The following is a 57,671-nucleotide window of genomic DNA, read 5'->3' on the forward strand; positions in this document are numbered from 1 at the left end:
TCATGACCATGGCTTTCTGTTCGGTATCCCAAAGCCCCTGACATCCCCGGCCCGCGCGCACAACGGATTGCCGGCGCGGGGTGAGCGGTTATCCTGCCGGCATCATGACGGACGCAATAGGCGCGAACCGGCGGCTCTGGCTGCTGACGCTGATCTGGGGAGCGGCGCTGGTCGCCTCGGGCTGGCAGCCCTTCGACCGGGTGACCTGGTGGATGGAGGTGGCGCCGGTGCTGATCGCACTGCCCATCCTGTGGAGTCTACGGCGGCGCTTCGTCCTCACCGATCTGGCGCTGGGGCTGATCGGTCTGCACGGCCTGATCCTGATGCTCGGCGGTGCCTATAGCTATGCGCGCGTGCCGGTCGGTTTCCAGGTACAGGACTGGCTGCATCTGGCGCGCAATCCCTATGATCGGCTGGGCCATTTCGCGCAGGGTTTCGTGCCCGCCATCGTCCTTCGCGAATGGCTGATCCGACAGGTCGGATTACATCGCGGCGTGCTGGTCACCCTGGTGCTCGCCTGCTGTCTGGCGATCAGCGCCGCCTATGAACCGATCGAGTTCGTCGCCGCCATGGCGCTCGGCCAAGGCGCGGACGAGTTTCTGGGGACGCAGGGCGATCCGTGGGACACGCAATGGGGCATGCTGACCTGCCTGATCGGTGCCGTTGTTGCCGTCGCGACCTTGTCGCGGCTCCATGACCGGCAGATCGCACGCATCGGCGGCCCGCTTGAGGGAACGGGATAAAATGCCGTGCCGCCGCAAGGCTATGGCGCCGCGCCATGGCCGCCGATAGGCTGGCCGCATGAACCGCAATCTCATCGAAGACCGCCCGACCTTCGTCACCCATCTCGAATGCTCGCTGACCGGCGAACGCTATGAAGCGGATCAGCTCCACGGCCTGTCGCGCGCCGGCCGGCCGCTGCTGGTCCGCTATGATCTGGAAGCGCTGGGCCAGGCGGTGTCGCGCGGGGACATCGCGGCGCGCGAGACGGACCTGTGGCGCTGGCGCGAACTGCTGCCCGTGCGGCATACGACAAGCATTGTGTCGCTGGGCGAGATCGAGACGCCGCTGATCCCGATTCCCCGGTCCGGCGGGGCGTCGGTGCTGGTCAAGGATGAGGGTCGGCTGCCCACGGGTTCGTTCAAGGCGCGCGGGCTGGTCATGGCGGTCACCATGGCGCGCGAACTGGGGGTGACGCGGATCGCCATGCCGACCAACGGCAATGCCGGTGCCGCGCTCGCCGCCTATGCCGCGCGCTGCGGGATCGAGACGGTGGTGCTGTGCCCCGAGGAGACGCCCGAGATCAACGTACGCGAGATCGCCCAGCAGGGCGCACGCGTCTGGCGGGTCAACGGCCAGATCGACGAGTGCGGCGCGATCGTCGGACGCGGCGCGGCGGAGGGACGCTGGTTCGACTTCTCGACGCTGAAGGAGCCGTACCGGATCGAGGGCAAGAAGACGATGGGGCTAGAATTGGCCGCCCAGTTCGACTGGGAATTGCCCGATGCGATCTTCTACCCGACCGGCGGTGGCACCGGCCTGATCGGCATGTGGAAGGCGTTCGACGAGATGGAGCGGCTGGGCTGGATCGGCTCGAAACGCCCGCGCATGTATGCGGTGCAGGCGAGTGGCTGCGCGCCGATCGTCCGCGCGTTCGAGGCAGGCGAGGAGCATGCCGAGCGCTGGGAGGACGCCGCGACGGTGGCGGCGGGCATTCGCGTGCCCAAGGCGGTGGGCGACTTCCTGATTCTGCGCGCGGTGCGGGAATCCGGCGGGGCTGCGCTGGCGGTGGGGGATCCCGCGATCCTGAAGGCGGTGGAGGAGTGCGCCAAGCGCGACGGCTTGCTGCTCTGCCCGGAGGGCGGCGCGACCCTGGCGGCGTACAAACAGGCGGTGCGCGACAATCTGGTCGACCAGGATGAGCGGGTGGTGCTGTTCAACTGCGCGACCGGGTTGAAATACCCGATGCCGGCGGCGGATCAGTGGCTCGACAAGGATGGGCCGATCGATCTGGGGGCCTTATAGTCCCTTGGCCTTCGACTTCGCTCAGGCTGAACGGAGATTGGGATCCATTCCCCCGCTCCGTTCACGCTGAGCGAAGTCAAAGCGCACGTTCCGCCCTCACCCGATCAACAACCGCATCCCCAACGCCGCCACCAGCGCCAAGGGCATCGCCACCGCGCCGACCTTCAGAAAGGCGAGGAAACTGACATCCTCGCCCTCGCGCCGGATGGCCTGAAGCCACAATATCGTCGCCAGCGATCCCGTCACCGACAGGTTGGGCCCCAGATCGACGCCGATGAGCAGCGCGTCGGTGACGATCTGCGGCGGCTGCGCCTGCGCGATCGCGCTGCTGGCGATCAGCCCGGCGGGCAGGTTGTTCATGAGGTTGCTGACAAAGGCGAGCGTCGTGCCCGACACCGCCGCCGCCCGCGTCGGATCGACGAGCATGTCGCGAAGCCCGCCCGCTATCCAGGCGATCACGCCGGTCCGGTCCAGCGCCTCGACCAGCACGAACAACCCGGCGACCAGCGGCAGCACGCCCCAGGAGACATGCCGGGCCAGCGTCCATGGCGACCGTCCGGCGAGCAGCGACACGATGACCGCCGTGGCGATCCCCGCCAGCGCGGTCGGCAGGCCCAGCTCCACGTCCAGGGCCGACACGATCAGCAGCAGGACCGCGGTCAGCACGATACCGGCGATGGCCAGCCTGCCACCGTTCGACAGCGGCGCACGCTCGACATCGCATTCGCAACTCCCCGCGATCCGCGCTCGCTGGGTAAAGCGCAGCACCGCGAAGGTCACCAGGATCGACGCCAGCGATGGGAGCGCGAACGCCGCCATCCACGCCCCCAGCGGCGGCATATGCCCGCCATAAAGGACCAGATTGGCGGGGTTGGAGATGGGCAGCACGAAGCTGGCCGCATTGGCGATCAACGCGCAGGCGAACAGCAAGGGCAGCGGATCAGCCTTGGCCTTCTTGGCCGCGACGAACACCGCCGGGGTCAGCACGACGGCGGTCGCGTCGTTGGACATGAAGGTCGTGACGACCACCCCCGTCGCATAGACCAGCGCGAACAGTTTCGCCCGCGAGCGACCGGCCATGTTGACGGCGGTCGCCGCGATCCAGTCGAACGCGCCGTGCTCGCGCGCCGTTTCGCTCAGCAACATCATGCCGATCAGGAAGAGATAGACGTCCAGCCCCTTGGCAACCGCCTGCCCCGCCTCGGCCATCGGCATCAGGCCGAGCAGGATCAGCAGCACTGCGCCCGTCACCGCCCAGATCCACTCGGGCCAGCGCATCGGCCGCGCGATCACGCCGGCGGTGGACAATCCCGCAATCGCCCAAGTGGCTCCATAGGCCAGCGTCACCATCCGCACCCATTCTTGTTGGGCCCGAGCTGGGCACCGTCGATCCCGGCGATAGGCCAGGCGCCGATCGCGTGGCAATCCTCGCCCGGCGCGACGGGCAGGCGACGCTTGGGGATCGGGTCGGTATCGCGTACCAGACAGTCGATTCGGTCCCGCCCCTCGCCGCAACGCACCTCGATCACATGCAGGCCGGCATCGAGCGCGATCGCTGCCTGCCACGATCCATCGCCCAGGCGCGTCATCATCACGGGCGCGCCGTCATCGGCCTGAGCGGTCGGGACCGCGTCCTCGGCCGCACCGAACAGCCGCGCAGTGACCTTCACCTCGCCCGGCCGGGGCACCTGATGCGGGTCCGTGGGCCGGGTGACAAGTCGCCGGTCGCAGGGACCAACGATCTGGACATGCGGCCAGGCTGCGTCCAGCCGGCGGAAGCGCCAGCTCGGCACACGGTCCTGCATGCACACAATCGCAAAGCCGGGCGCGCCGCCATCCTCCTCGATCTGCCCGGTCGAGCGGGTCGCGCCGTAAATGACCCGGCCATCGTTGAGCAGTTCGTTATAATGGGTGTGGCCGGTGTCGACGAAGGCGACCTCGCCCTCGATGAACTGGCGCGCGATCCGATCGCCATCGGCCGCCAAGTCGCTGGGATAGGCGTGCATGAAGACCAGGGGCACCTCGCCCTCCGCCCTGGCGCGCGCCAATTCCTCCGCCAGCCAATTGCGGTGATGCATGGTCAGCCGGAAATCCGGCCCGCCCGCCCCCGCCGACACGATGTCGAAGAACAGACAGCGATGGCCGGCAATGACCTCGCTTTCGGGCCGATGCGCCTCTGGAATCGCAGCCTCATAAGCGCTCAGATCGCCGGGCTCGAAATCATGGTCGCCCGGAATGATCCGCCAAGGGCGGCTCAGCGGCGCCAGTGCATCCAACATCCGCGCATATTGGTCGGGGGTGCCGTGATTGGCGTTGTCGCCGGGGAAGAAGACGAAGTCCGCCGCCGCGCCGATCCTGGCATTCACCTGCGCGACGATCTCACATAGCCGGTCGAGGCTCTGCCAGCCGTCATCCTCGTCCAGATGCAGGTCGCCGATATGGACCCAGCAAAGGCCGCTCATGCCTGGGCCTCCTTGGGCTCGGTCCCGCCGGCACAGGCAGGGCGCAGCGTGCCCGCAAAGCCGATCCACAGCGCCAGGCTTGCCACCGCAAAGCCGCCCAGCGTATAGAAGGCGACCTGGTAGCCCAGTTCCTGCGCCAGCCATCCGCCGATCGCGGGCGACAGCGAAGCGCCGACGCCCTGGATCGTCATCACCGCGCCCTGCCCGACATTCACCCGGCCGGTGCCGTTCAACAGACAGGCGACCAGCCCCGGCACCGCGACGCTCTGCAAACCCGCACCGATGCCGTCGAGTGCCTGGACCGGCCACACGCCCCAATGTTCGATGAAAGTACCCGCCAGGAACCCGCGCAGGGGCAGCGCCGCGAAGGAGATCAGCAGGACCAGCCAGTAACCGCGCCCGGCGGCGACCTTCATCGCGACCAGGCTGGCGATGATCATCACCGCCTGCGCGACGACGACGGTGGTGGCGGTGAACATCGCCGCATCGCCCTTGCCCGCGCCGACCACCGCCAGACCGTAAAGCGGCAGCATCGCGCCATTGCCCAGATGGAAACAGGCCAGCGCCGCCGCCAGGATCAGCATCGGCTTGTTGGACAGGAGTGCGCGGAAGCCCTCCGCCTGACCGCCGCCTTGATCCTCGGCACCGTCCTTGTCCTCCAGCCCGCGCGCGGCCTGGTGATCGATGGCGCGTTCCGGGATCGACAGGACCGAGATGATCGCCAGCACGCCGAACGCCGCCGCCAGAAAGAAGATCGCCGGCATGCCGAACTTCCAGCCGAGATAGCCCGACAGGCCGGCGCCCACCATGTTGCCGGCATGGTTCCACGCCTGGTTGCGCCCGTTCTGCGCGTTGAACCCCTTTTGCCGGACGACGCCCAGCGTCATGCCGGTCACCGCCGGTCCGATCGCCGCGCCCGCAATGGCGGTCGCCACCTGGCTGATGCCGACGACGATCCCGGCCTGCGACCAGAGGATCAGGAAGGAAGCGAGCACCGTACAGATGCCGGTGATGACCACCACCCAGCGCTTCTTGTCGGTATGGTCGATGAACGCGCCGGCAGGCACCGTCATCACCATTCCCGCCACACCGCCCAGCGTCATGACCGAGCCGATCGGCCCGGTCTGCCACCCGCGCTGTTGCAGGAAGACGCCCAGGAACGGCCCGATCCCCGCCTGCATATCGGCCATGCAGAAATTAAGGGCCTGAAGCCACCGTGTCGCCCGACGGCGATCAGCGTCCTGCCCCTTTCCCGGGGCTGTCGAAACTGCTGTGGTCGCCATGCACCGTCTCCAGATGATGCGCGGCCCAACCCAGCAACAGTTTGAAATATCCCAGGTTAAACGGGCGCCGACCCGGTTTTCGCGCGCCCTTCTACCGCAAGCGCTGCATTCGATTGAAAAGACAGGGTTTTTACGAAGGTGAAATCGCCGTCATCTTGGTGGCGACATACGGGCGGCGGTGTGAAGACCTCCGCCCAGCAACCATCAGAATGACTTGGACACACCCAGGAAGAAGCCGCGACGCGGCCCGAATTGCGGTGCGCCGACGCCGACGCCGGTTCCATCGCGGATTTCATATTTGTGGTCGAGCGCATTGATCACGTCGAAGCGGATATCGACGTTCGGCCCCGCCAGATGCTGGCTCGCGGTCAGATTGAACTGCGCATAGGGCGCGATCTTGGCCCCGTTGGGGATGTCGTTGACGTCATCGTCACGGCGCAGCCCCGAACCATAAATCATGCTGCCGCCCAGCTTTGTGCCCCCGTTGAAGGCATAGGAAACGCCGGCCGATCCGGTAAACGTCTGGTCGTGATCCAGATAGATGTAATGCCGCGCGATATAGTCGAGATCGTCCTGGCCGAAGCTGAACTGGCTGGAGACGATGCCCCGCCCCTTGGCCTTGGCGGCGGCGAAATTGGCATAAGCGAGCCATGGTCCCCGCGCATAACTCATATTGGCCTCGATCCCGCCGATGCGCCCTTGAGCATAGTTGAACGGGGTCAGGATGATCGGCGCGCCGAATTGCCCCTCGTCGATCAGATTCTTCGAGATGCGATAATAGGCGTCGATGCCATAGGTGAAGTAGCGGCTGAGCTTGGCCTGGAACCCGGCATCGAAATAATCCTGCCGCTCGGCATAGGGGACGGTGTTGGTGGTGACAGCCGGATAGGCACTGGTACCGACGAACTTGGCGATGCTGGTATTGCCGACCAGTTCGAAGGGCGGCGGCACGAAATAGCGCGAATAGCCGGCGTGCAGCGTGTAGACGTCATCCGGCTGCCACACCAGATTGACGCGCGGCGACAACTGCCCCTCGCGACGATAGCCGTTATACAGGTCGTAGCGCGCGCCGTAATTGAGCGTCAGCTTGGGCGCCAGCTTCCACTCGTCCTGAAGATAGGCGCTGAAGCTGGTTGCGGTCTTGCCGCTATTGTCGACGATCGCGATCGGCTCACCCGCCTGATTGCCATTGCCGTCGACCGGAAAGACCTGGGTCGTCGTATCGCTGGTCGAGCGGTCGCGCGTGACCAGCAACCCGCCACGCAAGGTATGCGCATCGCCCAGATGATAGACCGCATCGATCTGCCCGCCGATCGCGAAGTCCTGCTTATAGGCCTGCTGCGCTTGGCCGTTGTAGAGCAGCTCACCCAGCACATCCGGGCGGTAGCGTAGCGAGGAATAGCGCGCGAAGAGCGACGCCTGCACGGTGAAAGGCTCCGCATCGTGCAGGAAGGCGAGCTGGCCGAAGCCAGTCTTCTCCAACTGCGTCTCGTTCAGTTTCTCACTGGGGAAGGCGCTCTGCCCACCCACGGTCCAGCTACCGCTCGGCTGCTGCCCGACGGGATTGGGGATCTGGAACCACTGGTTGGAATAGCCGCCGACGAAGGACACGCGGTTCTGGTCGTCCAGGATATGGTCGACATAGGCAAAGCCCTGATACTGATCGGTATCGTCATGGACCGGGTTGGAGCGGCCATCGACGCTCTCGATGCCCAGGCCGCTGTGCCGGTAATCGCCCGAGACGAAGTAATTGGTGCTGCCGGTCGAGCCGCCATAGGTCAGGCTCGGCTGGATGGTATCATGGCTGCCGCCATAGATCGACGCGGTACCGCCATTCTGGAACAGCCCGCTCTTGGTGGTGATGTCGATCACGCCCGCCGTGCGCAGGCCATATTGCGCGGGCAGCGCGCCGGTCAGGATGTTGACCTTGTCGACCAGGCGTGGCGACAGGGTCTGGCCGAACACCGCCAGCCCTTCGGGCAGGATGGTGCCGTTGATGCGATATTGCAGGCCGTTATGGTCGTCGCGGACATGGAACTGGCCGAAACCGTCCTGCACAATGCCGGGGGCCTGGAGCAGGATCTGGTTGAACTGCTGGTTCTCTCCGCCGGGCAGTGCCTTGATGGTATCGCTGGTGATCTCGTAATTCGACGCGCCCAGGCTCGGCTGGATATGCTCGCGCGCGCTGTCGAGCCGTTTGGCGGTCACGACGATGTCGCTGACATTGCCGCTGGCCTGCGTCTGGTCCGTGTCGGGCGTGGGCACGCCCCGCGTCTGCGCCAGAGCCGGATAGGCTATTGCGGACGAAGCGACACAGCACAGAAGGGCGTATAAGCGCATAATGACACTCGCATGATATAAAGTCTCCCGGAAGCACCTGCTTCGCTGCACCGCGATGGGAAGGCAAGCGTTGCTGCCCTAGATGACGCATTTGTAAGCCAGCCATCATGCGGGCCGCGCGCATGGTCAGGGGGACGGAATCACGCTATCATGCGGATATGGCCGAACGTTTTGAGAGACACCGCCAGCCCTGGCGGCCCGACGAGATTCAGAAACTCCACACGCTTGCCAAGAAGGGCATGGCGCTCAAGGCGATCGCCAAGGCGCTGACCCGCAGCGAGGAGTCGGTGAAGGCGCGTGCCAAGGAAGACGGGCTGTCGATCGCCAAGCTGCACTGAGTGGAAACAACACCTTCCCCACCCAAAGGGGGAGAAAGATCAGCGGATGATCCGCCCGATCCGCACCAGCACCCCGGTGGGATCGCTGACCGCGAATTCATAAGTACCCCAAGGCTTGGCATGCGGCGTGCCGGGCTCGATGATCCGGTCGCGCACCCGATCGGCGACCGCATCGACATCCTCAACATAGAGGTACAGGCCGAAGGGATTGTCCTCGACCCGTGCGGGCCAGCCCGGCATGTGGTTGAGATGCAGGTGCCAACCACGTCCGTCCTCCAGGATGCGATACGGCCCGAAGTCCGCCGCCACCGAAAAGCCGAGCAACTGATAAAAGGCCGTGCTCGCCTCCATGTCGCTGGCCGGCACGATTGCGACGACATGATGCTCCATCGGCTGCTTCCTCTTCCCGTCGATCCACCCAGTCTGACGACAGGAGGCGTCCGGGTCGAGCCTTAACCTCAGAGCGGATCGCCGGCGCGGCAGCGTTCCCATTCCAACGGATCATGCGCGCAGGTCAGCGTCACCGCGTCCCGGCGATCGATCGACAGCGCACGCAGCCGCGCCTGGTTGGCGATGCGGCTGGCGGCGTCGACCTCCATCAGTCGCTGATAGGCGCGCAGGCCCGGGGTGCAGCGCCGCCGCGCCTCTCGCATCTCGCCGCGATAGAAATAAGCGTCGCCGGCATGGAGCAGCCAGCGGCCGCCATCCTGCCGGACGGCGACCCCGGCATGCCCCCATGTATGACCCGGCAAGGGCACCAGCAGGATTTCGGGCGGCAGGCCGGGCAGATCTCGCACCGCATCGAAACCGAACCATGGCTCGCCGGATGCGCTATGGCGTTGCCAACGGGTGACGCCGTCCCATTGCCGCGAGCGCCAGCGATGCCGCGCGATGATGCCGGCATGCGGGGCGGCCGCGTCGTCATATTCGCGCTGCATCACATGCACCGTCGCGTTGGGGAAATCCTCCAGCCCGCCGGCATGATCGAAGTCGAGATGGGTCAAAACGATATGCCGTACGTCGCGGGGGTCATGGCCCAGCGCCTCGATCTGGCGGATCGCGGTCTCCTGCTCACGCAAACGGATGTTCAGCATCGCGCGCCACGCCAGGGTGATGCGGGGATCGGGACGTCGATGCGGGTGCGCGACGTCCTTCAGGCCATAACCGGTGTCGACCAGCACCAGCCCGTGGTCATCGGTTTCGATCAACAGGCAATGGCACACCAGATGCCCCAACAACCCATGGCTGCATCCGTCGAACAGCGCGCCGCCCAGGGGGCAGTCGGTCCCGCAATTGAGATGATGGATACGCATGCTACCCCAACCGGTCGCAAGCGGCCCAGTTCCTGATTTTATCCTTGTTTAACAAATAGATATCGCAGATCCGGATGTACACTTATCTGTATCAGTCCAGACATGCTAACTCTGGCGTTCCGCTAATCGACCGTGGCGGCGTCCAGACCCGCGGACAAGGACAACAGGCTTTTCGCCAGTTCGTCCTTGCGGAACGGCTTGGTCAGCCGGGTCAGGTCGGAGGCGACGCCCTCGGTCTCGGCATAGCCCGAGACCAGCAGGATCGCCATGCCCGGCCGCCGCGCCGCGACGAGCGCGGCCAGTTCGGTGCCGGTCATGCGGGGCATCAGATGGTCGGTGACCAGCAGGTCAAATGTCGCGCCATCGTTGAGGATCCGCATCGCCTCTTCCGCCGAGGACGCCTCGATGACGTCATAGCCCAGATCGACCAGCATGTCGGCGGTGCTGTGCCGAACCAGATCCTCGTCATCGACCAGCAGCGCACGGCCGCTGCGTATCCCATCCGCCTGACGCACCTCACCCGGGGTCGCGGCTTCGACCGCCGTGGTGCCGCATGGCAATAACAGATCGACCTGGGTGCCCACACCGGGCTCGCTGCTGATTGTCAGCGCACCACCCATTTGCGATGCCAGGCCATGGACCATCGACAGGCCCAGCCCGGTGCCCTTGCCGATTCCCTTGGTCGAGAAGAAGGGCTCGACCGCACGGGCCAGCGTCTCCGCATGCATGCCGCTGCCCGTATCGGCGACCGACAGGCGCACATAGCGACCGGCCGGCAACAGCGCGCCATGGCTGCCGATCAGCCGCCCCTCGGCCAGATGCTCGGCCGCCAGCGTGATGCGCAGCGTACCGCCGCCGGGCATCGCATCGCGCGCATTCACCGCCAGGTTGAGCAGCGCCATCTCGACCTGATTGGGATCGGCATCGGCGGGGGGCAGATCGGGCGCGACATTGATCTCGACCAGGATTTGCGGACCGGTCGTGCTGGCCACCAGATCCTGCATCCCCGCGACCAGCGCCGCCATGTCGACCGAGATGAGTTGCAGAGGCTGACGCCGTGCAAAGGCCAGCAAGCGCTGCACCAGCGTCCGTGCCCGCTCGGCCGACTGGGCGGCGCCGGCGACCAACCGCTGCTCGCGCGCACCGCCCAGCCCCTTTTGCTGCAACAGGTCGAGCGTGCCGACGATCGGGGTGAGCAGATTGTTGAAGTCATGCGCCACGCCCCCGGTCAACTGGCCCATCGCCTCCATCTTCTGCGCTTGGCGGAGCGCGTCCATCGTCTCGACGAGTTGCGCGTCACGACGCAGCCGCTCGGTGACGTCGGTGACGAACTGGAACACACCGTCCTGGCGGCCCTGTTCGTCGAACAGCGGATGAAAGCTGATCTCGTAACTGGGGCGGTCGCGGTCGGGATCGCCGAACTGCTCGACAAAGGTCACCCGCTGTCCCTGCATGCCGCGCAACCAGCCGCGACGCACCTCCTCGCGGCGCTCGGGGTCGTCGGCCAGCAGATCGAGCATTTTGTCGCCCGCGCGGGGCCTGACGCCGAAGACCCGTTCGAATTCATCAGCATTGGCGGCGTTCAGCGCCAGGATGGTGAAATCCATATCGATCGCCATCACCATGATGTCGGTCGATTCGATCAGGGTCGCCAGGATATTGCGCTCGGCGGTGCGTTCAGCGACCCGCTGCTCCAGCGTGGCGTTCAACTCGCGCAGCCGGTCCTCGGCGATCTTGCGATCGTGAATGTCGACCGACACGCCGAACCAGCGTTCTATCTCGCCCGTATCGGGATGACGGTAGGGATTGGCCCGGTCGAGGAACCAGCGATATTCGCCCGAGGCCGCGCGGATGCGATGTTCGAACAGGTGCGGCCCCGCCGCGTCGCGCGCCGCCTGGAACGCCCTCACCACCTGCGGCCCGTCATCGGGATGGATGAAGGCCCCGGCCATCTCCCTGGGTGTCCGCGCCGCAAAGCCCTCGCCCGTATAATCGGAGAATTGCCGGTTGAGGAACTCCATCCGCCCCTCGGCATCGGCGATCCAGACGATCTGCGGCACGGTGTCGATCATCAGGCGGAACCGCGCCTCGCTCTCGACCAATGCCGCCTCAGCGGTCCTCTGCCGCCGCTCGGCCGCGATCCGCTCGGTCGTCTCGGCCAGCACGCACAGCACACCCGCCGGCCGGCCGCTCTCATCGATGACCGGCGAATAATCCAGGTTCATCCACACCTGTTCCGGCGCGCCGTGGCGATAGAGGGTGAGTTCCTGATCCTGATAGCGCAACGTGCCGCCTGCCAAGCCGACGCGCATGACGTTATCGTTGAAGTCGGCGACCTCGGGCCATCCCTCGCGCACCCGGGCCCCCAGTAGCTCGGGGTGGCGCCCGCCGGCAAAGAGCGAATAGGCATCATTGTAGAGCATGATGCCGTCCTCGCCCCACAGCATCACCATCGGCACCGGCGAATGGAGCAGCATCAGCGTCGCGGTGCGCAGGCTGGCGGACCAGCTCTCGATCGGCCCCAGCCCCCTGCTCGTCCAGTCGCGCGCGGCGATCAGGAGGCCGCAGCCGCCGCCATCGCGCAACAGGTCTGCAAAGGGCGGGGTATCGCGATCGGACATGAATATTCCCTCACACCGCCCAACCGGACATGGATGCGTTCATCATAACCCATTTTAGGTGACACGCCATAGCCGGCGACCGAGGCCGCCATGCGTCTTCTTTCCTCGCCTATCGTCGCAACTCACGGTAGCGATGGGAGAAAGAGAAGAAGGAGAGCCCATGCCCGATATGGAACAGGCGACCGTCCGCCGGATTAGCTGGCGGCTGATGCCGCTGCTCGGCCTGCTTTATCTGGTCGCCTATATCGACCGGCAGAATATCTCCTATGCCAAGCTGCAGATGGTCGATGCGCTGGGGCTCAGCGAAGCCGCGTTCGGGCTGGGCGCCTCGCTGTTCTTCATCGGCTATTTCCTGTTCGAGGTGCCGAGCAACATCCTGCTCCACCGGATGGGCGCGCATATCTGGTTCACCCGGATCATCGCCAGTTGGGGGGTGGTGACCATATTGCTCGCCTTCACGCCCAGTGCGCCGATCTTCTATCTGCTGCGCTTCCTGCTGGGCGTGGCGGAGGCGGGATTCTTCCCCGGCGTGCTCTATGTCCTGACCCTGTGGTTCCCGGCCCGCTATCGCGCCCGTGCGGTCGGACTGTTCATGCTGGCGAGCGCGGTCGCCAATGCGGTCGGCGGAGCGATCGGCGGCTGGCTGCTCGATCAGGACGGCGCGCTGGGGCTGGCGGGATGGCAATGGGTGTTCCTGGCGACCGGCCTCCCCGCGGTCCTGTTGGCGCCGGTCGTCTTCTTCCTGCTGCCGCGGGCCCCCGGAACCGCGCGCTGGCTGAGCCCGGACCAGAAGAGCTGGCTGGCCGCCGAGCTGGCCGTTCCGGCGGAGACGCCCCCGACCGGGCATGGCGACATCTGGACGACGCTGCGCGACGGGCGCGTCCTGCTGCTCTGCCTGGTATATATCGGCTTTCCGCTGGGGGCCTATGGGCTCAGCTATTGGTTACCGACGATCGTGCGCGGGTTCGGCGTGTCGAACACCGCCAATGGGCTGCTCAATATCATCCCCTGGACGCTGGTCGCGATCGCGCTGTGGGGCGTGCCGCGTCATGCCGCGCGCTATCGCAACCCGATCGGCCATGCCGCCGGACCGGCGCTGCTCGGCGCTTTACTGCTGGTGCTGAGCGTGGTCGTCGATCACGTCGCCTTGCGCTTCGCCTGTCTCAGCCTGGCGGCGGCCGCGATCTTCTCGGGTCAGCCCGTCTTCTGGACGCTGCCGCCACGTTTCCTCTCGGGCGCCCGCGCGGCGGCGGGGTTCGCGGCGATCAATTCGGTCGGCAATCTGGGCGGCTTCATCGCCCAGGCGATCGTCCCCACGCTGCGCGACTGGGCGGGCAGCGATACCGCGCCGATGCTGTTCCTGGCCGCCTGCCTCACCGCCGCCGGGCTGGGCGTGATCCTGGTCGAGCGGCGATTGCCACGTCCCGGCTGACCGGCCTCAGGTCAGTGCGAGCGCAGCCGACCCATTCTCGTCCGCCCCGCTCGCCGACACCGGAATGGCGATGGTGCAGTGGACCCCGTCCGCCTCCAGCCGATAGGTCGTGCGCGCGCTCAACTGATAGGGAAGCGCGCGCTCGATCAGTTCGCGCCCCTGCCCCGTCCCTTGCGGCGCCGAGCCCTGTGGCGGCATCGCCACCCCGCTTTCGCGCCAGTCGATGTGCAGCCAGGGCTGCTCGCCCGGTCCGGCGGGATCGAGCGACCAGCGCACCGTCAACCGGCCCGTCTGATGCGCCAGCGCACCATATTTGGCGGCGTTGGTGCCCAGCTCGTGCAACGCCATCGCCAGTGTCTGGACGGTCGAGGATCGCAGCCGCACGCCAGGCGGCCCGTCCAGCGTCACCCGGTCCGGTCCGCCACCCAGCGCCGACAATTCGGTGCGGATCAGGTCGCCAAAAGTCACCCGGTCATGATCGTTCAGCCGCGACAGCAACCCCTGGACCCGGGACAGCGCGTCCAGCCGATCCTCGAACTTCTCCTGAAATTCGCTGAGATCGGCGCTCGACCGGGCAGTCTTTTCGGCGGTGGAGCGAACCACCCCGATCAGGTTGCGCGTCCGGTGCTGCAACTCGGCGATCAGCACCTGCTGGCGTTCCGCCCACATCCGGCGGTCGGTCGTCTCGACGACCGCGCCGACCATGCGGATCGGCTGCCCCTGACAATAGAAGAACCGTCCGCGCCCATGCAGCCAGTGGATCGAGCCATCGGGATGGACGACCCGGAATTCATGGTCGAATTCGCGGCGCTCGGTCATGGCGACATTCAACAACGCCTCCGCCGCCAGGCGGTCATCGGGGTGCACGCGCGCCAGCCAGCTTTCATAGCTGGGCTTCACCTCGCCAACCGCATAGCCCTCCATGCGGAAATGCTCGTCCGACCAGTGCACTTCATGGGAAATGACGTCCCAGTCCCATAGGCCCAGCCGACCGACCTCGACGGCACTGCGCAGCCGCTCCTCGCTCTGCTCGATCCGTTCCTGCGCCAGCTTGGCGTCGGTGATGTCCTCGCCGATACCGCCGATCAGCCGGACCCGGCCCCCTTCATCGGCGATCGGGAAATCGGTATCGCGCAGCCAGCGGATCGCGCCGTCGCCCGGCCGCCGGATGCGATATTCGAACACCGCATGCTCGCCCGCTCGCACGCGGCTGATATGGGTTTCGGCCAGCGGGCGATCCTCGGGCACGATCATGTCGAGCCAGCCGCGATAATGGTCGCCCACCATGACCTCGTCGCGACGGAGGCCGTAAATCGCCTCGAATGCGGGGGTCAGATATTGCCATTGCAACGTCTCGGCATCGCGCAGCCACAATATGTCCTGCGATGCCTCGCCGAACTGCCGCAGCCGCTCTTCGCTGACGCGCAGGGTCGCCTGGATGAGAACCTGTTCCATCGCGGTCCAGATTCGCTCCGCCACATCTTCGATCAGGGCGACCTCACCGCGCGACCAAGGACGCGGTGCTGCCGTGATCGCGCCCAGCGACCAGCCCGGCTCCTCCGTTCCCTTGTTCAGCACCACCGTCGCCAGCGCGCCGATACCCAGGTCCGTCAAACGCCGCCGGTCCATCTCGGGCAGCGAGGATGCGGGGATGTCGTCGATGACCCATGTCTGCTGGAACGCCGCCTGCGCCGTCGGCGGAAAATCGGACAGGCGGATGGCGGCGGGCAGCGGCGACGTACGCGCATTGCCGATCTGTTCGACGAAAGCGACGCGGTCGTCGTCCCGCGCGAAATTGGCGATATAGCATCGGTCGAGCGCCAGTCGATCGGCCAGCATCCCCAGCCCGCATTGCGCCACCCCCGCCACGCTCGTCTCGGCGCGCAGCGCATCGGACAGACGCAGCAGGAACACCTGCCGCTCCTCACTTTCGCGCAAGGCGCGCGACCGTTCCTCGACCCTCACCTCCAATTCGCTCTGGCTGAGCCGTGCGGCCTGCAAGGCACGGGTCATCTGATAGCCCGCCGCGGCGAACCGGCTCAGCCGTTCGAGCAGCCGACCATCCTCCCGGTCGAACTTGCGATCCGGATCATGCGCGATGATCCACAAGGTGCCGATCGGCTCGCCTTGGTGGAAGAAGGGCACCAGCAGCAGTTCGTGAATCGGCGGCTCGATATCACCGTGCCCGAAGAACCGTGTCGGATGCTCGAACAACTGCATCGCCCGCCGCGCGACCACGATGCCGCAGGGGCTGGCGTCGATCGGCATGACCCCACCGCGAAGCCGTGCCCATGCCCCGGCCAGCGCGACCCATTGGAACTGGTCGCCGCCATTTTCGGGGTTCAGCAGGCTGATCCCGGCGGACCCGGCAATCCCCTGCGCGACGATATGGTCGCACAGCGTCTGCAATAACCTTTCCGGATGGGTGGCGAGCTCCTCCGCCAGAGACGCCATGGCATCGGCCTCGAGCTGGTGATCGGCGGGACGAACGGGGCGATGCGCCAAAGCCCCGGTGATGAGCACATCGTCGAGGCGACAGGTCGGAAGTCCGTCAGCCATGCTGCGCACCGACAGGCTTGGAGCCCGTACAAGGCGGGGTGGCGCCTGATGCAAGGCCAACTGTGGCCGTCACGCCAATGCCCGACATTGTGATGGAGGCGTTCCCATTCGCCGCGATCATGCCCCGCCCCCCCTGGTTCGCTGTGCGCCGAGGGCGCGACTTGGCTCCCACCCTTTAGCTCATGCGCGGCAGCGCTTACACAATCTTTTGATCGGCTTACCGGCGCATCAGGACCGTCTTAGAGATTGGCCTGTTCCTCGGGCGGCAGATCTTCGTCCGGGCCATAATAAAGGGTGGCGCATTCCTCGGCCAGGCAACCGCCCTCGATCACGATATCGTCGCGATAGGCTTTGGCGATGAAAGACAGCGTGTCGACATGCCGTGCCTCGAAATACATGGGATGCACATCCTCCCGGCCGGCGCCATAGACGACGCGCCCGACCTTGGACCAGATCGAGGCCATGGTGCACATGCCGCAGGGTTGCAGCGTCGAATAAAGCGTCGCGTCGCGCAGCTCCAAATCGCCTACGCTTTCGCACGCCCGGCGGATCGCCATCATCTCGGCATGGGCGGTGGCGTCGGGCAGTTCGTGCGTTTGATTGCGTTCGGCGGCCAGCACCTGCCCACCCCGCACGATCACGCATCCCAAAGGCGAGGTCGACGGATCGCTCCCCTTGGAGCGCGCGACCTGCAGCGCCAACCGCATCCATCGTTCGTCCGTCGCCTTGTCCATGCCTGTCCACTCCTGTCGCGTCGAGCGTGAACGCATGGGCGCCGTTCCAAGCGCTATCGAATCCGGAAAATCGGCGTGAAGCCCATCGCGTGACCGGCCGTGCCTGCGCATTCAAAGGGGCGGACCCGGCGACCGCTTGCCGAGTTATCCTTCCGCAATGAAGGAGCGGATGATGAAGACCGGCAAAGCGGTGGTGATCGGCGGGCTACTGGCCGGCCTCGTGACGACGGCGGCGATGGTGGCCGGGCGAAAGTCAGGCGTGCTCGGCAAGACGCTCGATCGGGACTCGGTCGACTGGATCGATCGGAATACCGGCTCGCGCGCCGTCATCGGTGATGCCGGCACCAGCGCGGTGGAACTGGCGAACCATCTGGGCGCCTCGGTCGGCTTCGCGGCCTTGTACCCGCCGCTGCGCCGGGCCTTGCCCGACCTGCCTCCCGCGATTCTGGGTGTGCTGTACGGCACGGCCCTCTATGCCGTGAATATCGCCGGCATCGCTCCGATCCTCGGCATTACCGAGGGTGAGGTGGAAGCCGGCCGGCGAAAGGCCGCCGAGCGCTGGGCCATCCATGCCTTGCAAAGCGTGGTGACCGCTTGGGCCATCGAGCGGCTGGCGCAGGACGACCTCGCTGCGCCGAGCGGCGCGGCGCCGGCATGACCAAGGCTCGACACAGGCTTTACCGCCCCGGATGAGCGATCGCGCGCCCTATGGCAAAATGCGAAGAGGGTATGGAAACCCTCTTCGCTCGCGAGGTTGCGCGCACCACCGGAGAGGGGCCCCGGCGGTGCGCGACCGGAGGGATCAGACGATGTTGTTCCCACTGGTCTTGATCAGCCCGTTCAGGCCGCTGGGGAAAAATCCGCCCGAGGATGCCGACGTGCCGGATGCGTAAAGGATGCCCAAGGCTTCCTCTGGCGTGCGACGCAGGGCGATCCAGTTGCCATCGTCCCGCAACTGAATGCGCGAACCGAAATCGGTGGCGCCGCCGAACCAGCCGATGCCGGCGTCGAGGTCCCGCGGACCGTCGAGCCGGTTGCGGGCTTCCGCCATGCGCCATGAACGCTCGAACAGCACCTGCGCGGCGGGCAACGATCGATCCTGAAGAATAGCCCATTGATACAGGGCATTGCGGATCACGCCGTCGCTGGCGGCGGTACCGGCGGCAAAGGCCCCCACGCCGCCGCTCATCCCGGCACTGACCTGATAGCTTTGATCCACGGACGCCGTCATGATCACCGCCGACAGCGCGACCGCACCCAACAGGAAATCCTCCTGCGAGCTATAGGGATCGAAGAAGCTGGCCGGCGGCGTGTCCGAGGGCACGCGGGCGATCATGTCGAACGGGCCATTCTGCCCGCCCGCGATGTTGAGCGCAGGCTGCGCCGTCGTCGCCCCGGCCAACGTCCGCCGCAAAAAGCCGATCCGGCCCAGCACGGCACTGGCGACTTCGCCGACCATCGCCTGGGTCCCGCCATCGGTGAAGGTCACGGCCCGGCCGCCCGACACGCTGCCCGCCGTGCCCGTGCCGGTGGTGAGCGAGGCGGACAGGGTCCCGCCATTCAGGCCGCGCACCAGATAGCTGCCGTAAAGATAGTGAAGCTGAAGCAGGAAGTTCAGCCGGTCATTGTCGGTCGCGGTATAGCTGGGCACCGGTGCCGGCGTCGCGGTGGCAGACGCGGTCGGTGTCGGCGTCTTCACATTTTCCGAACCCACGACATCGTCGTTGCACCCTTCGAGCAGGGCCAGGCCGCCTGCCATTGCCGAAGCGGTGCCGAACCACCGGATCATCTGGCGACGCGTGGTGTCGGGCGCGCCCACTTCCTTGTCGGAAATCGTCATGTCATCCCCCTTTGGGAATCAAGCTGTTGGGTTCAGTTGGCGGCGCTGGTCTTGATCGACCCGTTGATCCCGGTGGGAAAGAACCCACCCTGCGTCGCCGCGCCCGACGTCATGAACAGCACGTTGAGCGCCTGCCCCGGCGTGCGCGATAGCTGAAGCCCGTCATCGTCGGTCAGGGCCAGTCGCGTCACGGTCCAGCCATTGGCCATGACCGGCGACATGCCGCGATCGGTCGTGGTCGATCCATCGATGCCGTTGCGCCAGGCCGCCAGACGGTCGACCATCGTCACCACCTCCGGTCGGGCACTGGAGGCGGCCATCAAGATGGTCCGCACGGTCGTCAGATCGGTCGCGGCGGTCGCCGCCATCGACACCATCGCGGCCCGCACGATGCTGTTGCTATATTGGGACAAAAGCCCGTTGAGCGCCGTCGCCTGCACCGCCAGAATCGTTTCCGCCGCCAAAGCCAGGTTGACCGGCGAGGCATAGGGATCAAACGTCTCGGCCGACCCGATCGCGCCGGCCATGCGGAACATGGCTGTGAAGCGCTCCGCCGTCATGTCGATCTGCTTCTGCGCCGGAGCATCGGCGCGCAGCAGGGCCCGCAGCAACAGGGTGCGATACCAGAGCGAATCGGCGATTTCCTGGATGCGCGCCTGGATGTCGCGGGTCCCGACCGGAAAGGCGACCTGTTGCGCCGAGGTGGCCGACACGCCCGGCTGATCGACCGTCTCACCGCCGCGGATGAACTGCGCCGGCAATTGGCGACCCGTTCCGTAGATCGCCAGTTGCAGCATGTTGGTCGACAGATAATGCAGGTTCAGCGCGAATTGCAGCGGCGCGGTATCGACCGACGATGCGTTCTGCGCCGACGCCGAACCCGCCACGCCACCGGCCAGCGCGACCCCCGCCAGCAGCGCCGCGAAAAACTCACGTCGGCCCGCACCGACAAGCCCGAACTGTTCTTCCGATATGTTCTCGATGTCCTTCATTTCCCTCCCCTTATCGTTCGCCGCCGCGTTCCCGTGAACGCCCGCATCCTGTGATGGCCGGCCCTCTTCGGGACCGTAGCACCCAATATCGACGACGCTTCCGCAAGCGCCCGGCACCCCCATCGCTGCGCCAGAATCAACTTATGTTCAAGTTTTAAGTTGTCGGAGTATAAAAGTCCAGTTACGTTGCGTCTCGCTGAGCAATAAAGTTGCCGTAAACGTTTTAGGGGGAGGTTAGGATGCTGTCCAGACGCGGGCTTGCAAGCGGGGTTGCTTTTGCCGCGATAATCAGTGCTTTTCCAATGGATAGCGCTGCAGCGCAACAAGGGAAGGATGCTACTGAAAAGGCTCAGAAAGTCTTGACGGGGGACAAGAGTTCTAAGGCACGCCCCCGCAAGCGCACAAAACGCGAGGAAAAGCTGGCGAGGGAGGCCGCCAAGAGCAGCGAATCGCAGCCGCAACTGTCCAACGACAATGGCCGCCTGGAAGGCGACATCATCGTCATGGGACTTCGCGAGAATGTGAAATCGGCCCGCAACGCCAAGCGGCGGGCCTCGCAGATCGTCGACGTCGTCGTCGCCCAGGATATCGGCAAATTGCCCGACAAGAATATCCCCGAGGCGCTGGCACGCATTCCCGGCATCCAGATCGAACGCAATCGCGGCGAAGGCGGGGACGTCAAGATTCGCGGCCTGGGCGGGGTCATGACAACGGTCAACGGATCACCGACTTTCTCGGCCGGCGACCGCACCACTTATCTCAACGACATCTCTTCCGACATGGTTGCCGGCATCGAGGTCTATAAGACCCGCACGCCCGACCAGGTCGAGGGCAGCCAGACCGGCGTGATCAACCTGACCCTACGCCGCCCGACCGATTTCAAGGAAGGCGCGACCTATGCCTTCAGCGTGCGCGGCGACTATGCCGACCAGGTCAAGAAGGTGAACCCTTATGTCAGCGCGCTAGTGGCCTATAATGCCGATACGGCCATCGGTCAGATGGGCTTTTCGGTCAACGGATCGATCAACGATGTCCGCTACAATGAATCGATCCGATGGAATGGCATGCCACATATTCCGGGCAGTTCACGCCTGACGTTCGAACCCAGCACGACCCCGCGCAATATCTACCTGCCTCACGCGATCGGCTTTTCAGGGCCGAATGGCCGGTCGAAGCGTGCCGACATCAATGTGTCGACCCAATGGCGCCCGGACGATCGCTGGTCGATCACATTGGAAGGCGGCTATCGCAAGCAACGCATGTTGTGGGCGGACAATCAGTTCGATATCCCACTGACCTATTCCGCTTCGTCCGCCCCGCTGCCGGTTCTGTCGAATATCGTACTCGGGCCGGACGGACGGCTGGTCAAATCCCTGTCCTCCACATCGCTTGATCCGATGGGCCCCGGCCGGCAATCCTGGTTTCACGAAAGCACCAACTATAATGGCCGCTTTCAGGTTGATTTCAAAAATGAGCGGTTCGAGTTCAACAGCTGGGTCAACTGGGCCCGCGCCGAAAACGATTCCGACAACATATTCCATTGGATACGCTTCAATCAGCAGCCCAGCTTCGACGCCATTTTCAATGACACCACCGATCCGCTTGGGGGATCGAATGTCAATTTCAAGAACATCGACCTTCTTGATCCAAAGAATTACCTGTATGTTGACGGCTTCAATCAAAGCAAACAATATACTTATAGTTCTGAAGTCGAAGCTAAATGGGACCTCAAACTTTATACGGATTCTAATTTTATCGATTATTTGAAAACTGGCTTCCGCTACGCCAACCGCTCTTATTCACGAGGCATAGGCGCTCGCGGCCCCTATGCCGACCTACGTATCCCGATATCTAGCCTGCCGGATTACAATCTGGTCAGCAGCGGAAAGGGATTCCAAGGATCGAAATCAGCCGCCAATGCTGAATGGTTGATCGGCGACAGCAACTCAATTCGGAACAGTTTCAATGCCATACGCGGCATGCTGTCTGGAATCTATCCAGAACTTTCTTCTTATTACCCCGAATATAATCCATATGACGGCTTCACCGGTTCGGACGGCAGCTATGCGGCCTATGTCATGGCGCATTACAATATCAAGCTGCTGTTCCCCATTGACGGCGTGATCGGCACGCGCATCGTCAACAGCCTGACCAACCTGACCTCGATACAACGAACCACCGCTTTCGTGAACGTCGACAATCGCTTGGTGGAAACGACCACGGAAACGGCGATCAGTCCGCGCGGCAACTTCCTGGACGTCATGCCCAGCGTGAATGCCATCATCCATTTCACCCCCAAGCTGCAGCTGCGTACGGCCTGGACCTATGAAGTTGGGCGACCAGACGTTTACAGGATCAATCCGCGTCTCGCGCTCGATCTGCGCAACCTGAACGGTCCAACGGCGTCCGGCGGCAATCCGAGACTAGGGCCCGTCACGACGAACAAATATGACGCTTCGCTCGAATGGTATTTTGGGCCGACGGGCTTAGCCAGCATCGCGATCTGGCAGTGGAATCAGGATGGCCTGTTCGGCAATCGCCAACTGCCCGAGATACTGCCGGAGTCGCCAAACGTGCCTGTTCTGGTGACACGCCCCTATAATCTGGGCCGCGGCCGGCATCGCGGCATCGAAGGCAATCTGACAACCTTCTTTACGTTCCTGCCCGGCTTCCTGAAAAACTTTGGCGTTCAAGTCAATGGAACGATGAATTTGACCCGCCAAGCCTATCCGATATTCAAACCAGACAGCAATCTGATCAGCGAAGCCGAGTTTATTTATGGACCTTACTTGAACGTATCCAAATATATATACAACCTTATCGGCTTCTTCGAAAAAGACGGTTTAAACGTTCGCGTTGCCTATAACTGGCAATCACGACGTCAATGGTGGGTTGATGCCAATAATCCTTACAACAATATCTTCCTTGATCCGGTGAGGCGCCTTGATGCCTCGATCAACTACGACGTAAACAAGAACCTGACCTTGGCGTTGGAAGGATCGAATCTGACAGCCGATGGCAATCGCAGCTATTTCGGCTCCTATGCCGCGCCGCAGGACGTGCGTTATTTCTCACGCAACTTCAGCTTTTCGGTACGCACACGCTTCTAAGAAACCCAGGACACCGGGCGGGGCGGAGACCATCGTCTCCGCCCCCGCTTGCCTGGTAGAATTTGGATGCCGCCTGTTTGGTAGTTGCGTCTGTCTTTGACCAGGGGCGCCCCTTATTTCGGCCGGCAATTCACCGCTGGCAATGCCTGCCAATGCCGTACGACACATCTGGTGCCGGGTCAGTTTGACGCAATACTAGCATTACAGTTGTATTTTTGATTGACTGTGAGCGCATTGCGGCGGCCTGACGTGCACGTCGCCAGCATGACCGGGCGATGACGTGGCGAGGTTCCATACGGCGCTGGGCCAGCCTGATGACGATGCGACGGATCTCCTAGATGGACCAGCGGATCAGCAGCCCCCTGGGTCCATCTCCCGATCGCGCCATCAACATATGCGTCAGCCGAAAGATCGGCGAGTTCGAAATAGGCGCAGTTGTGAAAGCGCTCGCCCTTGGTGCCTTTGCCCGCTGACAGGCGCGGCCTGCGCCAGGATCGAGTTGGCTCGCAATCTGCGCGGCGGTGCCGGCCACAACCGGCTCGTCGCCCCCGAGCCGAAGCGATGGTCGCCTTTCACGCCGAGCACATACCCCTTGCCGGCACACCGCAACGCCTGCTCGATGGCGCAGACGCCGTCGACAGCATCCGCATCCCAACGCCCGCGGCCCAGGATCGCTCGCTGGCGCCATGGCCCGGCATCGCCAGCCGCGCCGGCACGCATCCATCCAGTCTTGCGCCGTTCGTCGCCCGGCAATCCATTCGGAAGACAATCAAAACAAACTGCGATGCTAGGCGGACACGTCTTGCCCGGCCTACTGGTCGTCGACCGGAATGGCACAGCGATAGCGACGAACTGCCCGATGCTGACCGCAGTGCTCCACGTAGAATTTTGAGCAACCTGATCTCGACAACCATGTCCTGATCGCTGTGCCGGCCGAGCAGTCCGTAACAGGATGGCGAAGGCTGCTTCGCGAGGCTGGCGCCGGCCGCCCCCGATAATCCGATTCCGCCGTCATGCGCCCAGCCATATCATCCGACGGCCTGATTTTCCGGTCCGCACCGTTCGCTGCCGGCCATAGTGCGAGGGTTCCCCGACGCGCCGATCGCAACAGCCGGCGATTGCGGGGCGTACCATCTTGGCCGGCACGCCCCGCAATCGGTCCTGACCGATCAGAACTGCTTGCGGATCGTGATCTTCTCCGTCGCATAGCGGCTGCCTTGGCCCAGCGCGCCGCCCAAGTCGAAGCCGATCCGCCAGCCATTGTCGAAGACATAATCGGTACCCAGCTCGATTGCATAATTGTCGCGCGTCCAGCCATCGCCGCGAATGGCATAGTTGAACCCGCCCAGATCGGCATAGTCGAGCGCCTGGATACCGCCATTCTTGAACTCGTGCCGCCACTCGGCGCGCACGCGCGGTACGAAGCGTCCGGTGACGAGCGATCCGCGCAGGCCCAGTACGCTCGACAGCGAGGTCAGCCTGCGGCCGTCGAACACCAGATTGGCATTGCCCGCCCCGGTCTCCGTATAGCGATCGAGATCGGCCGACAGATAGTCGATCCGGCCATAGGCGGACAGGGCATGGGTGCCGCTGGTCCGATCGAACCCGCCGGTCAGCGAGCCGAACAGCATCGATCCCCCCCGATGGCCCCGCGCGACGGCGTCGCCGCCGGTGACATTGCGGATCGTATCGAAGGACAGTCGCCCTGCCCCGGCGACGCCGTCGAGGAACAGGCCGTCCGCCGGCGCGACGCTGCCATAGACCGCACCCATCCAGCTATTGCTGTCGACCCGGCCCTGATCCTTGCCGACCTTGGCCCGCTCGCCGCCATAGCCGCCGCCGATACCGACGGTCAGCGCCTCGGAGAGCTTCACGTCGACGCCGCTGCTGAGGCCTCCGGTCGAGACGGTCAGCTTGCCACGCCCGCGCGTCGCATCCTGGGTCCCCAGCGCAATCGCGCCGCCCGACCAGATCGCGGTCGATCCGACCGAGCGGCCCACGCCCTCGACCGCCTCGGCCTCACCGGTCTCGGTGCGCGTGGCCGGATCGCCCGCCATCGTCTGGCCCATGGCCCGGTCGCTGCGCGCGCCGGCCAGCCCTGCCACCGGCATCGCCCGACCGTCGCGGTCATAGGTCATCATGCCCGCCGCACGCTCGCGACCCATGACTGCGGTCGCATGATCCGACTTCAGCATCGCCAGATCGGTCGCGGCCATGCCGGTGTTGGGATCGCGCCCGCCATAGCTGTTGCCGCCCGAGATATTGACCCCCATCGGCCGGCCGACGCTGCCCGCGCCGCCATTGTGCAACTGCTCGTTGCGGCGCTGGAAATTGTCGAGCTGAGCCTGGGCGAAGCGGCGCGTCGCTTCGGCCTGCGCGGCCGAGATGCCCGTGACGGTCGCGTCCTGCGACGGATCGGCGCGCTGCACCACGCTGACGCTGACCGCAGCGGGGGCCGAGGTGCCATAGGCATTGGTCAGCGTGTAGCGGACGGTCGCGGAGCCGCTGAACCGGCCGCGCGGGGTGATGCGCAACTGATAGCGGCGATCGCCGGTACTGCCGCTTTCGACGAGCGTCGCCTCGACCCCGTCCGCCGGCGTGACCGAGACGATGGTCGCCCCCAGGAACGGCCCGCCGATCGCCCCGCCGGTCAGGTCGACGATCTGGGTCTGGCCGTTGGTGACGCTGGCCTTGACCGCCGGGGCGACGGGCGCGCTGCCCTTCACCGTCACCGCGACGCGCGCCTCGTTGGAAGTACCGCCCGCGCCGATCGCGACATAGCCGAAGCCGTCCTCGCCGATATAACCCGGTTCGGGGGTATAGGTGACGGTGATGCGCTGGTTCGTCTCGGTCACGTCCTGCTGGCGCGCGTCGATCGACACCGTGCCGTGCTGCGGCTGGGCGGTGATGCGGATCTGGCGATAGTCGCCGGTGATCAGCGCCGACAGGTCGATGGCGACCGCGCCGTTTTGCGTCGTGGTGGCGGTGCTTGTCGCAGCCGAGCCGGGCCGCGCGACCGGTGGGGCCGGCAGCGCGATGTCCAGCGTATAGGCATTGGTGGCCGTGAAGGGGCCGTTGCCCGACGAGCTGTCGGTCGCGGTGACGGTCACATTATAGCGGCCGCTCTCCTGCGGCGTGCCCGCCAGCAACCCGCCCGGCGATAGCGTCACCCCGGCCGGCAGCCGCCCGGCGGTGACGGCATAGGCATAGGGCGCGGTGCCGCCGCTGGTGGTCAGCTGCTGGCTATAGGCGACGTCCTCCTGGCCCGCCGGCAGCGTCGTCGGGGTCAGCGCCAAGCTCGGCTGCGCGACGGTGATGCTGACCGTCGCGGGGGCCGAGGCGCCGCCCGCATTGGATGCGGTGTAGGTGAAGCTGTCGGCCCCGGCATAGCCGGCCGCCGGCGTGTAGCTGATCGCGGTGCCGTTGACGGTCGCGGTGCCGTGCGCGGGCGCGCTGGCGATCGCGACACCAGTCGCCGCACCGCCGCTCACCTTCAGCGGAACCGCCGTGGCCGCCGCGCCGTAACCGACCGCCAGGCTGACATTGGCCGCGACCGGCACGTCGGGTGCGGCGATGACCAGGCTATAGGCCTTGGCCCCGCTATACGGCCCCGCCCCCGTCGAGCTGTCGGTCGCGGTCACGGTGAAGGCGAAGCGCCCGAACGCGCTCGGCGTCCCGCTCAGCGTGCCATCGGCCGCCAGCGTCACCCCCGCCGGCAACGCGCCATCGGTGACGGCATAGCGATAGGGCGCGGTGCCCCCCGATGCGGTCAGCGCCTGCTTATAGGCCGCCTCGTAGCGCCCATCGGGCAGGCTCGCCGGCCCGACCGCCACACTCGCGGCCGCCACGACCAAGGTATAGCCGCGCACGGTGGTATAAGGCCCGCCATTGCCGGTCGCGGTCGCATCGGTCGCGGTGATGGTGAAGCTGTAGCTGCCACCGGCGGTCGGCGTGCCGCTCAACGCGCCATTGGTGGCAAGGCCGATCCCCGCCGGCAACGCACCGGCGGTGACGGCATAGCTATACGGTGCCGTCCCACCAGTCGCGGTCACTGCTTGGCTATAAGCCGCCCCGACCGTCGCATTGGCCAGCGCCGCCGGATCGAGCGCCAATGCCGGCGCCGCAATGCTGAGCGTGTAGCTGCGCGTTGCACGATACGGACCCGAACCGGTCGAACTGTCGGTCGCGGTGATGCTGAAGGTGAAGCTGCCCGACTGCGTCGGCGTCCCCGCCAGCATGCCATTGCTCGACAGCGTCACCCCTGTCGGCAACGCCCCTGCCGTGACAGCATAGCTGTAGGGTGCGGTACCACCCGTAGCCGATAACGCCTCGCTATAGGCCGCACCCGACACCCCCGCCGGCAGGCTGGCCTGACCGAACGCCACCGTCGCGGTCGCAACGTTCAACGTATAGCTGCGGCTTGCGGTGTATGGTCCGCCATTGCTGGCCACGGTCGCATCGGTCGCGGTCACGGTGAAGGTGTAGCTACCGCCGGCCGTCGGCGTACCACTCAGCGTACCGTTAGTGCTGAGCGTCACACCGGTCGGCAACGTACCAGTGGTCACCGCATAGCTATACGGCGCAGTACCGCCGCTCGCCGTCAGCGCCTGGCTGTAAGCCGCACCGACCGTCGCATTGGCCAAAGCCGCCGGATCGAGCGTCAGCGCTGGTGCGGCGATGCTGAGCGTATAGCTGCGCGTTGCGCTATATGGCCCAGAGCCCGTCGAGCTGTCGGTCGCGGTGACGCTGAAATGGAAACTTCCCGACTGGGTCGGCGTCCCCGCCAGCATACCATTGCTCGACAACGTCACCCCTGCCGGCAAGGCCCCTGCCGTGACGGCATAGCTGTACGGCGCAGTGCCGCCGCTCGCCGACAGCGTCTGGCTATAGGCCGTGCCCGACGCACCCGCCGGCACATTCGTCGGTGCCAGCGCCACGGTCGCGGTCGCCACGGTCAGCGTATAGTTGCGCGCGATCGTATAGGGCCCGCCATTGGCGGTGGCTGTCGCGTCGGTCACCGTGACCGTGAAGCTGTAGCTGCCGCCAGCTGTCGGCGTACCACGCAACGTACCGTTGGTGCCGAGCGTCACACCGGTCGGCAACGTGCCGACGGTGACCGCATAGCTATACGGCGCGGTTCCACCACTTGCCGTCAGCGAGGCGCTATAAGCCGAACCAACCGTCGCATTGGTCAGCGCCGCTGGGGCCAGCGTCAGCGTCGGCGCGGCTATGCTAAGGGTATAGCTGCGCGTCGCGCTGTACGGCCCCGAACCGGTCGAGCTGTCGGTTGCGGTCACACTGAAGACGAAACTCCCCGACTGGGTCGGCGTGCCCGAGAGCGTCCCGCTGCTCGACAGCGTCACACCCGCCGGTAGCGCACCTGCCGTCACGGCGTAGGCGTAGGGCGCGGTGCCGCCAGTCGCCGACAGCGTCTCGCTATAGGTTGCGCCCGACACCCCCGCCGGCAGGCTGGCCTGACCGAACGCCACCGTCGCGGCCGCCACCGTCAGCATATAGCCACGGCTGGCCGTGTAAGGTCCACCATTGGCGGTGGCTGTCGCATCGGTCACCGTGACCGTGAAGCTGTAGCTGCCGCCAGAGGTCGGCGTGCCGCTCAGGGTACCATTGGTACCGAGCGTGACACCTGCCGGCAGCGTGCCGGCGCTAATCGCGTAGCTGTACGGCGCGGTGCCGCCGCTCGCCGTCAGCGCTTGGCTATACGCCGTACCAACCGTCGCATTGGCCAGGGTGGCCGGAGCCAGGGTCAGCGCCGGCGCGGCGATAACCAGCGTATAGCTGCGAGTCGCGCTGTACGGCCCCGAGCCGGTCGAACTGTCGGTCGCCGTGATGCTGAAGGTGAAGCTGCCCGACTGGGTCGGTGTACCCGCCAGTGCACCGCTGCTCGACAATGTCACACCCGTCGGCAAGGCCCCTGCGGTCACCGCATAGCTGTACGGCGCGTTGCCACCCGTAGCGGACAGCGTCTCGCTATAGGCCATGCCCGACGCCCCCGCTGGCAAGCTCGCTGGAGCCAGCGTCACCGTCGCGGTCGCCACCGTCAGCGTATAGGCGCGCTCGCCGGTGAAGCCTGCCGCATTCGTCGCGCGCAGCGTGAAGGCGAAGCTGCCGCCGGCGGTCGGCGTGCCGGCAAGGCGGCCGTCACTGGTCAGCGTTACGCCCGCCGGCAGGGCGCCGGTCACCACCGTATAGCTATAACGATCGCCCGCGCCGCTGGCGGCGAGCGTCTGGTCGTACGCCTGACCGACGCTCGCGGGCGGCAGGGTCGACGGAGTCACCACGATGGTCGGCGCGGCAACGGTGATGGCGTACAGCCCTTCGACGGAGAACGCCCCGCTGTCGGTCGCGCCGATGCGGACGTCGAACGTCCCCGCCGCGCTTGGCGTGCCCGAGATCACACCGCCGGATGCCAGCGTCAGCCCGGGCGGCAGGGCTCCGCCCACGACGCTGTAGCTGTACGGCGCGATGCCGCCGCTGGTGGTGATGGTCTGCGTATAAGCCATACCGCCGGTCGCGGCGGGCAGCGCGGTCGAGGTGGTCGTGTTCGCGGCGGGCGACAGCGTCAGCACCGGCGGCTGGACGCTGGTCGTATAGTTGGCCTGGCCGACAAAGGGCGCGCTGCTGCCGCTCGCACTGTCCGTCGCGGTGATCGTATAGGTGAAGCTCCCCGCCGCGCTCGGCGTACCCGACAGCGTGCCGTCGTTCGCCAGCGTCAGCCCGGTGGGCAGCGCGCCGGCGGTCACTGCGAAGCTGTACGGCGCGGTGCCGCCGCTGGCGGTGAAGCGCTGGCTATAGGCGATGCCGACCTGCGGCGTGGGCACGGTGGCGGGGCTGACGGTGATCGTCGGCGCGCCGATGGCGATGCTTTGCTGCACGGCGGGAGCGGGGTCGAAGCTCGTGTCGCCCGCCTGGCTGGCGGTGATCACGCAGGTACCGACCTGATCGAAGCGCACGCTGTTGCCCGTGATCGAGCAGATGGCGCGCGCGCCCGTATCGATGGCGATCGCCGGGGTCAGCCCCGAGCTGGCACTCGCGGCGACGAGATAGGTCCCGCCGACGATCGCGCCGGCCGGCGGGGTCGAGGTGAAGCGCACGGTCTGCGCGCCCCGCCCGATCGTGATGGTGAAGGCCTGCGACTGACGCACCGGCGGACTGCCGCCGGTCGAGTCTTCGGCCGTGACGGTGAAAGCGAAATTGCCGGCGCTTGCCGGCTCGCCCGACAGGGTGCCGCTGGCCGCCAGCGTCAGGCCGGTGGGCAAGGCGCCCGCCGTCACCGCGTAGCTATAGGGCGCGGTGCCGCCGGTCGTGGTCAGGGTGGCGGTATAGGGCGTGCCCACAGTCCCGCTCGCAGGCGGCGCGGCGATGGTCAGCGTCGGGTCGCCGATCGTCACGGTCACCGTCGCGGGCGCGGAGGTGCTGACCCCGTTGCTGGCGGTGAAGGTGAAGCTGTCGGTGCCCCGCACGCCGGCGGCGGGCGTATAGGTCAGGTTCGGCGCCGTGCCGCTCAGCGTGCCTCGGGCCGGCGCGGCGGTGATCGCATAGCTCAGCGGGCGCGCGGGCGTATTGGCGTCGGTGCCCGCCAGGACGATGCTTCGCGCGGTCTGGAACGCGGTCGACACGGTCTGCGCGGTCGCGGTCGGTGCGCCGATATAGGTGAAGCTGCCATTGGTCGCGCTGACGCCGGCCGTGTTGGTAACCTGCACCGTCGCGGGTCCTGCGGTGCCCGTCGGGGTGACGGCGGTCAGGCGGGTGGCGCTGGCCACCGAGACGCCGGTCGCGGGCGTGCCGCCTACCGTCACGCTGGCATCGCTGGTGAAGTTGTTGCCGGTGACGGTGATCGTCGTGCCGCCCGCCGTGCCGCCCTCGGCCGGGGTCACCGCGCTGACCGTAGGGAGCGCGACGATGGTGAAGCTGTTGGTTGCGGGCGACGAGGCATTACCCGCCGCGTCGGTCGCGGTGACCGAGACCGTGTTGGACCCCAGCGGCAGATCGGCCCCCGGCGCATAGCTGTACGTGCCGCCCGCCGTCGCGGAGGTCGTGCCGGCCGCCGCCCCGTTGATCCGGATCGCGAGGCTGGCATTGCTTTCCGCCGTGCCGGTGATCGCCGGCCGCCGATTGGCCAGCGTCGCGCCATTGGCGGGGGCAGTGATGACCGGCGCGGCGGGCGCGACCGTGTCGATGGCGAAGGCATTGGTGTTCGAGGGTGCCGACGCCACCCCCAAGGCCGAGGCGACCGCATAGACGCTGTGCGATCCTTGGCCCAGCGCGCTCGCCACGGTGTAGGTGAAATTGCCGCCCGAAACGCTCGCGTTGCCGTTGAGCGTACCGTCGATGAAGACCTCGACCGTCGTGCCGCTCGCGGTGACGCCGGTCACGATCGGCGTCGCCGTATTGAGCGTCGATCCATTGGCCGGGCTGGTCAGCACGGGCGCGGCCGGCGCGGGCGGCCCCGCCACGGTGATCGTCACCGTCGCGGCGCTGGAGGTCGCGAGACCGTTGGAGACGGTGAAGGTGAAGCTGTCCGTCCCGATATAATTGGCGGCCGGCGTATAGGTGAGGTTGGGCAAGGTACCGCTCAGCGTGCCATGTGTCGGCGGGGTGCCGATAGCATAGGTCAGCGTCCGGGCCGGTGTGTTCGGGTCGCTGCCCGTCAGCGTCACGGCGGTCGCGGTGTTGAAGGTGGCGGTCACGCTGCGCGCGTTGGCGGTCGGCGCCTGGATGGCGGTCAGGGTCGCGGCGCTGCTGGTCGCGCTGCCCTGGCTGTTGGTGAAGACCGCGCGGTACTGGCGGCCATTGTCGCCCGCTGTAGTCGCGGGGGTGGTATAGGTAGCGGCGGTCGCGCCGGCGATATTGGTGAAGCTGGCACCACTGTCGCTCGACACTTGCCACTGGACGCTGGGCGACGGACTGCCCGAGGCGCCGGCGGTGAAGCTGGCGGTCGCGCCGACCGCGACCGTCTGGCTCGCCGGCTGCGTGGTCACGGCGGGCGGGTTGAGCACGACATAGCTATAGCCGTTCGCCAGCGTGGCGGTGCCGCCCGGCGTGGTGACCGCGACGGACGTTGCACCGGCGCCGCCCGCAGGGGTCACCGCCGTGATCTGGGTATCGCCGGTGACGGTGAAGCTCGTCGCCGCATTGCCGCCAAAGGTCACCGCGCTCGCGCCGGTCAGGCCGGTGCCGGTGATCGTCACGCTGGTGCCGCCGGCGGTCGATCCCGAACTTGGCGTCGCGCTCGTGATCGTCGGTGCCGCGATATAGCTATATTGCGAGGCCGGGCCAGTCGCGCTCGTCACGCTGCCGGTGGTGACCAGCACGTCATAGGTGCCCGCCGCCTTGGCCGGCAAGGTCGCGCTGAGTTGGGTCGCACTGACATAGCTGACGCCGGTCGCGGCGGTGCCACCGACCGAAACGGTTGCGGTGGGTGTGAAATTGGTGCCGGTGATCGTCACGGCGCGTGACGCATTGGCCGGCCCCGAGGTCACGCTCAGCGCGGTCACGGTCGGCGCGGCATAGGTGTAGTTGACGCTGCCGGTACTTGTTTGGCCGGTGGTGGTGTCGGTCACGCCAACCGCCACGGTGCCGGCCCCCGCCGGCGCGGTCGCGGTCAGCGTCGTCGCGCTGGCATAGGTCGCCGGGACCGTCGTCGCGCCGAAGCTGGCGCTATAGCTGTTGCCGCTGACGAAGTCGGTGCCGGTGATCGTCACCGGCGTGCCGCCCCCGCTCGACCCGCCGGTCGGCGAGATCGCGCTGATCGTCGGTGCGGCGACATAGCGATACTGGTTGCCCGCCCCGGTCGCCGAGGTGCCGCCCGGAGTGGTGACCGTCACATTGACGGTGCCCGATCCGGCGGGCGCGGTCGCGGTGATCTGCGTCGCGCTGTTGACGGTGAAGCTGGCCGCCGGACTGCCGCCGAAACTGACGGCGGTCGCGCCCGTGAAACCGGTGCCGGTCACGGTCACGCTGTTGCCGCCCGCCGCACCGCCCGAGGCGGGGGCGACCGACGTCACGCTCGGCGCGGCAATGTAGGTATAGCTGTTGAACACCGCCGAAGCGGCTCCGTTCTTCAGCACCGCGACACCGACGGGGCCCGCCGCATGCGCGGGCGCGGCCACGGTGATCTGCGTGTCCGATGTCGGGGTGACGGATACGAGGCTGGTGTCGAACCGTACCTGATCGACGCCGGTGAAGTTGCTGCCGTTGATGGTGATCGAGGTCCCCCCGGCCGCCGGGCCGGAGGTCGGCGCGATGCTGGAGATCGCCGGGGGCGGCGTACCGACGCAAGTGGCGGTCATGGTGAACGAACCGGTGTCGGCGGTCGAACCGCGCTGAATCCGCGCGAGGATCGCGTTGGTCCCTGCGTCCGTCGTCAAGGTTTGCGTTATGGTCCCGACCGAGGCGAGCAAAATGCCGGGCGCGCTTGTAGCCGATCCGGGCGTGGTGTTGGAAACCGGGAAAAACGCCCGAAAGCTGCTTCCCGACACACTGATCGTCCGCACGGTGAACGTGATCTGCTCGTTCGCGTCGAAATCATACAGCGTCGGACTGAAACCGGCATAGGTGGCCTGATAGGTGCCGGTGGTCGCAGTATAGGATGCGGATCGGATACCCGAGGCGGTGGCAGCAATGCCGGCAGTACGGCCCGCAGGGCTAGGCGCAGCCGTGGTCGAACTGAAGTTGGCGGAGTAATTCAGTTCGCCATTATTGATCGCCGTGCAAGCCGCGCTCTCCGCAGCCGCCGCACAGGGCATCGCCGCGATGGCAAGCGCCGACAGCGCGATCATCGGTCGCACGACCCCGCATGAGGGACGCGATGCGACATCCGCGCGCGCAGCCACGTACAGACCCGTCGACGATGCTTGCGCCGGCACCGTATCTATAATGGTGCCCGCCTTCACGACACGGCCAAGCGCACGAACAAACGCGCCAAACATGATCTATAGCCCCCCGGCTCGCCCCCAAGACATCACCGATCGGTGACGAATGCTTCACCGGACGCCAGAATCAAAATAGAGTCAATATTTTAAAGACCCTAATTCACAAATGAGACAGATCACCGTCCTTTTCCAGGGCAATATTAATATATATCACTCCCAAAATACCGTTTGAAAATTTGTTACGCATCCGATTCATAAGATAATGGTCAGAACAACAGCCCATTTTGGACAATTTATATTTGCCATATAGAACCATTATGGATTTGTTTTACGGTTTCGTCCGGTCAACAATGAGGTGGCGTGCCTCGACATGGCGAAGGGCGCGCTCTCAAGGGAGCGGACATGGAAGCATATATCGGATACGTGATGTTCACCGCAGGCAGCTATGCCCCCTACGGTTGGTCATTATGCCAGGGCCAAATTCTCAACGTCTCACAATATAACGCGGTCTTCGCCCTGCTCGGCGTCACTTATGGTGGCAACGGCAGCACCACGTTCGGGCTGCCTCATCTGGGCGGGCGCGTCCCCGTCGGCACCGGCCAAGCACCGGGGGTCAGCCACAATTATCAGGCGGGCGAAACGGCGGGCACCGAGCAGACCACCATCCTCACCACGCAGATGCCCGCGCACGTCCATGCGTTTCCGGCGCAGCCCGGCATGGCCGTGGTCACCGACAACACGGGTGATGACAGCTCGGCCACGGCTAGCGCCGGTGCACGTCTGGGCAACCTCATCGATCCGAACGCCACCGGTGCCGCGATCTATGTTCCGGCGGGAGTGGGCACCACGACAGTGAATCTGGCCGGCACTCCGGCGGGCACGACCGGGATCGCCGGCGGAAACCAGCCCATGTCGATCATGCAGCCCTATCTGGCGATGAACGCGGTCATCTGCCTGCAGGGCATTTACCCCCCGCGCGATTGACCGACCGGCCGGCACCGTTGCCCTTTGGGACACGGTGCCGGCCACCCAGCGATCAGTTGAACACCGCCTGATAGACGCGGCGGTCGCGCAGCGGCGGGCGCTGGCTGATGAAGATGCTGTGCGGCCCGCCCCGCCCACAGTCGAACTCATAGGCCAGATCGAGCAGTACGACGTTCATCGGCGCCTCGAAGAATAGCGAGAAGGGTTGCCGGAAATCCAGTCCACCCGGCAATCTCGGCGTCGTCTCGACCCGGTCCAGCCGCAACTCGACCGCTTCGGGCAGGGTGTTCACCTTCACCGTCTTGCCCACCCAGGGCAGGAAATCTTCCGGGGTCATCAAGCGCATAAATGGTCCTCTCTCCATGACCATCATCGACGATCGGGATAATCACGGCAAGATGACCCACCAGGATATGAAACCGGATAGGATCACATTCCGTGACGAGTGCCCAGCCGACGCGGCGGTGATCCGTCGCGCCCATGCCAGCCACTGGCGCGCGCCGCCCGGTTTCGACCTTCCCGCCGCCTTGCTCGCTCCCCTGCTCGACCAGCAGCATCGCCTTCAGGAACGCCATATCGCGGCCACCCATCCCGGCGCCGATCGGCGCATGATCATCACCGATGGCGTGGCGGTCGGGCGGATATGCCTGAACCGGGACGCTCGGCCCTGGCAGATCGTCGACTTCGCGCTGGTGGTCGACGCACAGGGTCTCGGGATCGGGCGCGCCGTCTTGAATGCCGTGAAAGACGAAGCCGCCCGTGCCGGTGCCGCGATTCTATTGGAAGTCGCCCGCGACAATGCCCGGGCGCAAGCCTTTTACCATCGGGCAGGGTTCGGGCCCGCTGGCGGAGACAGCGGCACTCATTTCCGACTGATGTGGAGTATCGGATAGACAAATACCAAAGGCGACAGGATCAGGCATCCGCCCTCCGCTTTCCGACTTCGGACACTATGGGTTAGGCCGCGCCTTACGCTGACATCGGTTATGGTGCCGAAGGTGGTGGAGAGGAAGAACGGACCAATGTCTGTCGTGATCCTCGGTGTGGATCTGGGCAAGAAGGCATGCGGCATCGCTGAGGTGAATGCGGGGGGCATGATCGTTACGCGCCGCCGGACGCTGATCGATCATGTGCCGACGCTGCCGCCTCGCGTAACGATACCGGCCTAGCTCAGCCCACCCCCATGCGACGCGCCCAGAACGGCGCGCTGCGCCAGCGGCGTTCCATGCCGTAATAAAGGGCATGGTGACGGCAATAGGCCTGCCAGATGCGGCCCATCCGTGTGGCGTATCGTCCGGTCGCGGCGGCGTCTCCATCGAGAAGGGCAAGCGTGGCCTCCCCAGCCTCCAGTCCCGTCGTCAGGGCGTTGAACAGGCCTTGGGATGATAGAGGGTCCAGGGCGATCGCACTGTCGCCGGCGGCAAGCCAACCCTCACCTGCCGCGCTGCGAGCCACGCTGTTGGCGGCGCACAGCATCGATGGCGTCGCTTGAGATGGGTCGACTTGGCCGATCACATCCTTCAACTCTGGCAACGAGCGGGCTGCCATCAACGGCCCTGTTGTCAGGACGTCACGCATGGCCGCCCCGCCCGAATCGCCATGGAACGCGACGATGCGATCCCCATCCGGCAGCATGGCGGTGTACCACCATCCCTCCGCGCACGCTTCGATATAGGTGGTGGTGTCGGAAGCCTGAGGCTGCGGCACGCGCTGATAGGCGCAGGCCAGCCGGTCCATCACCATGCGCCGCTGGCCATGTTTGCGCATCAGCGAGGTTCGCCGGCCGCTCGCATCGATCAGGCGCCGGGCAAAGACCGACATGCCGTCGTCGAGCGTGACATGCCATCCGTCCTTGAGGCGACGTATGTCCCCGACACAGGCGGCGACGAACGCGGCCCCGCGCACTTTGGCATCCGCGCGCAGATCGGCTTCGAACCGGGCGCGGTCGATCCGCCAGCCCATGCCGTCGGGATCGCGCATCGCATCCAGTTCGGCCGGATCGTCCGAGCCCCAGCGGCTGACCTTGAGCGGCGCGATGCCGTGCCCCGCCGCCGCAAAGCGCTCGAACGCGCCGATCGCCGTCAGCACCCGCCGCGCCGCGCCGGGCAGCGTTTCGCCGATCCGCCAGGCCGGTACCGCCACCCGGTCGATCAGCGCGACACTGGCGAAGGGCGCCAGCGTGCAGGCGGCGGCCGCCCCCGCCGCCCCGGCACCGATGATGACGACATCGACGATAGGCTCGCTCATCGCCGCTGCGGTGGCAGTCCGTTGGGAAAGCGATTGACCAGCGCGATGCCGGACAGATCGACCTCGGTCGCCGACCGCGTGCCGCGCCGCTCGACGGGGCCGGGCCTTGCCGCCGGGGCGACCCGCATCGGCGGTGCCGCCCCCAGAAGGCGCGGCCCGGTCAGCTTCTCCTGCTCGGGGGTGATCAGCCGGGCATAATCCTCGACCTCGATCGTCGCGGGGAATTCCGGATCGCCAGGGCCTTCGCGAACCTCGACGACGCCGAGAAAGTCGAAATGGTGGATCATGTTGTTGATCTGATGCGTGTAGCCGTCCGCGCCCAGCGGTTCGATCCAGGCCTCGCGATTGGCGAACGCCTTGCGCCGTTCCTCCAGGGGGCGGGACTTGTCCATGACGATGTCGTAATTCTCCTTGGTCAGCACCTCGTTGGGCACGCGCGCCGGCCAGAAGGTGGGGACGTAAGGGTCATAAGCGGGGGTGTAGCCCGACCGGCAACTGCTGGTGTCGGTCTGCCACGGGACCGCCATCCACCGCGTGATGCCACCCGGCATCTGGCCACAGAGCGGCCCGTTGGGGATGGTGACGTCATCGGGGGTCAGCACCTCGCTCGGTCGCGGCGCAACCCAGCCTTCGGGCGCATGCTGAAAGCGGAACGGCGCCATGTACATAGTCGCGGTGCGTACCGGCCATGTCATCTCGCAGCCGGGGTGGAACGCATCGGCCAGACAGAATTCCAGTGCCGCGCGGGTCAGCATGTCACCCTGTTCGGCGACCGGCAGATCGTCGATCGCGGCCGGCGGACACTTTTTGGGATCATGGTCGGGGTCGAAATTGCCCTCGGCCCATTGCCACAGCATCGCCATCTGGCAGTCGCTCAGCACCGCATTCTGGCGCGGGCTGGCGACCGGCGGGATGTTCATCGCGTCACCGTATAGCCAAGGCCAGGGCACCGGCGAGTTGGCGTCGGTGTCAAAGTTGCGGAAATTGTTGTAGATGACCCGGCGCTGCTCACGATAGGCCGGACTGGTGCTGCCCAGACGCGCCAGCGCGGTGTCGCTCGTCAGGTCGAACACCCCGTCCCAGCCGAACCCGGCGGCAAAGCCCGCATTGACCCATTGCAGCCCCTCCATCCGCTGAAAGATGGGCAGGATGTCGCGCGCGAAGGATGGCCGGGTCGGGGCAGGCAGCTTGCCTGCCTTGATCGCAACATCGCGCATCAGATCCCACATGGTGCGCACCGATTTGCGCTGCGGCCCGTAATTGGGTGGCGCGACGACGACCCAGGCGGGGATCACCTGGATCTCCTCACCGTCGAGCGTGACCCGGGCGGTCACCGGCCCATCGGAGACATCGTCATACCAGCCTTCGTTATTGGCGAAGGTGATGGCGGCGCTGCCGTCGACGCTCGCCGAGACGCCCTTGCCACCGAGCACCGTCAGCCGCTGCTCGCCATCGGTCGTCGCCTCGCCCAGATAGACGGGGATGTCCATGAACTTGCCCTCGAACGTCTTGGCCTTGACGTTGGCGCCCTTCAGCACCCGCTTCTTGCCCTCGATCGCCAGCGTCGTGCGATCCGCCACGCCCGGATTGCGCAGCGTGGTCGGCGGGGCGTAATTGGCCTCGGGAATGTCGAGCGCGAGCTGGAAGCCGTACCAGGCGGCCTTGTGGTTGGCGAGTTGCACCTGCCATTCGACCGTCGCGCCCGCCTCCTTGCCGGTCAGTTCGCGCACGATCTCACCACGTGCGTTGACGCCGTAGACGCGGAAGCGCGCGGCCTGTCGCTTCAGCCTTTTATGCGCGTCGCGGTAGCTGCCGGCGGGCAGTGGCTGCGGATCGGTGACTTCGGGACCATAGAAATATTCGTCGCTGGTCCCGACCCGCGCGATGCCGATCGCCGGATGGATCACCGCCTGGACGATGCAATTGTCATGCTCGATGGCCGGGGGCGCGGCCGCCGCGACGCGCGGGGTCAGCGGGTCGCTGGTCAACTGACCATTGGCATGCTGGCGCATTGCCGCGCCCGCCGCATAGACGCCGCGCCGGACGACCGCGATCGACGACTGGTCGCTGGGCCGGTTCGCGTGCGGCACGCGCCAGATGTTGAAGGACAGATTCTGGCCATAGTCGGCCTGCCCCGGCGCATCGACTCGCTGGCGCGGGATGACCAGAGTCGCGACCGGGATATAGGGGCTCTCCTCCTCGGGCCAGACGACATTGGCGGCGTCGAGCGGCATGGTCTTTTCGTTGGTACGCCGCTGCACCGACAGGGTGAAGCGATAGTCGCGCTCGGCCAGCCGGTTGATCAGGTCGGTCTTCAGATAGTCGTTGCCGTCGTCGGGCACGTCCTCGGCCGGGGTTTCCGGGTCCAGCCGATATTTCACCAGCTCGTCACCAAGATGGAAGGGCAGGATCGCCCAATAGCGGTTGGTCAGGCACGATCCGCGTGCCGCGTTCATGTCGTTGAGCACCGCGTTGATCGCGGGATGCTTCGCCAGATAGGCGTCGTAATCATGCTGGACGACGCCGGCATAGGTGAACTCGACCATCGTCTTGGCGGTATCGAGGAAGAACCGGTCGATATTCTGCATGATGAGGTCGGCGGTCGCGCCCTCCTCGCCCAGCGCGTTCGGGCCGTCGACGCCGAACAGCTTCAACCCGATCCCGCACATGCTGCCCAGATCGGGATCGGTCGGGCCGGTATCGCTGGAAAAGCGCATCCAGGCCTCCAGCCGCTCATGCGCGAAGAGGCCGACACGCCACGCCTCGGGCATGTCGGCATGACGCTCCAGCCAGCCATGCGCGACGCCGTGCAGCTTGCGAAAGACCGCGCGCTGGGCGGGGGGCGGGTTCAGCTTGGTATCGCGTGCCTGTCCGATATCGACGAACATTTCGGTCAGCCGTTCGGTGGCCTGATCCGGCTTGTCGAAACATTTCGGAGTAGGAAGTTCTTTTTCCATATCTGATTCCCCCACCATGCCGTTTTGCCGGATAGACTGGCCGCGAATGATGTCGCCGGCAAGATAGGTCGAGACAGAATTTTTGTTATGCTAACGTTTTACATCCAAACTGGATGATAAGTTTACTAACATATAATAGATAAGCAATATTATGCATATAGATCCGGAAGCGGACGCGATCGATTATTGCACTGATGTTGCGCAGTGTCATGCTGATCCTAAAAAAATACGAATGATGATCAGTCATCCACCTTGGGGAGATTTGCGATGAGCCATGCGGAAGAGAATTTTCTGAGCGTGCCCGCTCATCTGCTGCTGACCCCCGAAGATCAGGACGGGAAATTCGAGGATTTCATCCGCCTGCCCGTGCTGGGCCAGGGGACGGTCGGCTTCATGATCGCTGAGAAGGCGCCGTTCAGCGTCAGCATCCAGAACAAATGCTGGGGGCGGCCCGCGCTGCGTTGGGATGTCGATTTCAACGGGGTCACGCTGCACGAGCGGATCGACGGCGAATGGCATCAGCGGCCGGTCACGCCGCAGGTCGAGCTGGAACCTGACCTGACCCTAGGCCTCGATCCCGATCCGTGCTGCCCCTATTGGTTCAGCTTCGATCATAACAATCGTCGGCTGCGCTACGGCAAGGGCGAGATGCGGCTGGGTTGCATGATCGCGGAATATCAGCTGGCGGGCAAACCGTCCGACGACGACGAAGACCCCTATGCCTGGCTGCGCGAGGCGCGCCGGGTCGAGGTGACGGCGTCGATCCGCGATTCGGTCGACATCTGGCGCGATCCGGTGGTCGCCGATGTGCCGATGAAGGTCGTCGTTCATGACCGCATGACGATGGACATGATGGCGCAGGGCCAGGCCACCGTGCCGGGCAATCTGACGCCGACCTGCCGCCAGCTCTACGACAATGTCGCCGGCGAGATGTTCCGGCTCGACACGCCCGACTTCCCCGAATTCGCGCAAGCGATCAAGGAAAGCATCGCCGATCCGCAAGGCTGGTGCCATGAAACGCTGGCGCGAAAGGCGGAGGAGTTCGGCACGCCCGATCCCGACAAGACCTATCTGCGCATCACGCTCGGGCAGAATCAGGGCGATTCACCCGGCGTGCCCTTCGTCATGGAAATCTGGCCGGTCGGCCATTACTCACCCATCCACAATCATGGCGGCGCGGAGGCGGTGATCAAGGTGCTGCACGGCGAGATCAATGTCGATCTCTACCGCATGCTGTCACCCTATCATCAGGCCCCCTTCGCGACCGCCGTCTTCGAGAAGGACGATGTCGCGTGGATCTCGTCACGCCTCAATCAGGTCCACAAACTGATCAATCGCGGGGCGCAAGAGCCGTGCATCACGATCCAGTGCTATCTCTATGCCGAGACCAATGAGGTGCACTGGCCCTATTTCGATTATCTGGCCAAGGCGAAGATCGCCAATTTCGATCCCAATTCCGACGACGACTATGTGTCTTTCAAGGAGCGAATGCAGTCCGAATGGCATCGGCGTCACCCCAAATAAGGCGTATCGTGATTCCATCGCACTTCATTAGGTGGTGATCGCGATCCGAAGGCCCGGGCGCGGCCATTCCTCGATCTCCCCGTTCTGATGCAATCGGCGTCTTGCTGTGACGGCAGCCATCGGATCGTGATGCCGCCCTCGACCGAACCGATAAAACCGGCTGCGGGTGGCCATCATTTTGGATGGTTTACAATGGCAATAGGCGTGCAGCTCAATGCGGCGCTTCTCGTTGGGAAAACAGGAAAGCCGCCCGACAGCTTTCCTATGGGCCTGTCGGATAGCGGCATGCGGCAGAAGACATGGCCGCTGCCGAACGCTATGGGCGCAGCATGGCCCGGCTGCTGTTGTTCAACAAACCCTTCGGGGTCTTATCGCAATTCACGGACCGCGGATCGCCAACGGTTCGGTCGACATTGTCGGATTTCATTGCGGTGAAGGGCGTCTATCCCGCCGGGAGGCTCGATCGGGACAGCGAGGGCCTGCTGCTGTTATGCGATGATGGGCGGCTGCAGGCACGAATTGCCGATCCACGCTTCAAGATGCCCAAGACCTATCTCGTGCAGGTTGAAGGCGATCCGCAGGAGCCGGAACTGGAGCGCTTGCGGCAGGGCGTCCAGCTCAAGGATGGCATGACCCTGCCTGCCGATGTCGCTCGTATCGACGAGCCGGACCTGTGGCTGCGCGATCCGCCGATCCGCCAGCGTAAGGCCATCCCCGACAACTGGCTGAAACTCACCATCCGCGAAGGGCGCAACCGGCAAGTGCGTCGCATGACGGCGGCGGTCGGGTTGCCCACCCTGAGGCTCGTCCGCTGGTCGATCGGCGACTGGTCCGTCGCCGGAATCGCGCCGGGCCGGTTCGAGCAGCTCTCTGTATAGCCTGGGCGAGGGTGGCAGCCGCTCCTATGACTGATGACGCAGTCTGGCGGGTGAATGTCGACTGCTGACGGGATTGCGGATCACGGCTGTCTCCGCTGTTGGTTGCCGCCGACCGCAAAAGCTGATTTGGGGCTTCGCTCACTGGGGCTTTGACGCCTTACGTCCGGGTCATACGAAGTCAAATCGGCAGGGTTTTGGATTGCCATGAATTATCGCCACTCCTTCCATGCCGGCAACAGTGCCGATGTCGTGAAGCATAGCCTGCTGATCGCGCTTGTCCGCGCCTTGCAGCAGAAGCCGGGCGCGCTGACCCTGATCGACACCCATGCCGGCTGCGGGCTCTACGACCTTGGCGGCGAGCAGGCTCAACGCACCGGTGAAGCCGCCCAAGGCGTGCTGCGGGCCTTTGCCGACCCGAACCCCTTGCTGGACGACTATCGCGCCGCCGTACGGGCGGTGAATGTCGGGACGGAGCCGCACCTCTACCCCGGCTCGCCACAGTTCCTGGCGCAGCTCCTGCGCCCGCAGGACCTGCTGATCCTCAACGAAAAGCATCCCGAGGACGCCCGTGTTCTGCGCGGTGCGATGCGCGGTACGCCTGCTGCCGTGCATGAGCGCGATGCCTATGAGCTGTGGCCGGCGATGCTTCCGACCCGTACGCCGCGCGGCGTGGTGGTCGTCGACCCGCCGTACGAGCAGACCGACGAGCGCGCCCGCATCACCACCACCCTCGCCGCGGCCCACCGCAAATGGGCGCATGGCGTGACGGTCATCTGGTATCCGCTCAAAGACCGCGCGACGCATCAACGGTGGAAGAACGATTTGCGAAAGCTCGGCATCCCCAAATTCCTGTCGGTGGAGCATTGGCTGTATGATGCCGATCAGCCCGGCATCTATAACGGTGCGGGCCTTTTCATCGTCAATCCGCCCTATGCCTTCACGCAGGCGCTCCCGCCGCTGCTGGAAGCCCTCCGCGCCGCCCTGGCGCCGGAAGGGCATAGGGGTGAGATCACTGCTGATTGGCTGGACGGTTAAAAGTCAGGATCTGTAATTTGCATCCGCTTGGCGGTTGGCCCTTGAGGGTCTCGAGGATCTGTCCGCCCTTGTGGGCCTGAGGGTCGTATCGGTTCACATAAGACCGGACATGGCGTGGCCTCGAAGCGGGCTTGGCAGTCCATCCGATCAGCTCCGCAGATCGTCCGTAGCCGCGTTCCCCGGCGGGCGGCGGGCGAACGCGACCCGGGCTTTCTCGAAGCCGCGCCGCTTCGCGATCTTGAGCGCCTGGGTCTTTAGCGCAAAGGCCTGCCGCGTGCGGATCAGGATCGAGTTCGTAGCCTCGTCGAGGAGCTTGCGGACGGTACCGCCGCCCTGTTTGGTGATCCGCCCCGTCCGTCAAGCTCACCCGACTGGTGCGGACGCGGGGCGAGAGCGAAATAGGCCTCCGCCGTTCGCGATCGCTTGAACCTGCCCGCCTCATCCACGGCAGCGGTGAATGCCGCCAAGGTCTGCACAGCGACGCAGAATGGAACTGTGCGCCGTATCGAACCTCGCCACGTCGTCGCCCGGTCATGCTGGCGGCGTACACATCAGGCCGCCGCGCAATGCCCCCACAGCAAATCAAAAACACAACTGTAATCCTAGGGTCAGGACCATAAAAAGCCGACTGCGATGCCAGCCCGGGAACGGGCCCGTCGGGTAGCCGTTTCTCGTTGCCACCCAACGGGATACGACCTTTGATGCGCACGCTGACTGCTGCCGAGATTGCCACGCTGGCACCCGATACGGGCACGCCGCATCCCGTGCTGGGCGTGATCGAGACCGCCGCGGCGCTCGCCGAACGGCTGGCGAAGAACGACATATTGGCGGTCGAGGCGGATGAGACGCGCGCCGCCGCCGTGGCGCGGACCCTCGCCGCGCTGATACCGACGGCAAGCGTCTGGATGTGTCCCGGCACCGACGCGCTGCCGGGGGACGAGGCCCCCGCCTCTCCCGCCAATGTCGGCCAGCGCGTGTCGGCACTGCGCGGCGTGCGGCGCATGCTAGGCGAGGCGAAGCGCCCGCGCATCGCACTGGTCACCACGGGAGAGGCACTCGCGCGCGCCTATCCGCCCCCTGCCGCTTTCGACGCCGAGCCACCGCAGGTCGCGATCGGCACGCCGTGCGACCTGCCGGCCCTGTTCGAGACGCTGACCGGGCTTGGCTACATCCCCGACGAGCGCGTCGACGAGCCGGGGGAACTGGCGCTCCGCGGCCGCGTGCTCGACGTGTTTCCCACCGATGCCGACCAGCCGCTGCGCATCGAGGTCGAGGACGACAGAGTCGTGTCGATCCGCCACTACGATCCCGCCGACCAGCGCACCACCGCCGAGATCGAGCGGCGCGAATTGGGTCGGGTGGCCGAACCGCCGCTGGGCGAGGATCGCTGTGCGCTGATCGATCATCTGCCCGACGCGACGATCGTCTTGCCCCCCGCGGCGGACGACCGGCGCCGGCGCCTATTGCTGCTGAGCGGTGATGCCGCGCGGCGCGGTGCCCGCCGGGCGGCCCGCGAGGTGATCGACGAGACGGCGTGGAGCGCGCTGATCGCGGCGCGACAGGTCGTGACGATCGACCGCGCCGGCGATCCGCCGCCCCGCTTCGTCGAGCAAGCGGCACCGATGCGCGGCCTCGCCAAGCTGGGCAAGGCGGCGATCGAGGCGGGCGAGCGCGTGGTCCTGATCGGCAGCGAGCGCGACCTACGCTTCCTCACCCGCCGGGTCGAAAAGGCGCTGGCGACCGAAGCGACCCCGGCCGCCGACTGGTCGGTGGTGCGCAAGCGATCGGCGGGGCCGCTGCTGACGCTCGCCGCGCCCGCCGATCGCGGCTTTCGGACGAAGCGCCTGCTCGCCATCGCCGCTGCGGACCTGATCGGCAGCCGTGCCGACCGATCCGACGGCGTCGTGGCGCATGTCGAGCCCGCGCTGCTGCAATCCGCCGAGATTCGCGTCGGCGACACCGTAATCCATGAGGATCATGGTATCGGCACCGTCGCGGGGCTGGAACGGCTGGCGCGGGACGATACGACCGCGGGCGGCGACGCGATCAAGCTGACCTATGCGCGCGACGCGGTGCGGCTGGTGCCCGTAGCTGACGCCGACCGCCTGTGGCGCTATGGCGCGGAGGACGATGCGGTCACGCTCGACACGCTGGACGGCAAGAGCTGGCAGGAGCGGCGTGCCGGCATCGATGCCGCCATCGCCGAAACCGCGCGCGGGCTGACCGAGCTTGCCCAAGCGCGTGGCGACCGCACCGCGCCGGTGCTTGACCCCGAACCCGCCGCCTATGAGCGCTTCGCGGCGGGCTTTCCCTTCTCGGAAACGCCCGACCAGCGCGCCGCGATCGAGGCGGTGCGCAGCGACCTGGCCTCCGGACGGCCGATGGACCGGCTGGTGATCGGCGATGTCGGCTATGGCAAGACCGAGGTCGCGCTGCGGGCCGCCGCCATCGCCGCGCTGTCGGGCAAGCAGGTGGCGATCGCCGCGCCGACGACGGTGCTCGCCCGCCAGCATCTCGACAGCTTCACCCAGCGCTTCGCTGACACGGGGATCGCGGTCGCTGGCCTGTCGCGCTTGTCGACCGCTGCCGAGGCGCGCCGGGTCAAGGCAGGACTGAAGGACGGCAGCATCCAAATCGTCATCGGCACCGGCGCGGTCGCGGGCAAGGGCGTCGCCTACGCCGACCTGGCGCTGGTCATCGTCGACGAGGAGCAGCGTTTCGGCGCGGCGGACAAGGCGAAGTTACAGGCACTTTCGGCGGGCCATGTGCTCAGCCTGTCGGCGACGCCGATCCCGCGCACCTTGCAGGCGGCGCTGGTCGGGCTGCGTCAGTTGTCGGTGATCGCGACGCCCCCGGCCCGCCGCCAGCCGATCCGTACCGCCGTGTCCGCCTTCGCGCCCGAGATGCTGCGCGCGGCGTTGCTGCGCGAACGCTCACGCGGCGGGCAGAGCTTCGTCGTGGTGCCCCGCATTGCCGACATGGCACCCCTCGCCGCGCAGCTGGCTGAGCTGGTCCCCGAACTGGAATTGTTGCAGGCGCATGGCAAGATGCCGGCGGCCGAGATCGACGAGGCGATGGTGCGCTTCGGTCGCGGCGACGGCGACGTGCTGCTCGCGACCAACATCATCGAGGCAGGACTGGACGTGCCGCGCGCCAACACCATGGCGATCGTCCATGCCGATCGCTTCGGCCTCGCCCAATTGCACCAGTTGCGTGGGCGGGTCGGGCGCGGGCATCGCCGGGGCCAGGTGCTGTTGTTCACCAAGGGCGAGGACGCCATCGCGCCCAGGACGCTCAAGCGATTGCGCACGCTGGAGGCATTCGACCGGCTCGGCGCGGGCTTTGCGATCAGCGGCCGCGATCTCGACATGCGCGGCGCGGGCGACCTGCTGGGACAGACGCAGGCGGGGCATATGCGGCTGATCGGTGTGGAACTGTATCAGCAACTGCTCGAAGGCGCGCTGCGCACCGCACGGGGCGAGACGGTGGAGCGCTGGACGCCCGAGCTGTACCTCGGCATCGATGGCTGGCTGCCCGCCGACTGGATCCAGGACGAGGATGTGCGGCTGTCGCTTTATGCGCGGCTCGCCCGGCTGCGCGATATCGACGATGTCGATGGCTTCGAGGAGGAGTTACGCGACCGGTTCGGCGCGTTGCCGCGCGCGGCGGAGCGGCTGATGACGATCACGCGGGTGCGCGAACTGGCGCGCGGCCACGGTATCGCGCGGATCGACGCCGGCCCCGCCGCGATCGCCCTGACGCCGCGGCCGGACAGCGCGGCGGGTGAGGCGATTGAGGGGCTGACCGAAAAGAACGGGCGGCTGATCCTGAGCGAACGGATCGAGGATGCGAGCGAGCGGTTGGCGCGTCTGGCAGCGCTGTTGGAGCATTAAGGCGGACGGCGTCCTGCGCCGGAACGATCGCCGGAACGATCACAGGGAAGTCCTGCCGCGGGTCGACTATATCCTGACGCAGCTTGGACAGAGCTTCGCCCGGGCGCTCGAGCCGCTATGCCAGTGGGGCACCGAGAACATGGCGGAAATGCAGAAGCTCTTCGCCGGTCGAGATGGCTGGGGACGCGGGCGTGGTTGACTGCCAAGCTGCTGGTTCTGAATTTATGTATGTCTTGCGGACCGTCGCTGGGTAATCCAACCCATTTCAGCCATTCAGGTGGACAAAAGCGTCAGCCGAAACCGGCCTTTCATTCACGTCGCTAGGCGGATCGCTCTGACGGTGTCTAAACGGCGCTCGGAGTGACCGAGATCGGAAACCTTCCCGGCATGCTACTATCAACAGTTCCGCAAGCGTTGCGGTTCCTCGTTAAGCGGCCAGTTGTCCCAAAAACGAAGGTTGAACGAGATAGTTCGGACAACATTCATCGTCTCAAAGTGGCTGTAGAGCCTGAATAGATCGCATTACACGGAGCGACAGCGCGATGAACTTTTGTCAGTCTGACTTTACCGGCAGGAGAATGCGGAACAGCGATTGCTTGGCGACCCTTTGATAAATGGCATCGCCACCATGCGCTCGGGCGATGGCTTGAACGACGGAAAGGCCGAGTCCCGATCCGCCGGGATTTCCTGTACCGCGTACGAACTGGCGAAAAGCGCTTTTCTCAAACTCGGGTGGCAACCCCGGCCCCTTGTCTGCCACGGTGATGACCGCCTCATTTTTCGTGAATTCGACTGCGATCCCCAAGGTACAAGGCGACGCATGGCGACGGGCATTATCAACGAGTGCGATCACCGCCTGTCGGATGCGTGCCGCATCGGCCCGCACGGCCCCGGTCTCCAACGTCATCTCCAGTTCGAAACCCGCTGGCGACAGCATGGATGACAGGATCGGCCGCATGTCGTCCATCTCGGCAGCAAGATCGACATTCGCCATCTCCAGCTCCAGTCGCCCGCTCTCGGCCAGGCTGACGCTGCGCAAATCCTCGACCAACCGGGTCAGACCCTCGACCTGTTTCACCAGGCCGACGACCAGTTCGTCGTCGAGCGGAAAGACGCCGTCCTTGGCGCCCTGGAGCCGCCCCCGCAGGATGGTCAGGGGGGTCCGCAGCTCATGGGCGATCTGCGCGTTCCAAAGCTTCACATCGTCCGACATACGTTGCAGGCGGTCGGCCATCGCGTTGAAATCAGCGATCAAAACGGCCGCCTCGCCATGCGCGCCGCGTACCGGCGCGATACGTGTCGTCAGATCGCCCTCGGCGATTTGACGGGCCGCCGCTCCCACCGCTCCAAGCGGATGTACGATCCACCGTGCCAGCCGCACCGCGACCGCCAGCGCCAGCGCCACCCCGATCACGCACGCCGCCAATGTGATGCCAACATCCAACCCGGTCGTATCCGCCACACCCGGCGGCAACGGGGCGACAAGGCGCAGGCGCTCCAGCACAGCATAGACGATATAGAAGGCCGCTGTGCTGACCACGACCGCCACGAAGGCGAGCGCCGCCATCGCGACCGACAATTGCCGGGTCAGACTGATCCGGTTCTTCATCCACGCGACCATAGCCGGTATCCGACGCCGCGCACCCCCTCGGGCATGTCCGGAACCCCTGCCTGTTCGAGCTTGCGGCGCAGTTTGCTCACATGGCTGTCGACTGTTCGGTCGAGTGCATCCGATCCCGGCAGACAGGCGTCGAGCAGCTCGCTGCGGCTGAACACCCGGCTCGGTGTACGCGCCATATGAGCGAGCAGGCGGAATTCGGTCAGGGTCAGCGCCACCTCGCCGCGTTCCGTACGGACCATATGCGCGGTCGTGTCGATCTCGACCGGGCCAACCCGCAGCACGCCGTTCGCGCCCTCGCCGCCCGTCCGGCGCAGCACCGCCTTGACTCGCGCGACCACCTCGACCGGGTTGAACGGCTTGACGACATAATCGTCGGCCCCGATGCGCAGCGCCTGGAGCTTGTCGATGTCTTGGTCCAGCGCGGTGGTGACGACCACCGGCGTATGGCCCCGCCGCCGCACTTCGGACAATACCCCCCAGCCGTCGATCAGCGGCATCGAGATGTCGAGCAGCAGGATATCCGGCTTCAGCGCAAGATGCAGGTCGAGCGCGGTACGGCCGTCGCCGGCATGGACGGTCCGGAACCCCTCGCGTTCCAGATAGGCGCGGATGATCTCGGCGATGTCGCGGTCGTCCTCGGCGATCAGCGCGAGCGGGTTCATACGGCGGATCCACTGGGCATGACGCCGTTCCTATCAGCGTGACCCGGCACGCCGCCAGCCCGGCTCCACACAGTCTCCACACAATATCGACACATGCGCAACGGCCCGCGCGGATAGGCGACGGCATGATGAGTCGATCTCTCGTGAACCGCACACTGCCAGCCCTGCCGATTATTCTGATGATGGCGGCCTCGCTCAGCAGTTGTTCCGCCGAAGCGCCCGCCGCCCCGGCGGATCCGGTGACGGTGCTCACCATGCGTGTCGCACCGACCGAGGTCACCGCTGCCGACGAACTGCCGGGGCGTGTCGTGGCGTTCCGAACCGCCGAGATTCGCCCCCAGGTGGGCGGCATCGTCCAGCGCCGATTGTTCGAACAGGGCGCGGCGGTGCGCGCCGGGCAGATGCTGTTCCAGATCAGCCCCGCCCCCTTCCGCGCCGATGCTGACACCGCGCAGGCAACCGTGCAAAAGGCCGGCGCCGCCTATGCCCGCGCCCGCGCACAGGCCGACCGGCTGAAGCCGCTGGTCGCCGCCGATGCGATCAGCCGTCAAAGCTATGACGACGCGGTCGCCGCACGCGAGCAGGCTGCCGCCGAACTGGCCGAAGCGCGCGCCAACTTGCGGCGCCGCCGGATCGACCTGGGCTTCTCGCGTGTGACCGCACCGATCACCGGGCGGATCGGACCGGCGAATGTGACCGAGGGGGCGTTGGTGACGGCGGCCGACGCCACGCCGCTGGCGACGATCCAGCAGATCGACCGGGTCTATGTCGATGTCCGCCAGCCCGCCGAACGCTATGCCGAATTGCGCGCGCAGGGTGCGGCGGCGGGGCCGGTCGAGATTTTCAGCGCCTCGGGGCGGAGCCATCCGGTGCAGGGACATATCCTGTTTTCGGGGATCGCGGTCGATCCAGGCACGGGCGATGCGCTGGTGCGGGTCGAGGTGCCCAATCCCGGCGAACGGCTGCTGCCCGGCATGTTCGTCCGCGCCCGTCTGCCCCGTGCGAGGATGCCCGCTGCGCTGACCGTACCGCAACAGGCCGTGACCCGCGCGGGCGACGGCTCACCCCAGGTCAGCGTGGTCGGCGGGCAAGACCGGGTGCATATCCGCCGCGTCACGCTCGGTCCGCTCGTCGGTGGCCGCTATGTCATCCAGTCGGGACTGCGCGCTGGCGAAACCGTGATCGTCGAAGGGCAGGACCGCGTTCAGTCCGGCACGCCGGTCAACCAGCGCCCCTGGCATGGCGGCGCGGCGGGCTGAGCCATGGCGCAATTCTTCATCAACCGCCCCATCTTCGCCTGGGTGATCGCCATCGCGATCGTCCTGATGGGCATCATCGCGATCCCGCAAATGCCGGTCGCGCGCTTCCCCAGCGTCGCGCCGCCTACCGTCAGCATCTACGCCAGCTATCCCGGTGCCACGCCGCAGACGCTGAACGACAGCGTCGTCTCGCTGGTGCAGCGCGAACTGTCGAGCGTGAAGAACCTGCTCTATTTCGAGAGTTCGGCCGACACCTCGGGCTCGGCGACGATCACCGCGACCTTTCGCCCGGGTACCAACCCGGAGATGGCGCAGGTCGATGTGCAGAACCGGCTGAAGACGATCGAGCCGCGCCTGCCACAGGTCGTGCGCCAGACCGGCGTCACGGTCGAGTCCGCCTCCTCGGGCTTTCTGATGATCGTCAGCCTGTTGTCCGATGGGCGGCAGGACGAGGTCGAACTGTCCGATTACATGTCCCGCACCATCGTCGACGAGCTGAAGCGCATCCCCGGCGTCGGGCGCGTCCAGAACTTCTCGGCCGAGCGTGCGATGCGCATCTGGATCGATCCGGCCAAGCTGGCGGGATACGGCCTGACCGCCACCGACGTGACGGCCGCGATCGCCGAGCAGAATGTTCAGATCGCCCCCGGTTCCCTGGGGGCCGAGCCGACCGCGGGTGGCCAGCGCGTCCTGGTCCCGCTGACCGCCGATGGACAGCTCAAGACGCCCGAGGATTTCGCCGCCATCATCCTGAAGGCCAATACCGACGGATCGAGTGTCACGCTGGACAAGGTCGCGCGGATCGAACTGGGGCGGCAGAGCTTCGGCAACGACACGCGCGAGAATGGCAAGTTCGCCGCCTCGGTCGGCATCCAGCTAACCCCCGGCGCCAATGCCGTCGCCGCGTCGAAAGCCGTGCGTGCGCGCATGACCGAGCTCGCCCATTCGCTGCCGCCGGGCATGAGCTGGTCCGCGCCGTTCGACACCGCCCCGTTCGTCCGCATTTCGATCGAGAAGGTGCTGCACACGCTGGCCGAGGCGATGCTGCTTGTCTTCCTCGTGATGTACCTGTTCCTGCAAAAGGTCCGCTACACGTTGATCCCCGCCATCGTCGCGCCGATCGCGCTGCTCGGCACGATCGCGGTCATGCTGGCGACGGGCTATTCGATCAACGTGCTGACCATGTTCGGTATGGTGCTGGCGATCGGCATCATCGTCGATGACGCGATCGTCGTCGTCGAGAATGTCGAACGGCTGATGCACGAGGAGAAGCTGTCGCCCGCCGACGCCACGCGCAAGGCGATGCAGGAGATCACGCCCGCGATCATCGGCATCACCTTGGTCCTGTCGGCGGTGTTCATCCCCATGGCGCTGGCGGCCGGGTCGGTCGGCACCATCTATCGCCAATTCTCGATGGCGATGGCGGTATCGATCCTGTTCTCCGCCTTCCTCGCGCTCACCCTGACCCCCGCGCTGTGTGCGACCCTGCTCAAGCCGCTGGACGAGGGGCAGCCCAAGAACCGCTTCTTCACCTGGATCGATCACCAGTTCGACCGGGCGACACGCGGCTATCAGGGCTGGGTCGCAACGCTTCTGAAGGCGAGCGGGCGGATGATGCTGGTCTTCGCCGCGATCGTCGGGATGCTCGCCATCGCCTTCGTCAACCTGCCGTCATCCTTCATGCCGGAGGAGGATCAGGGCTATTTCATGACCAGCTTCCAGCTACCCGCCGATGCCACCGCCGCCCGCACGCTGGCGGCCGTCAAGGCCCTCGAGAAGCATATGACGACCCGCCCCGGTGTCGATACGACGGAATCGATCCTGGGCTTCGGCTTCTCCGGGTCCGGCCCCAATGCGGCGATGGTCTATACGATTCTGAAAGACTGGAAGGATCGCGGCGGCACCAATGTCGCCAAGGAAGTCGCCGCCGCCGATGCCGCAATGGCCAGGGACGTCCATGAGGGTCAGGTGATGAACGTCATGCCGCCCGCGATCGACGAACTGGGCACCTCGTCGGGCTTCGCGCTCCGGCTGGAGGACCGGGCGGGCAAGGGACGCCATGCGCTGTTCACCGCGCGCGACATGCTGGTCGCCTATGCGCAGCGCAGCGCCAAGCTGACCGGCGTCTATGCCGAGGGCCTCCCCTCCGGCACCAGCGTGCGGCTGGACATCGACCGGGTGAAGGCGCGCGCGCTCGGCGTGTCGTTCACCGCGATCAGCGACATGATCGGCACGGCGCTGGGCAGCAGTTACGTCAACGACTTCCCCAACAGGGGGCGGTTGCAACAGGTGATCGTGCAGGCCGAGCCGGCGCACCGCATGAACCTGGACGATGTGATGAAACTGCGCGTGAAGAACACAGGCGGAGGCACGGTGGCACTGGCCGAACTGGTGACGCCGGTGTGGAGCAACAGCCCGCTTCAGCTATCGACCTATAATGGTTATCCATCGGTCAGCATCACCGGCAGCGCCGCGCCCGGCGTTTCGAGCGGCGAGGCGATGCGCGAGATGGAACGGCTGGCCGCCGAACTGCCGCCCGGCTTCGGCATCGAATGGACCGGCCAGTCGCGGCAGGAGCGCGAGGCGGGGGCGCAGGCGCCGATGCTGCTGGCGCTGTCGATGCTGGTCGTGTTCCTGGTGCTGGCCGCGCTTTACGAAAGCTGGTCGATCCCGATGGCAGTCATGCTGGTCGTGCCACTGGGACTGATCGGCGCGGTGTCGGCCGTGATGCTGCGCGGCATGTCGAACGACATCTTTTTCAAGGTCGGCCTCATCACCATCATCGGACTCAGCGCCAAGAATGCGATCCTGATCGTCGAATTCGCCAAGCAATATCGTGAGGCGGGAAGAAGCTTGATCGACGCGGCCATCGCCGCCGCCCGCGTGCGCCTTCGCCCGATCGTGATGACCAGCCTGGCGTTCACGCTGGGCGTTGTACCGCTGATGCTGGCGGGCGGGGCAAGCGCGGAGACGCAGCACGCGATCGGGACGGGCGTGTTCGGGGGCATGATTACCGGCACCGTACTGGCGCTGATCTTCGTGCCGACCTTCTTCGTGGTGGTTGTGGGCTTGGCCGAACGCTGGCGCGCGCCCCGGGTGAAGGAGGCATGACGATGCGATGTCTGCCCCTCACCCTGTTACTGGCGACCACGGCCTGTTCGATGACCCCCCGGCTCACCTTGCCGACACCGCCGGTCGCCGAGGCCTATCCGATCGCGAGCGGCGCAGAAGCCTTGCCCGAATGGCGCGGCATGTTCGGCGATCCTCGGCTGCAAAGCCTGATCGCGCTGTCGCTCGACGCCAATCGCGACCTGCGCATCGCCGCGCTGAATGCGGAAGGAGCGCGGGCGCAGGTGCGGGTGCAGCGTGCCCAGTCGCTGCCCGGCGTCAATGTCGACGCGGGCTATACCCGCCAGCGCCAGCCCGCCAGTGTCGCCGGGGCAGGCGTCGGCCTGACGCCGGGAAGCGAGGCGAGGGGCTTCGAATTCGGCCAGTTCAGCGCACAGGCCGCGCTGACCAGTTTCGAGATCGACCTGTTCGGCCGCCTGCGTGCGATGAACGAAGCGGCGTTCCACCGCTGGCTTGCGTCGGTTGAGGCGCGGCGCGCGGTGCGCCTGGCGGTGATTGGCGCGGTCGCCGACGCCTATTGGAACGAACGGCTGGCCGACGAGCAATTGGCGCTGACCCGTTCCACGCTGGCCGACTGGCGGGCCTCGCTCGACATCACCCGGCTTCGCAAGGACGCGGGCCAGGCGAGCGGCGCCGATCTGGCGCAGGCCGAGGGGCTGGTTCGCCAGGCACAGGCCGATCTGGCACAGCGCGAGCGTGAACTGGCGCAGGCGACCAACGCGCTGACGCTGGCGGTCGGTGCCCCCCTGCCAAACGACCTGTTGCCACCCACCCCACTAATGGATCAGCCGATCCGCATCGCGCTGGCGGCAGGGACGCGCTCCGACCTGCTGACCCGCCGCCCCGACATCGCCCAGGCCGAACAGGAGCTGCGCGCCGCCAATGCCGATATCGGCGCGGCGCGCGCGGCCTTCTTCCCGCGCGTATCGCTGACCGCCGCCTTCGGTTTCGCCAGCCTGGCGCTCGACAGCCTGTTCCAGGGGGCCAACCGATCATGGTCCTATTCGCCCGCGATCAGCCTGCCCATCTTTCGCGGCGGCGAACTGCGCGGCAATCTCGACCTCGCCCGGCTTCGCGCCTCGACCGCCATTGCAACCTATGAAAAGGCGATCCAGACCGGCTTTCGCGAAGTTGCCGATGGGCTTGCTGCACAGGCGACCTATGGACGGCAGATGACCGAGCAGCGTGCCGTCGTCGGCGAGGCGGAGCGTCGCGCCAGGCTGACCGACCTTGCCTATCGCGCGGGGCAGACCAGCCGCCTGGAACTGCTCGACGCCCAACGAGCAATCTATGGCGCTCGGCAAAGCGCGCTGATCGTCCGGCGTGATCAACTGACCGCCGCCGCCGCGCTCTACCGCGCGCTCGGCGGCGATACCGAAGCCCGGGGAACGCCGCGATGAACCGCCGTGACCGCTACACGCTTCCGATGCGGCTGCTCCACGGGATGCGCGCCACGCTGATCCTGGGACTGATCGCGCTCGGCTGGACGATACCAGTGCCAGTGCGCCCGCATCCACCTGCATCGACGCTCACCCGCACGCCGCCCGGCCGTTCGATATAAATAAGTCCCGGGGAACATGGCACCGTCTGCGGTGCTGGCGGGGGCGGCTCCGCAACCTGCACCTCGGCGAACACCGGCAACGAAGAAGAGGCGCCCGCCGCATTGGACAAGGACAGCGCCAATTCGATAAGCGCCAGCCCAGCAGCTTGGCGCGCGCTGTTACGAGATTGATGTATTTGACGATCGCGATCAGCAGCGTGACGATCCCGATCGCTCTCAGCCGCAGAGAACCAAATCAAAAATGGGCATGAATGTGGGCACGAGATCTTCGTTTTAGATTTTACCCTGTAAAATCAACGAGATCTGGCGGAGACGGAGGGATTCGAACCCTCGGTACGGTTTCCCGTACGACGCTTTAGCAAAGCGTTGGTTTCAGCCACTCACCCACGTCTCCGGTTGCGGCGAGGTGCGGCTATAGCGGGGCCGGGGGAGGCAATCAACCGGGGATGGGCGCGATTTTATGCAGAAAATCGACTAGAGCCTGTCGCGTCATTCATTGCGCCGCAAGGCGGCGGCTGGTTAACGTGGCGCATCGGTTCGCCGGGGGAGTTGAAGTTCATGCGTTTCGTCTGTCTGGGCCTGTCGGTCCTCTGCGGTCTGTCGGTCGCGGGCGCCACCGCCTCGCCCACCTGGGCTCAGGTCCGCACGATCGACCCCAATCAGGGAATCGACAGTGATCTGGCGACGCAGCCCTCGCGCCCCGCCCCGCGCCAATCGACGCCGGTCGAACCCGCCCCCTCCTATCCCCAGTCGCAGCCACCGGCCGACACGACTCCGCCCCCCGTCACCACACCCTCCGCCACGCCGGAGAGCCGTGCGACCCAGACCAGCCAGGCCGCCGACACGTTCGAGCGTGACGATCTGCTGGCCGCTGGCGAGGGCGTGTTCGGCAAAGGCGCCGAGGGCTTGGCCGGGATGATCGAGCGTATCCTGCGCGAACAGGGGCGCCCCAATGCCTATATTGCCGGGCGTGAGGCGTCGGGCGCGTTCGTCGTCGGGCTCCGCTATGGCTCGGGGATCATGACGCACAAGGTCGAGGGGCAGATGCCGGTCTACTGGACTGGACCGTCGCTGGGCTTCGATATCGGTGGCGATGCCAACAAGGTGTTCGTGCTGGTCTATAATCTCTACGACACCGAAGAGCTGTTCCACCGTTTCCCGGCGGCCGAGGGGCGGCTCTATTTCGTCGGCGGGTTCGCCGCGACCTATTTGCGGCGCGGCAATGTCGTGCTGATCCCGGTGCGGCTGGGCGTCGGTTGGCGCGCGGGCGTCAATGTGGGGTATATGAACTTCACGCATAAGGCCCGGTGGCTGCCGTTCTGATCCCGGCGGCGGGCTGAGGAGTTCCCTTGGCCTTCGACTGCGTCTCGCCCTATCCCCGCACGAGCAACCGATACGGCTCGCTCACCGCGATCACCGGTACGTCCCACGGATGCGCGGCCAGCAATTGGTCGGTCAAAGCGGAAACATCCGCTTCCGCATCATAGAGCGCGGTCAGGATGACGGTGGGTGACCAACTGGCCTCCCCCACCGCCCCCAGCGTGGGTACAGCACCCTCGCCGGGTCGAAAGCCCTCATAGCCGATCGCCAGTTCCACCACCTCGCGATACCGCCCGAAATCACCGAGCGGCGGGGTCCGCAGGATGGCGAGCAGCGCGGCGGCGGTCTGGTCCCGCTCGATCGCGTCCGGCTTGCCGGTCAGCAGCGCCGCCAGCGTGGCGGGCGCAACCGGGCAATAAACCCGGATGTCCCGCACCCACCGGCCTGCGCGCATTCCCTCACTCACCCGAAGTCGACCGCTTCGAAGCGGATCGGCTGGCCGGTCGGCGCGTCGGCGAGCTGGTCTTCCCACATCGCCACCTGCCCGCGCACGATCGTGCCGATCGGCTTGCCGGTCAGTTCCATGCCGGTGAAGGGCGACCAGCCGCACTTGGACTGGAGCCACTGATCCTCGATCGTCCAGCGCTTCTTCAGGTCGAC

Annotated in this window: 40 protein-coding genes, 1 tRNA gene and 1 pseudogene (2 of these 42 cut by a window edge); 19 read left to right on the forward strand and 23 right to left on the reverse strand. The window is 65.9% G+C overall.

Annotated features, from left to right (window positions below):
* Positions 1-4 carry the start of a dienelactone hydrolase family protein gene (locus SP6_RS07300; RefSeq protein ID WP_007403860.1) on the reverse strand. Its footprint begins 740 nt before the window's first position, so 4 of the gene's 744 nt are visible here — the first part of the coding sequence; the start codon lies at positions 2-4; its stop codon lies beyond the left edge, outside the window.
* Positions 5-104: 100 nt separating this feature from the next.
* Here SP6_RS07300 and SP6_RS07305 point away from each other — a divergent pair, with 100 nt between their 5' ends.
* Together SP6_RS07305 and SP6_RS07310 are read left to right on the forward strand one after the other, a co-directional pair.
* A complete protein-coding gene (locus tag SP6_RS07305; protein WP_037567871.1) occupies positions 105-743 on the forward strand; it encodes a DUF2238 domain-containing protein in 639 nt (212 codons plus the stop codon).
* A gap of 58 nt (positions 744-801) precedes the next feature.
* On the forward strand, positions 802-2,025 hold the full coding sequence (locus SP6_RS07310) for a threonine synthase (protein WP_007403886.1): 1,224 nt from the start codon (positions 802-804) through the stop codon (positions 2,023-2,025).
* A 96-nt stretch (positions 2,026-2,121) separates the two neighbouring features.
* On the opposite strand, the gene SP6_RS07315 is transcribed toward SP6_RS07310, so the two are convergent.
* The 4 genes from SP6_RS07315 to SP6_RS07330 all read right to left on the reverse strand — a co-directional run bounded on the left by SP6_RS07315 (position 2,122) and on the right by SP6_RS07330 (position 8,110).
* Entirely contained in the window at positions 2,122-3,372 is a 1,251-nt protein-coding gene (locus tag SP6_RS07315; RefSeq protein ID WP_007403868.1) for an arsenic transporter, read from the reverse strand.
* Entirely contained in the window at positions 3,369-4,487 is a 1,119-nt protein-coding gene (locus tag SP6_RS07320; RefSeq protein WP_007403787.1) for a metallophosphoesterase family protein, read from the reverse strand. Before SP6_RS07320 ends, SP6_RS07315 begins: the two co-directional genes overlap by 4 nt.
* Positions 4,484-5,677, reverse strand: coding sequence for an MFS transporter (locus SP6_RS07325; protein ID WP_007403760.1), 1,194 nt, complete (start codon positions 5,675-5,677; stop codon positions 4,484-4,486). Before SP6_RS07325 ends, SP6_RS07320 begins: the two co-directional genes overlap by 4 nt.
* A 297-nt stretch (positions 5,678-5,974) precedes the next feature.
* Positions 5,975-8,110: a TonB-dependent receptor gene (locus SP6_RS07330; protein WP_007403897.1), complete on the reverse strand. Its 2,136-nt coding sequence runs from the start codon at positions 8,108-8,110 to the stop codon at positions 5,975-5,977.
* A gap of 158 nt (positions 8,111-8,268) precedes the next feature.
* Here SP6_RS07330 and SP6_RS07335 point away from each other — a divergent pair, with 158 nt between their 5' ends.
* Complete coding sequence (locus SP6_RS07335) at positions 8,269-8,448, forward strand: hypothetical protein (protein WP_007403839.1); 180 nt, start codon at positions 8,269-8,271, stop codon at positions 8,446-8,448.
* Between the two features lie 39 nt (positions 8,449-8,487).
* On the opposite strand, the gene SP6_RS07340 is transcribed toward SP6_RS07335, so the two are convergent.
* The 3 genes from SP6_RS07340 to SP6_RS07350 all read right to left on the reverse strand — a co-directional run bounded on the left by SP6_RS07340 (position 8,488) and on the right by SP6_RS07350 (position 12,382).
* Positions 8,488-8,838 carry a VOC family protein gene (locus SP6_RS07340; protein WP_007403743.1) on the reverse strand — a complete coding sequence of 117 codons (351 nt, stop codon included), beginning with the start codon at positions 8,836-8,838 and terminating at the stop codon, positions 8,488-8,490.
* 68 nt (positions 8,839-8,906) lie between these two features.
* Positions 8,907-9,761: an MBL fold metallo-hydrolase gene (locus SP6_RS07345; protein ID WP_007403681.1), complete on the reverse strand. Its 855-nt coding sequence runs from the start codon at positions 9,759-9,761 to the stop codon at positions 8,907-8,909.
* 122 nt (positions 9,762-9,883) lie between these two features.
* Entirely contained in the window at positions 9,884-12,382 is a 2,499-nt protein-coding gene (locus tag SP6_RS07350) for a PAS domain-containing hybrid sensor histidine kinase/response regulator family protein (protein ID WP_007403666.1), read from the reverse strand.
* A gap of 160 nt (positions 12,383-12,542) precedes the next feature.
* Here SP6_RS07350 and SP6_RS07355 point away from each other — a divergent pair, with 160 nt between their 5' ends.
* Entirely contained in the window at positions 12,543-13,814 is a 1,272-nt protein-coding gene (locus SP6_RS07355) for an MFS transporter (protein ID WP_007403825.1), read from the forward strand.
* Between the two features lie 6 nt (positions 13,815-13,820).
* Here the strand turns inward: SP6_RS07355 and SP6_RS20035 are convergent, their stop codons facing one another.
* Together SP6_RS20035 and SP6_RS07365 are read right to left on the reverse strand one after the other, a co-directional pair.
* Entirely contained in the window at positions 13,821-16,373 is a 2,553-nt protein-coding gene (locus SP6_RS20035; RefSeq protein ID WP_050794124.1) for a PAS domain-containing protein, read from the reverse strand.
* Between the two features lie 239 nt (positions 16,374-16,612).
* Entirely contained in the window at positions 16,613-17,107 is a 495-nt protein-coding gene (locus tag SP6_RS07365) for a nucleoside deaminase (protein WP_007403731.1), read from the reverse strand.
* A gap of 172 nt (positions 17,108-17,279) precedes the next feature.
* On the opposite strand from SP6_RS07365, the gene SP6_RS07370 reads away from it, so the two are divergent.
* Entirely contained in the window at positions 17,280-17,765 is a 486-nt protein-coding gene (locus SP6_RS07370; RefSeq protein WP_113667751.1) for a hypothetical protein, read from the forward strand.
* Positions 17,766-17,909: 144 nt separating this feature from the next.
* On the opposite strand, the gene SP6_RS07375 is transcribed toward SP6_RS07370, so the two are convergent.
* Positions 17,910-18,947, reverse strand: coding sequence for a ferritin-like domain-containing protein (locus tag SP6_RS07375; protein WP_007403769.1), 1,038 nt, complete (start codon positions 18,945-18,947; stop codon positions 17,910-17,912).
* 32 nt (positions 18,948-18,979) lie between these two features.
* Complete coding sequence (locus tag SP6_RS07380; RefSeq protein ID WP_007403802.1) at positions 18,980-19,939, reverse strand: ferritin-like domain-containing protein; 960 nt, start codon at positions 19,937-19,939, stop codon at positions 18,980-18,982.
* Between the two features lie 239 nt (positions 19,940-20,178).
* On the opposite strand from SP6_RS07380, the gene SP6_RS07385 reads away from it, so the two are divergent.
* Positions 20,179-23,049 carry a TonB-dependent receptor gene (locus SP6_RS07385; protein WP_082052447.1) on the forward strand — a complete coding sequence of 957 codons (2,871 nt, stop codon included), beginning with the start codon at positions 20,179-20,181 and terminating at the stop codon, positions 23,047-23,049.
* 359 nt (positions 23,050-23,408) lie between these two features.
* On the opposite strand, the pseudogene SP6_RS21465 reads toward SP6_RS07385, so the two are convergent.
* Together SP6_RS21465 and SP6_RS07390 are read right to left on the reverse strand one after the other, a co-directional pair.
* Positions 23,409-23,808: pseudogene (locus tag SP6_RS21465) on the reverse strand (hypothetical protein); the annotation flags it as partial.
* A 410-nt stretch (positions 23,809-24,218) separates the two neighbouring features.
* Positions 24,219-33,848 (reverse strand): putative Ig domain-containing protein, encoded by a 9,630-nt coding sequence (locus SP6_RS07390; RefSeq protein WP_037567752.1) that lies wholly within the window; start codon positions 33,846-33,848, stop codon positions 24,219-24,221.
* A 495-nt stretch (positions 33,849-34,343) separates the two neighbouring features.
* Between SP6_RS07390 and SP6_RS07395 the strand changes: the two genes are divergently transcribed.
* Positions 34,344-34,925: a phage tail protein gene (locus SP6_RS07395; RefSeq protein ID WP_007403661.1), complete on the forward strand. Its 582-nt coding sequence runs from the start codon at positions 34,344-34,346 to the stop codon at positions 34,923-34,925.
* A 52-nt stretch (positions 34,926-34,977) separates the two neighbouring features.
* Here SP6_RS07395 and SP6_RS07400 read toward each other — a convergent pair whose 3' ends face one another.
* Complete coding sequence (locus SP6_RS07400) at positions 34,978-35,271, reverse strand: DUF6916 family protein (protein ID WP_007403885.1); 294 nt, start codon at positions 35,269-35,271, stop codon at positions 34,978-34,980.
* A 16-nt stretch (positions 35,272-35,287) separates the two neighbouring features.
* Here SP6_RS07400 and SP6_RS20040 point away from each other — a divergent pair, with 16 nt between their 5' ends.
* Both SP6_RS20040 and SP6_RS20855 read left to right on the forward strand, forming a co-directional pair.
* Entirely contained in the window at positions 35,288-35,818 is a 531-nt protein-coding gene (locus SP6_RS20040) for a GNAT family N-acetyltransferase (RefSeq protein ID WP_007403915.1), read from the forward strand.
* A gap of 129 nt (positions 35,819-35,947) precedes the next feature.
* Positions 35,948-36,094, forward strand: coding sequence for a hypothetical protein (locus tag SP6_RS20855; protein WP_007403665.1), 147 nt, complete (start codon positions 35,948-35,950; stop codon positions 36,092-36,094).
* A 1-nt stretch (position 36,095) separates the two neighbouring features.
* Here SP6_RS20855 and SP6_RS07410 read toward each other — a convergent pair whose 3' ends face one another.
* Together SP6_RS07410 and SP6_RS07415 are read right to left on the reverse strand one after the other, a co-directional pair.
* Positions 36,096-37,172 carry an NAD(P)/FAD-dependent oxidoreductase gene (locus tag SP6_RS07410; protein ID WP_042468794.1) on the reverse strand — a complete coding sequence of 359 codons (1,077 nt, stop codon included), beginning with the start codon at positions 37,170-37,172 and terminating at the stop codon, positions 36,096-36,098.
* Positions 37,169-40,129, reverse strand: a complete 2,961-nt coding sequence (locus SP6_RS07415) for a LodA/GoxA family CTQ-dependent oxidase (protein WP_007403940.1) — start codon at positions 40,127-40,129, stop codon at positions 37,169-37,171. The genes SP6_RS07410 and SP6_RS07415 overlap by 4 nt, the downstream gene beginning before the upstream one ends.
* A gap of 267 nt (positions 40,130-40,396) precedes the next feature.
* On the opposite strand from SP6_RS07415, the gene SP6_RS07420 reads away from it, so the two are divergent.
* The 3 genes from SP6_RS07420 (at position 40,397) to SP6_RS07430 (ending at position 43,566) form a co-directional block, all read left to right on the forward strand.
* Entirely contained in the window at positions 40,397-41,653 is a 1,257-nt protein-coding gene (locus tag SP6_RS07420; RefSeq protein WP_007403871.1) for a cysteine dioxygenase, read from the forward strand.
* A gap of 329 nt (positions 41,654-41,982) precedes the next feature.
* Entirely contained in the window at positions 41,983-42,531 is a 549-nt protein-coding gene (locus SP6_RS07425; RefSeq protein ID WP_007403807.1) for a pseudouridine synthase, read from the forward strand.
* Positions 42,532-42,735: 204 nt separating this feature from the next.
* On the forward strand, positions 42,736-43,566 hold the full coding sequence (locus SP6_RS07430; protein ID WP_007403844.1) for a 23S rRNA (adenine(2030)-N(6))-methyltransferase RlmJ: 831 nt from the start codon (positions 42,736-42,738) through the stop codon (positions 43,564-43,566).
* A 281-nt stretch (positions 43,567-43,847) separates the two neighbouring features.
* Here the strand turns inward: SP6_RS07430 and SP6_RS21685 are convergent, their stop codons facing one another.
* The gene (locus SP6_RS21685) at positions 43,848-44,042 is read right to left on the reverse strand and encodes a transposase (RefSeq protein ID WP_227876536.1); all 195 of its coding nucleotides are present in this window, start codon (positions 44,040-44,042) and stop codon (positions 43,848-43,850) included.
* A 225-nt stretch (positions 44,043-44,267) separates the two neighbouring features.
* On the opposite strand from SP6_RS21685, the gene SP6_RS07435 reads away from it, so the two are divergent.
* Positions 44,268-47,459 carry a TRCF domain-containing protein gene (locus tag SP6_RS07435; RefSeq protein ID WP_007403736.1) on the forward strand — a complete coding sequence of 1,064 codons (3,192 nt, stop codon included), beginning with the start codon at positions 44,268-44,270 and terminating at the stop codon, positions 47,457-47,459.
* Positions 47,413-47,658, forward strand: coding sequence for a winged helix-turn-helix transcriptional regulator (locus SP6_RS20335; RefSeq protein ID WP_007403671.1), 246 nt, complete (start codon positions 47,413-47,415; stop codon positions 47,656-47,658). The genes SP6_RS07435 and SP6_RS20335 overlap by 47 nt, the downstream gene beginning before the upstream one ends.
* Positions 47,659-48,012: 354 nt before the next feature.
* Here the strand turns inward: SP6_RS20335 and SP6_RS07440 are convergent, their stop codons facing one another.
* A complete protein-coding gene (locus SP6_RS07440; RefSeq protein WP_007403650.1) occupies positions 48,013-49,080 on the reverse strand; it encodes an ATP-binding protein in 1,068 nt (355 codons plus the stop codon).
* Entirely contained in the window at positions 49,065-49,742 is a 678-nt protein-coding gene (locus SP6_RS07445; RefSeq protein WP_007403797.1) for a response regulator, read from the reverse strand. The genes SP6_RS07440 and SP6_RS07445 overlap by 16 nt, the downstream gene beginning before the upstream one ends.
* A 128-nt stretch (positions 49,743-49,870) precedes the next feature.
* On the opposite strand from SP6_RS07445, the gene SP6_RS07450 reads away from it, so the two are divergent.
* Genes SP6_RS07450 through SP6_RS20860 form a run of 4 tightly spaced genes read left to right on the forward strand, consistent with a single transcriptional unit; the run spans position 49,871 to position 55,691 of the window.
* Positions 49,871-51,001, forward strand: a complete 1,131-nt coding sequence (locus tag SP6_RS07450) for an efflux RND transporter periplasmic adaptor subunit (protein WP_197913070.1) — start codon at positions 49,871-49,873, stop codon at positions 50,999-51,001.
* Between the two features lie 3 nt (positions 51,002-51,004).
* Entirely contained in the window at positions 51,005-54,112 is a 3,108-nt protein-coding gene (locus SP6_RS07455) for a multidrug efflux RND transporter permease subunit (protein ID WP_007403642.1), read from the forward strand.
* Positions 54,109-55,530 carry an efflux transporter outer membrane subunit gene (locus SP6_RS07460; protein WP_007403816.1) on the forward strand — a complete coding sequence of 474 codons (1,422 nt, stop codon included), beginning with the start codon at positions 54,109-54,111 and terminating at the stop codon, positions 55,528-55,530. Before SP6_RS07455 ends, SP6_RS07460 begins: the two co-directional genes overlap by 4 nt.
* Positions 55,527-55,691 (forward strand): hypothetical protein, encoded by a 165-nt coding sequence (locus tag SP6_RS20860; RefSeq protein WP_007403673.1) that lies wholly within the window; start codon positions 55,527-55,529, stop codon positions 55,689-55,691. Before SP6_RS07460 ends, SP6_RS20860 begins: the two co-directional genes overlap by 4 nt.
* Positions 55,692-55,995: 304 nt before the next feature.
* On the opposite strand, the gene SP6_RS07465 is transcribed toward SP6_RS20860, so the two are convergent.
* Positions 55,996-56,085, reverse strand: a tRNA-Ser gene (locus SP6_RS07465).
* 164 nt (positions 56,086-56,249) lie between these two features.
* On the opposite strand from SP6_RS07465, the gene SP6_RS07470 reads away from it, so the two are divergent.
* Positions 56,250-57,014 (forward strand): DUF1134 domain-containing protein, encoded by a 765-nt coding sequence (locus SP6_RS07470; protein ID WP_007403810.1) that lies wholly within the window; start codon positions 56,250-56,252, stop codon positions 57,012-57,014.
* A gap of 49 nt (positions 57,015-57,063) precedes the next feature.
* Here SP6_RS07470 and SP6_RS07475 read toward each other — a convergent pair whose 3' ends face one another.
* Positions 57,064-57,465 carry a hypothetical protein gene (locus SP6_RS07475; RefSeq protein ID WP_037567754.1) on the reverse strand — a complete coding sequence of 134 codons (402 nt, stop codon included), beginning with the start codon at positions 57,463-57,465 and terminating at the stop codon, positions 57,064-57,066.
* An 8-nt stretch (positions 57,466-57,473) separates the two neighbouring features.
* Positions 57,474-57,671: the 3' portion of a dihydroorotase gene (locus SP6_RS07480; RefSeq protein ID WP_007403806.1), read on the reverse strand. Its footprint extends 1,122 nt past the window's final position; 198 of the gene's 1,320 nt are visible here — the last part of the coding sequence; the start codon falls outside the window, past its right edge — the gene reads right to left on this strand; the stop codon is at positions 57,474-57,476.

The sequence above is a fragment of the Sphingomonas paucimobilis NBRC 13935 genome (assembly GCF_000739895.2).
GTDB classification, from domain to species: Bacteria; Pseudomonadota; Alphaproteobacteria; order Sphingomonadales; family Sphingomonadaceae; genus Sphingomonas; species Sphingomonas paucimobilis.

Excerpts from the sequence above, each read along its gene's own strand:
- SP6_RS07330 (WP_007403897.1), bottom strand. The coding sequence starts at position 8,110 with ATGCGCTTATACGCCCTTCTGTGCTGTGTCGCTTCGTCCGCAATAGCC.
- SP6_RS20035 (WP_050794124.1), bottom strand. The coding sequence starts at position 16,373 with ATGGCTGACGGACTTCCGACCTGTCGCCTCGACGATGTGCTCATCACC.
- SP6_RS07390 (WP_037567752.1), bottom strand. The coding sequence starts at position 33,848 with ATGATCGCGCTGTCGGCGCTTGCCATCGCGGCGATGCCCTGTGCGGCG.
- SP6_RS07340 (WP_007403743.1), bottom strand. The coding sequence starts at position 8,838 with ATGGAGCATCATGTCGTCGCAATCGTGCCGGCCAGCGACATGGAGGCG.
- SP6_RS07450 (WP_197913070.1), top strand. The coding sequence starts at position 49,871 with ATGAGTCGATCTCTCGTGAACCGCACACTGCCAGCCCTGCCGATTATT.
- SP6_RS07375 (WP_007403769.1), bottom strand. The coding sequence starts at position 18,947 with ATGACGATTTCCGACAAGGAAGTGGGCGCGCCCGACACCACGCGTCGC.
- SP6_RS07395 (WP_007403661.1), top strand. The coding sequence starts at position 34,344 with ATGGAAGCATATATCGGATACGTGATGTTCACCGCAGGCAGCTATGCC.
- SP6_RS07385 (WP_082052447.1), top strand. The coding sequence starts at position 20,179 with ATGCTGTCCAGACGCGGGCTTGCAAGCGGGGTTGCTTTTGCCGCGATA.
- SP6_RS07325 (WP_007403760.1), bottom strand. The coding sequence starts at position 5,677 with ATGGCCGATATGCAGGCGGGGATCGGGCCGTTCCTGGGCGTCTTCCTG.
- SP6_RS07475 (WP_037567754.1), bottom strand. The coding sequence starts at position 57,465 with ATGCGCGCAGGCCGGTGGGTGCGGGACATCCGGGTTTATTGCCCGGTT.
- SP6_RS20855 (WP_007403665.1), top strand. The coding sequence starts at position 35,948 with ATGTCTGTCGTGATCCTCGGTGTGGATCTGGGCAAGAAGGCATGCGGC.
- SP6_RS07460 (WP_007403816.1), top strand. The coding sequence starts at position 54,109 with ATGACGATGCGATGTCTGCCCCTCACCCTGTTACTGGCGACCACGGCC.
- SP6_RS20040 (WP_007403915.1), top strand. The coding sequence starts at position 35,288 with ATGACCATCATCGACGATCGGGATAATCACGGCAAGATGACCCACCAG.
- SP6_RS07420 (WP_007403871.1), top strand. The coding sequence starts at position 40,397 with ATGAGCCATGCGGAAGAGAATTTTCTGAGCGTGCCCGCTCATCTGCTG.
- SP6_RS07355 (WP_007403825.1), top strand. The coding sequence starts at position 12,543 with ATGCCCGATATGGAACAGGCGACCGTCCGCCGGATTAGCTGGCGGCTG.
- SP6_RS07425 (WP_007403807.1), top strand. The coding sequence starts at position 41,983 with ATGGCCCGGCTGCTGTTGTTCAACAAACCCTTCGGGGTCTTATCGCAA.
- SP6_RS07400 (WP_007403885.1), bottom strand. The coding sequence starts at position 35,271 with ATGCGCTTGATGACCCCGGAAGATTTCCTGCCCTGGGTGGGCAAGACG.
- SP6_RS07430 (WP_007403844.1), top strand. The coding sequence starts at position 42,736 with ATGAATTATCGCCACTCCTTCCATGCCGGCAACAGTGCCGATGTCGTG.
- SP6_RS07365 (WP_007403731.1), bottom strand. The coding sequence starts at position 17,107 with ATGGACAAGGCGACGGACGAACGATGGATGCGGTTGGCGCTGCAGGTC.
- SP6_RS07440 (WP_007403650.1), bottom strand. The coding sequence starts at position 49,080 with ATGGTCGCGTGGATGAAGAACCGGATCAGTCTGACCCGGCAATTGTCG.
- SP6_RS20335 (WP_007403671.1), top strand. The coding sequence starts at position 47,413 with ATGCGAGCGAGCGGTTGGCGCGTCTGGCAGCGCTGTTGGAGCATTAAG.
- SP6_RS07335 (WP_007403839.1), top strand. The coding sequence starts at position 8,269 with ATGGCCGAACGTTTTGAGAGACACCGCCAGCCCTGGCGGCCCGACGAG.
- SP6_RS07455 (WP_007403642.1), top strand. The coding sequence starts at position 51,005 with ATGGCGCAATTCTTCATCAACCGCCCCATCTTCGCCTGGGTGATCGCC.
- SP6_RS07445 (WP_007403797.1), bottom strand. The coding sequence starts at position 49,742 with ATGAACCCGCTCGCGCTGATCGCCGAGGACGACCGCGACATCGCCGAG.
- SP6_RS07410 (WP_042468794.1), bottom strand. The coding sequence starts at position 37,172 with ATGAGCGAGCCTATCGTCGATGTCGTCATCATCGGTGCCGGGGCGGCG.
- SP6_RS20860 (WP_007403673.1), top strand. The coding sequence starts at position 55,527 with ATGAACCGCCGTGACCGCTACACGCTTCCGATGCGGCTGCTCCACGGG.
- SP6_RS07350 (WP_007403666.1), bottom strand. The coding sequence starts at position 12,382 with ATGTCCGATCGCGATACCCCGCCCTTTGCAGACCTGTTGCGCGATGGC.
- SP6_RS07380 (WP_007403802.1), bottom strand. The coding sequence starts at position 19,939 with ATGAAGGACATCGAGAACATATCGGAAGAACAGTTCGGGCTTGTCGGT.
- SP6_RS07305 (WP_037567871.1), top strand. The coding sequence starts at position 105 with ATGACGGACGCAATAGGCGCGAACCGGCGGCTCTGGCTGCTGACGCTG.
- SP6_RS07345 (WP_007403681.1), bottom strand. The coding sequence starts at position 9,761 with ATGCGTATCCATCATCTCAATTGCGGGACCGACTGCCCCCTGGGCGGC.
- SP6_RS07370 (WP_113667751.1), top strand. The coding sequence starts at position 17,280 with ATGAAGACCGGCAAAGCGGTGGTGATCGGCGGGCTACTGGCCGGCCTC.
- SP6_RS07470 (WP_007403810.1), top strand. The coding sequence starts at position 56,250 with ATGCGTTTCGTCTGTCTGGGCCTGTCGGTCCTCTGCGGTCTGTCGGTC.
- SP6_RS07435 (WP_007403736.1), top strand. The coding sequence starts at position 44,268 with ATGCGCACGCTGACTGCTGCCGAGATTGCCACGCTGGCACCCGATACG.
- SP6_RS07310 (WP_007403886.1), top strand. The coding sequence starts at position 802 with ATGAACCGCAATCTCATCGAAGACCGCCCGACCTTCGTCACCCATCTC.
- SP6_RS07320 (WP_007403787.1), bottom strand. The coding sequence starts at position 4,487 with ATGAGCGGCCTTTGCTGGGTCCATATCGGCGACCTGCATCTGGACGAG.
- SP6_RS07415 (WP_007403940.1), bottom strand. The coding sequence starts at position 40,129 with ATGGAAAAAGAACTTCCTACTCCGAAATGTTTCGACAAGCCGGATCAG.